Source organism: Bradyrhizobium sp. WYCCWR 13022, from assembly GCF_030435535.1.
Classification (GTDB): domain Bacteria; phylum Pseudomonadota; class Alphaproteobacteria; order Rhizobiales; family Xanthobacteraceae; genus Bradyrhizobium.
In genome coordinates this window covers 57,672-115,342 of the sequence record NZ_JAUIZJ010000005.1, presented here as the reverse complement: position 1 = coordinate 115,342, position 57,671 = coordinate 57,672, and the positions used below count along the sequence as shown (strand labels likewise).

Below are 57,671 nucleotides of genomic sequence, written 5' to 3'. Positions count from 1 at the left end.
GGCCGAACGGCAATCCTCTCTTATTTCCGCCTCAACTTTGCCGTTGAAGACGCGGGCCATGATCCCTGTTTCCCTTCGCCGATGTCTCGCGGGCGCCCTGCTGCTGGCAGGGCTCCTCGCCGTTTTGCCTCAGCCCGCAGCCGCGCAGGACAGCGGCGCCTTGCAGATCAATTGGGAGGTCCGCAATCGCTTCCGCCTGTTCCGCGAGGAGCGCGACTTCCTGCTGCATGTCGAGAATGCGCGAAACCGCAGCATCCTCGCCGCCGAGCAATCGATGGAGCTGCAAAGCGAAGGCCGCGGCTGGGCTCGCAACATGGTCAACCGGCTCTGTATCGACCTCCAGGGCCGGGTCAACCAGCCCTGCACGCGCGACAACGTCAAAGAGAACTACCTGACCCCGATCGATCATCCCGTCACCGTGCGGCTGACCGGCGCGGTGCCAGTCGGTGCGACCTGCGCCTGGTCGTTCGACGACGGCGACGGACCGCAAACCTCGACCTTCGACTGCGCCGAGCCGATCAATCTGCGGGTGCGCTACGGCAAGCAGACGGTGGCGACCGTCGACGTGTCCTCCGGCTCCGATCCGAGCCAGCGCATCCAGACCGAGATCCAGGTGCGCGACATCTTCATCGCCGGTCTCGGCGACAGCATCGCCTCCGGCGAAGGCAATCCGGACCGGCCGCTGGCGCTGTCCGACGAGGGCTTTTGCTTCCGCTCCTATCTCGGCACCGCCGGCGGACAGTACTACCGGCCGAGCCGCGCCGGCTTCAAGGGGGGCCGCGCCTGCGAGGCACCGGATACGCTCGCCAACTGGCAACGCTACAGCGCGCTCTGGTTCAACTCGCCCTGCCACCGTTCGCTCTACAGCTATCAGGCCCGCACCGCGCTCGCGCTCGCGGTGCGCTACACCCATATCGCGGTCACCTATCTGCCGCTCGCCTGCACCGGCGCCAGCATCAGTGACGGGCTGCTCGGTTCGCAACGCGCCCGCGAATGCCCGCCCGGCAAGAGCGGCGTCTGCAACACCAGCGTGAACGCCCAGATCGCCGAACTGCGCGAGGCGCTCGCCGCGGCGAAGAAGCGCCAGCCGGACCGCAACCTCGATCTCGTGCTGCTCTCGATCGGCGCCAACGACGTCTACTTTTCCGGCCTCGTCGCCGACGTCATCGTCGACACCGCGACCGAGCGCGCGCTGTTCCGCCGCTCCGGCGTGATGGCAAGCGTCGATGAGTCCCGCGACGCGTTGCAGCGCGAGCTGCCGCAGAACTTCGTCAAGCTGCGCGAGGCGCTGAAGCCGCTCGTCGGCGGCGATCTCTCGCACGTGGTCTACGTCTCCTACGCCAACCCGGCGCTGGCCGACGGCGGGGTGCCCTGCCGCGGCGGCCGCGCCGGCTTCGACATCCATCCCGCCTTCAACGCCGATCCGCAACGCCTCGCCCGCGTGTCGACCTTCGTCGATACCGAGTTCCTGCCGCAGTTGAAGGGGCTCGCCACCTGCACACACGGCGCGCTGTGCCGCGATCCCGAGGCTGACCGCATGACCTTCGTCGACACGCATCAGGCCGCCTTCGCCGACCACGGTTTTTGCGCGCATTCCGGCAACGATCCCGAATTCGATCGCACCTGTTTTGCCGAGAACGGCCAGAGCTTCAATCCGGACATCGTCAGCGCAGCGAGCCAGCCGATGCTCTGCGGCCGCGGCGCCTCGGAATATCGCGCCTATCTGCCGCGCGCGCGCTGGATCCGCGACGCCAATGACAGCTATTTCGCCGCGATGACCTATCCGCAAGGCTTGCCGGCAGCGAGCCAGCCGAACGACATTCACGACGCGACATGGGGCGTGCTTTCCGCGGTCTATGGCGGCGCCGTGCATCCTAGCGCCGAAGGTCACGCTGCGATGGCTGATGCGACATTGCCTGCCGCAAGCGCCGTGCTCGGGCTGGACGCCGTACCACCAAGCGTCACGCCCGGGCTGTTGGCTCCGCTGCTGCCGGGCGCCCAGCAGTAGCAAAGACGCGGCTTACCCAAACGCGACGTCACCGCCCGCACGGCAGTCGGGCAATCCAGTACGCCGCGACGGCAGTGATTGCGTCGAGGCGGCCGCGTTCCCGCACTCTGCCGTTCCATCAATTCAAAAACGGCATCAATCAATACTCCCTTGAACTTGGACACTTTCCCGCGCGCACCTCTAGGAGTCGCCTCGAGGAAACATTTCGAGTTCAAGGAGGCGCCTGATGAGCGCAGTGATGTCCGCAGCGGACGTGAAACGGTCTCGCGTCAGGTTGTTCATCGTGACCATGCTGTTCCTGGTCACCACCGTCAATTACGCCGACCGTGCCACGCTCTCGATCGCAGGCCCTGCGCTCTCCAAGGAGCTGAATCTCGACCCCGTCGCCATGGGCTGGATCTTCTCGGCCTTCGGCTGGTCCTACGTGGTCGCACAGGTGCCGGGCGGATGGCTGCTCGACCGTTACGGGTCGCGCCTCGTCTATGCGTTCTGCATCCTCGTCTGGTCGCTGTTCACGATGATGCAGGGCTGGGTCGGCTTTCTCAGTTCCGGCGCTGCCGTCGTCGCGCTGTTCGCGCTTCGTCTTCTGGTCGGCGTCGCGGAAGCACCGTCCTTCCCCGCCAACGCCCGCATCGTGGCGGCCTGGTTTCCCGGCAATGAGCGCGGCACCGCCTCGGCCTTCTTCAATTCGGGACAATATTTCGCCACCGTGATTTTCGCGCCGTTGATGGCCTGGATCGCCCACGACTATGGCTGGCGCTACGTGTTCTTCGTGATGGGCGGGCTCGGCGTGATCATGGGCCTCGCCTGGATCAAGACCGTCTACGGACCGAAAGAACATCCTTCGATCAACGAGGCCGAGTTCGACTACATCAAGGACGGCGGCGCGCTGGTCGATCTCGACGCGCCCAAGAACGATCTGAAGGACGAACGCGCAGCGGATTCCGGTCCGAAGTGGGATCATATCCGCCAGCTGCTCTCCAACCGCATGATGCTCGGCGTCTATCTCGGCCAGTACTGCATCAACACGCTGACCTATTTCTTCCTGACCTGGTTCCCGGTGTACCTGGTCAAGGAGCGCGGCCTGTCGATCCTGCAAGCCGGCTTCGTCGCGACGCTGCCCGCGCTGTGCGGCTTCATCGGCGGCGTGCTCGGCGGCATCATTTCCGACGTCATCCTGCGCAAGACCGGCTCGCTGACCATGGCGCGCAAGATACCGATCGTGGGCGGAATGCTGCTGTCGATGTCGATCATCGCCTGCAACTATGTCGACGGCCAGGCGCTGGTGGTCGGCTTCATGGCGCTCGCCTTCTTCGGCAAGGGCATCGGCGCGCTCGGCTGGGCTGTCGTCTCCGACACTTCGCCCAAGGAGGCCGGCGGCGTCTCCGGCGGCCTGTTCAATGCCTTCGGCAACCTTTCCTCGATCACCACGCCGATCGTGATCGGCTACATCGTGGCCGCGACCAAATCCTTCAACGGCGCCCTGGTGTTCGTCGGCATCAACGCGCTGGTCGCGGCGATCGCATACCTCGTGGTGGTCGGCAGGATCGAGCGGGTGGTGCTCAAGCGTTCCTCCTGAGCGCTCCGAGTGATCGGAGTGGGACAAGCAACTCAACGGCGGTCTCAAAGGCCGCCGTCTTTGTTTTGGGGGTAATCGATGCTAGAAGTGCCGGGGAAGCGCCTTATCCATCTAAGGCATGTATCGATGTTCGACCTCAACCAGCTCCGCTGTTTCGTCACGGTGGCGGAAGAACTGCATTTCGGCCGCGCCGCCGCGCGGCTGAACATGACCCAGCCGCCGCTGTCCCGGCAGATCCAGGTGCTGGAGCACATCATCGACGCGCCGCTGCTGGAGCGCACCAGCCGCTCGGTGCGCCTGACGCCGGCCGGACGCAGCTTTCTTCCCGAGGCCCGGCGCATCCTCAAGCTCGCGGAAAGCGCCTCCCAGGTCGCCCGCCGCATTGCGCTCGGCAAGACCGGCTCGCTGAAGATCGGCTTCACGGCGGCGGCCGCGTACGGCTTCCTGCCCGAACTGGTCGCGGCCTGCCGCGCCAAGCTGCCGGAGGTCGACTTCTCGCTGAAAGAAATGGTCTCGGGCGACCAGTTCGAGGCGCTGACCTCGGGCCAGATCGATGCCGGCCTGCTGCGGCCGCCGATTGCGCGGCCCGAACTCACCAGCCGCCGCGTCGTCGCCGAGCCGCTGCTCGCCGCCATCCCGAAGAAGCATCCGCTGGCGAATGCCGAGAACATCACCGTCAAGGATTTCGACGACCAGCCGTTCGTGATGTATTCGCCCTATGAGAGCCGCTATTTCCACGATCTGCTGGTGGCGCTGTTCACCCGCGCCGACATCCTGCCGCGCTACGTCCAGCATCTCAGCCAGATCCACTCGATCCTGGCGATGGTGCGCGCAGGCCTTGGTCTCGCTATCGTGCCGGCCGCAGCCGCCGGATTGAAGATCTCCGACGTTCGGCTGCGCCCCCTCAAGCTGCGCAACCGCGTTCCGGTCGAGCTGTTCATGGTCTGGCGTCGCGACGACGAGAATCCGCTGCTCTCGGCGCTCGTCAAAATCGCCAGCGAATTGTCCTCAGCCGAGGTGGTGGAAGATTGATGCTCAATCCGCATCGGTCGATATAGGCTTTGGCTTGGACGCGCATCGAACGGTTGCTTAAACAGCGGCCCATGGACGCGCAGCCTTCTTGCGTCCTCCACAACATGAGAAACAGGGAGCAGCGCCCATGAGCAAGATGACCCCGCAGGAAATGGCCCACAAGATCGGATCGGGCCTCCTGTCCTTCCCCGTTACGCCGTTCAAGGCGGATTATTCCTTCGACGAAGCGACCTACCGCGCCAACATGGACTGGCTGTGCGGCTATGATGTCGCAGGCCTGTTCGCCGCCGGCGGCACCGGCGAGTTCTTCTCTCTGACCCCGACCGAAGTCCCGCAGGTGGTCAAGGTTGCCGTCGACGAGACCAAAGGCCGCGTGCCCGTGCTCGCCGGCACAGGCTACGGCACCGCGATCGCTCGCGAGATTGCCATTGGCGCGGAAAAGGCCGGCGCTGACGGCCTGTTGCTGCTGCCGCCATACCTCACCCATTCCGAGCAGGTAGGCCTTGCCGCCCACGTCGAGGCCGTCTGCGCCTCCGTGAAAATCGGCGTCATCGTCTATAACCGCGACAACGCCATCCTCCAGCCCGACACGCTCGCCCGCCTCGCCGAGCGCTGCCCGAACCTCGTCGGCTACAAGGACGGCATCGGCGACATCGAGCTGATGACCCGCGTCTACACCAAGCTCGGCGACCGCCTGACCTATGTCGGCGGCCTGCCGACCGCGGAAACCTTCGCTCTGCCCTATCTCGACATGGGCGTGACGACTTACTCTTCCGCCGTGTTCAACTTCGTGCCTGAATTCGCCACCAACTTCTATGCTGCCGTGCGCAAGCGCGACCACGCCACCATCCACGCCGGCCTGAAGGATTTCATCCTGCCGCTGATCGCGATCCGCAACCGCAAGAAGGGCTACGCGGTCTCGATCATCAAGGCCGGCATGAAGGTGATCGGTCGCGATTCCGGCCCGGTTCGCCCGCCGCTGACCGATCTCGCCGAGCAGGAGATTGCGGAACTGACCGCGCTGGTGAAGAATCTGCCTGCCATCCGATCGTCGCAACAGGCAGCAGAATAGAGAACGCAAGACAACAGGGAGGAGAGAGCGATGGCCCGGACTGATATCTCTGGCGCACCCGTCGTTACAGCGATGCAGGTGATCCCGGTCGCGGGCCGCGACAGCATGCTCCTCAATCTGAGCGGCGCGCATGCGCCGTTCTTCACCCGCAACATCGTCATCCTCACCGACAATGCCGGCCACACCGGCGTCGGCGAGGTGCCGGGCGGGCAAAAGATCTGGCAGACGCTTCAGGATGCCCGCGACCTCGTGATCGGCAAGACCGTCGGCGCGATGAACAACATCCTCGCCGATATCAGAACGACCTTCGCAGACCGCGACGCCGGCGGCCGCGGCAAGCAGACGTTCGACCTGCGCGTGATGATCCACGCCGTCACCGCGATCGAATCCGCCCTGCTCGACCTGCTCGGCCAGCATCTCAATCTGCCGGTCGCAGCCCTGCTCGGTGAAGGCCAGCAGCGCAGAAGCGTCGAGACGCTCGGCTATCTCTTCTTCGTCGGCGATATCAGCAAGAGCAAGCTCGATTACATCAAGGGCGAAACCGGCAAGCCCGACTGGTTCAACCTCCGCCACCAGGAGGCGATGACGCCGGACACGGTGGTGCGGCTGGCGGAAGCCACGCACGACCATTACGGCTTCGCCGATTTCAAGCTCAAGGGCGGCGTGCTGCGCGGAGAGCAGGAGATCGAGGCCGTCACAGCCATCGCCAAGCGTTTCCCCGACGCGCGCGTGACGCTTGACCCGAACGGCGCCTGGTCGCTCGACGAGGCGATCGGCCTCTGCAAGAACATGCACGGGATCCTCGCCTATGCCGAGGATCCCTGCGGCGCCGAGGCCGGCTTCTCCGGCCGCGAGATCATGGCCGAGTTCCGCCGCGCCACGGGCTTGCCGACCGCGACCAACATGATCGCGACCGACTGGCGCCAGCTCAGCCACGCGCTGCGCCTGGGCGCGGTAGACATTCCGCTGGCCGATCCCCATTTCTGGACCATGCAGGGCTCGGTGCGCGTCGCGCAGACTTGCCGTGACAATGGCCTGACCTGGGGCTCGCACTCCAACAACCACTTTGACATTTCGCTCGCGATGTTCACCCATGTCGGCGCCGCCGCTCCCGGCAAGGTCACCGCGATCGACACCCACTGGATCTGGCAGGATGGCCAGGCGCTAACCAGGGAGCCGCTGCTGATCCGCGGCGGCAAGATCGCGGTCCCGGATCGCCCGGGCCTCGGCATCGAGATCGACCGTGCGGCCATCGAGGCCGCGCATGAGCTCTACAAGAAGCATGGTCTCGGCGCCCGCGACGACGCCACGGCCATGCAGGATTTGATCCCCGGCTGGACGTTTGACGACAAGCGCCCTTGCCTCGTTCGGTAAGAGAAACCCTGGAGGAAACGATGACTGCGATCCTGAAAAACTTCATCGGCGGCGAATGGGTCGACGGCTCCGGCGTCACCAGGAACATCAACCCCTCCAACACCAACGATCTCGTCGGCGAATACGCCAAGGCCGACAAGGCGCAGACCGAGAAGGCGATTGCGGCCGCGAAGGCCGCCTTCCCCGCCTGGGCGCAGTCGACACCCCAGGTGCGTTTTGACGCGCTCAACAAGATCTCGCTCGAAATCCTCGCCCGCAAGGAAGAGCTCGGTCGCCTGCTCGCCCGCGAGGAAGGCAAGACGCTGCCCGAGGGCATCGGCGAGGTCGCCCGCGCCGGCCAGATCTTCGCGTTCTTCGCCGGCGAGGCGCTGCGCCTGATCGGCGAGAAGGGCGCTTCCGTCCGTCCCGGCCTCGACGTCGAGCTGACCCGCGAGCCGGTCGGCGTCGTCGGCATGATCACGCCCTGGAATTTCCCGATTGCAATCCCGGCCTGGAAGATCGCACCCGCGCTCTGCTACGGCAACACGGTGGTGTTCAAGCCGGCCGAGCTGGTGCCCGGTTCGGCCCACGCGCTGTCCGAGATCATCACCCGCTCCGGCATTCCAGCCGGCGTGTTCAACCTCGTCGTCGGCTCCGGCTCCGTCGTCGGCCAGACGCTGCTCGACCATCCGGATGTCGCCGCAATCTCCTTCACCGGCTCGGTGCAAACCGGCCGCAAGATCGCGCAGGCCTGCGTGCTTTCGAACCCGATGAAGAAGTTCCAGCTCGAGATGGGCGGCAAGAACCCGCTGGTCGTGCTCGATGACGCCGACCTCAAGACCGCGGTCGAAGTTGCCGTCAACGGCGCCTATTTCTCGACCGGCCAGCGCTGCACCGCCTCGTCCCGCCTGATCGTCACCGAAGGCATCCACGACCGCTTCGTTGCCGCGGTGGCCGAACGCCTGAACAGCCTGTCGGTGGACGATGCGCTCAAGGCCGGCGTGCATATCGGCCCGGTGGTCGACCAGAGCCAGCTCGACCAGGACCTGCGTTACATCAAGATCGGCCAGGACGAAGGCGCCAAGCTCGCCTTTGGCGGCGAACTGCTCAAGCGCGAGACGCCCGGTCACTATCTCCAGCCGGCGCTGTTCACCGAGGCCAGCAACAACATGCGCATCGCGCGCGAAGAGATCTTCGGGCCCGTCGCCGCCGTGATCCGCGCCAAGAACTACGAGGAAGCGCTGGCGATCTCCAACGACACCGAGTTCGGCCTCGCCTCCGGCATCTGCACATCAAGCCTGAAATACGCCTCGCACTACAAGCGCAATAGCGAGTCCGGCATGGTGATGGTCAATCTGCCGACCGCCGGCGTCGACTACCACGTGCCGTTCGGCGGCCGGAAGGGCTCGAGCTACGGCGCCCGCGAGCAGGGCTCCTATGCGCGCGAGTTCTACACAACGGTGAAGACGGCTTATACTTATCCGGGTTGATAGGCTGATATCGTAGGGTGGGTTAGCGCAGCGTAACCCACCTCTTCTGCATCCGCGGACAGAGACATTGGTGGGTTACGCTGCGCTAACCCACCCTACAAATCCCGGAGTCCTCCATGGACCAGGACGTTGCAGCGAAAGAACAGCCCCGCTACATCAAGCTCAACGCGCGCGACAATGTCGCGATCGTGGTCAATGATTTCGGGCTTCCCGCCGGCTCCCGCTTTGCCTGCGGCCTGACGCTGCGCGCCTTCGTGCCGCAAGGGCACAAGACGGCCCTGGTCGACATCGCACAAGATGAGCCGATCATCCGCTACGGCGAGGTGATCGGTTACGCGCTCTCGCCGATCCTGGCCGGGGAGTGGGTGGACGAAGCGCGCATCCGCATGCCGGAGGCCCCTGCCCTCGACAAGCTCGAAATCTCGACCGCCGTCCCCGCGCCGCTGCCGCCGCTCGAGGGCTTCACCTTCGAAGGCTATCGCAATGCTGACGGATCGGTCGGCACCAAGAACATTCTCGGCATCTCCTCCTCCGTGCAATGCGTCAAGGGCACGATGGAATATGCCGTGAAGCGCATCCGCGCCGAGCTCTTGCCGAAGTACCCGAACGTTGATGATGTCGTGCCGCTCACGCATGCCTATGGCTGCGGCGTCGCCATCACCGCGCCCGACGCGGTCGTGCCGATCCGCACGCTGCAAAACATCGCGCTCAACCCGAACTTCGGCGGCGAGATCCTGGTCGTCGGCTTGGGCTGCGAAAAGCTCGCCCCCGAGCGGCTGGTGCCGGAAGGCGTCAGCGATGCCATCGTCCGCATGCAGGACGAAGCCTTTGACGGCTTCGGCGCGATCGTCGATGCGATCATGACCCAGGCCGAGGCCCGCCTGAAAATCCTGAACAAGCGCTCCCGCGAGACCTGCCCCGCCTCCGATCTCGTCATCGGCCTGCAATGCGGCGGCAGCGACGCCTTCTCCGGCGTCACTGCAAATCCCGCCGTCGGCTTCGCCGCCGACCTCCTGGTGCGCGCCGGCGCGACCGTGATGTTCTCGGAGGTCACCGAGGTACGTGACGCCATCCAGCTGCTCACGCGCCGCGCCATCAACGAGGATGTCGGCCGCGCGCTGGTGCGCGAGATGGCCTGGTACGATTCTTATCTGGCCCGCGGCGGCGCCGATCGCAGCGCCAACACCACGCCCGGAAACAAGAAGGGCGGCCTCGCCAATATCGTCGAGAAGTCGCTCGGCTCCATCGTCAAGTCCGGCTCGTCAGCGATCACCGGCGTGCTCGCGCCCGGCCAGAAGGCGACGCAGAAGGGCATGCTGTTCGCGGCGACGCCGGCTTCCGACTTCATCTGCGGCACGCTCCAGCTCGCCTCCGGCATGACCTTGCAGGTGTTCACCACCGGCCGCGGCACGCCCTATGGCCTTGCAGCAGCGCCCGTGATCAAGGTCGCGACCCGCACCGAGCTCGCGCGCCGATGGAAGGACCTGATCGATTTCGACGCTGGCGGCATCGCTACCGGCGCAAAGACCGTCGAGGAAACCGGCTGGGAGCTGTTCCGCCTGATCCTCGACGTCGCCTCCGGCCGCACCAAGCCGTGGTCGGATCGCTGGGGCATCCACAACGACCTCACGCTGTTCAACCCGGCGCCGGTGACCTGAGCGCCGACCTAAGACCAAGAGGACCTCGATGTCCCGCATCACGACCCTGCGCACGATCCGCATCGACGAGCGGCCGAACCTGATCTGGGTCGAGATCGAGACCGACGAGGGACTGACCGGCCTCGGTGAGAGCTTTCGTGGCGCGCAAGCCGTGGAGGCAGCAGTCCACGAACTCGCCGCACCGCTGGTGCTCGGCCAGGACTCCCGCCGCATCGAGGCGATCTCGCGCCAACTGCTGACGCCCTATCTCGGCTTTCGCAGCGTCAGCGCCGAGGTGCGCGCGGCCAGTGCCATCGACATCGCATTGTGGGACCTCAAGGGTCAGCGCCACGGCATCCCCGTGCACGAAGCGCTCGGCGGTGCCAGCCGGCTCGAGATCCGCGCCTACAACACCTGCGCCGGCTATGCCTACAACACCAAGAGCGCCAGGCGCCGCGAGATCGGCGCCGACGATACCGCGCTCGGCCCCTATGACGACCAGATCGCCTTCATGCGCGACGCGGGCGCGCTCGCCGAAAGCCTGTTGAGCGAAGGCTACGGCGCCATGAAGATCTGGCCGTTCGATCCCTTCGCCGCCAATGGCGGCCATGCGATCTCTCTCACCGACCTCAGGACCGGCCTCGAGCCGTTCCGCAAGATCCGCGACGCCGTCGGCGATCGCATTGAGATCATGTGCGAGTTGCACAGCCTGTGGGGCATGCACGCTGCCGAGCGAATCTGCCGCGCGCTGGAAGATCACGGCGTGTTCTGGGTCGAGGACCCCCTCAACAAGATGGACGATGTGCAGGGCCTTGCCGATCTCCGTCGGCGCGTGAAGACGCCGATCTGCGGCAGCGAGACGCTGGCGGGCGCGGCGAGTTTTCGCAACCTGCTCGCGGCCGATGCCGTCGACATCGTCATGCTCGACGTCGCCTGGTGCGGCGGGCTCAGCGAAGCCCGCAAGATCGCGGCGCTCAGCGAGGCCTACAACAAGCCACTCGCACCGCACGACTGCACCGGCCCCGTCGCGCTGATGGCGGGACTGCATCTGGCCCTGCATGCCCCGACCGCAATCTTCCAGGAAGTGGTGCGTGCGACGCTGTCGACATGGTACCGCGATCTCGTCACGGCGCTGCCGATCGTGAACGATGGCGTCGTGTCGGCGCCGACTGCGGCCGGCCTCGGGCTTGCGCTCAATCCCGATCTGCGCCGCCGCGCGGATGCCGTGGTGCGGGAGTCCAGGCTCGGCGCGTAAGGCGTGATCAGTGCCGCATCGCGCCCCCGAGATGAAACCGGCCTGAAACAAAGACGCGAAAAGCTTCCTCTTCGCTTCATCGCGGTCACGCAACGCAACCAAATATCTGCGCCGTCGAGGAACGAATGTTCGTACACGAGCGAACCTGTCGCGGCATTGCCGCGACCAAACTTCCGATTGATGTCTTCAACGGAGATTTTGAAATGCGTATCCTCTCAATGATTGCCGTTGCCGGCGCGACGATTGCAAGCACAGTCAGCGCATTTGCCGGCGAGCTTCCCTCTTACGAAGTGAAGTCCTTTCCGATCTCTGCGATGCAGGTGCAGGTTCTCGGGGGCGCCGGCGTCGAGGAGCGATCGACGGCACCAGCGATGATCGTCGCCGGCATGCCGGCATCGCCTGCGCAGATGTCGGTGCTGTCACCGCGCGTGAGACGGCTTGCCAGCGCGACCTCCGACAGCGAAGCGCGCTAAGTCCTGGCATCACTTCCGGCGCTCGCATCGCATGCGGGCGCCGTCAGCATTTTCAGGTCATGCTGCCAGGCATGAAGCACCGAACACGCGGGTGGCCGTCGATATAGTGCTTCCACACCATGGTGCGGCCGATCTTGTTCGGCTCGGTGATGACGGCGCCGTCGGGTACGACGACCCACTCCTCGTCGAGATGCACGCGGTAGTGTCCCTTGTCTGACTCCCAGTCGACATCGGCGACGACGTAGCCGTCGGCATCCGAGCAGCACTGTCCGTACTCGCTGCGCAGGCTCTCGAACCAGGGTTTGAGCGGCGAATTGACATAGCGCCCGTCATCGCGCGCGAGCGCCGATGTCGCCAGCGGCAGCATCAGCCCCAGCAACGCCGCTCCACTCAGTTTTGCAGATCTCATAGCGTCGTCTCTCGGATCGAAGTCGGCGCCGCGCGGAACAGGCGACGCCGCTCACGCCTTGAACAGGCACGGCACGGCGACTCGTTCCTCCGGCGGATTTGCCCACAGCTATGCAAATCCGGCGCCAGCGCGCATTCCGGGGAACTGGCGCGACGGGCTCACTGGACCTGCCAGGAGATCGCGCATGTGTGACTCGGACCGCTTGGCTGGCCTTGTTCGCAGGCTTTCCTTGTCGCGCCGGGACGTGTACGAAGCTGGCGTGATCGCAATCGCTTAACCAACTGTTTCGAATGGAAGAATTGGGTATCGGCGTGACAGGCATTGGACCGTCGGCGCGATGAGCGACTCCAGAGACCTGCTTCCCGGTCAACAGGACCCGACCGATCTGCCTGCAAACCAGGTGCAGTTTGCGCTGGTGATTTCGCGCATGCTCGATACGGTTAAGGACGACGCCGAAGCCAGGCGGCAGATGGTCTACGATCTTGCCCGCTACAAGCTCCAGGAGCAGTTCACCTACGCCGACACCAAGAACATCGACCAGATGAAGCTGGCCCTCGAGGTCGCGATCGAGGGGGTCGAGAAGTTCTCGCGCGACCAGGCCCCGCTGGAGCGCTTGCCGCAACAACAGCTCACGTCGGCCAAGGTGACCGAAACTGGCAGTGTTCTCGTGTCCGGCGATGCGACCGTCCTGGCGTCTGCGATCGGCAAGTCCCGCAGCAAACTGCCAGCGGCCTCGGGCCCGCTTCTGCCGGTGATCAAGCGTACGGCTGCCATCCTGGTCGTCGTTGGCGCAATCATCGTGATCGTCTCGCAGCGAGACAGGATCGCGGCGCTGCGCCGGCTGATCTCGTCACAGACGCCCGAAATCGCTCTGGTCGCGCCCGGGCCGGAGTCCACGATCACGGTCGCCAAGCCGGAAATGGTGCCGCCTGGCCCGCCTCAGCCGGCGCGCGTGCTTCCGACCGACTACGGCATCTATGCCTTGATCGACGACAAATCGTTGGTCGAGTTGAGCGCGATCGCCGTGATGGCGCCGGACATGCGCATCGCGATTTCACCGGAGTTCAAGAAGCCCGATCGACCGCATCTGTCGAGCGGCCGCGTCAAGTTCATCATATTTCGTCGGGATATTTCAGATGTGATTCCGGAGCGCGTCGAGGTCCGGGTGGTTGCGAAGGTCAGAGAGTTTTCAACCAACGCCGCCACGAAAACGTCGGGTGGCGGAGAGGACGCTGGCGTCATCCGCAACTTCTCCTATCCGTTTCGGATCGCGCCGATTCCGGGAAAAGCCGAGATGTACGAGCTCCACGCCAGCGACACAGACCTCGAACTTCCGCCGGGACATTACGTCCTGAGCCTGGGATCTCAGGCTTATTATTTTCAGGTCGACGGCGAGATTACCGATGCCCGGCAGTGCCTCGAACGGGTCTCTGCCGGCAACGGCACCTTCTATGCGCCTTGCCAGAAGGCAGCGACATATTGATGCCCGCAGCCTTCTTCGCGGTGTGAAAGCAAGCCTACTTCTTCGCTGCCGGCGCCATCATCATCCCTCCGCCCTTCTTGGCCGCAGGCGCAGCCTTCGGGGAAGTCGCGGCAGCCTGCGCGGGAAGATATTTGGCGATGATCGCGGGGTCGACCTCGGCCATGCTGGAATCCGGCAGGCGCTGCCAGGTCTCGTCCTTGCCGAACAGCGAAATACCGAGATAGCCGCGCATGGTCAGCACCTGACCGTCCGGGCTCACCGTCATCTTGGCCTTCCAGATGTTGCCATCGCGCGGATTGACCACGTTGCCACCCTCATACTTCAGCCCGTCGCGCTTCATGTCGCGGATGAAGGAGAGCCCGAGCACCGGCTGGTTCTTGCGATCATCCGTGCATTTCGTGCAGGCCTCGTTCGGGTCGTCGCCCGGACGCGGAAAGGTCTTGGCAATGACGCCTTCGAAGATGCCGTTGTGATCGACGAAGAGGAACCAGCCCACCGGCTTGCCGTCCTCGACCTTCTGCCAGAGGCCCGCGGCGGTTGGCTGCTGCGCTTGCGCCGGAGCCGGGCCTGCCGCGCCGAGCGTCAGCACGAGCGCGAGCAACGGGAGCAGCCGAAAGCTGGAAAAGAGATTCCGCATCATCATCACCTTGCTGAGCCGCCACTGCAATGGCCGCAGACTACGGCGATTTCGCGAACGGTTCCAGCACCAGGAACATGGGGCGCCGCGGCACCGTTCGCACCGTCGTCAGTTGACACCGAGTTTCTTTTGCAGACTGGAGGACGAGGTCGTGTACTGGAACACGAGCCGCTTCTCCGGGTAGACGTAGCGGTGGGCTTTTTGCGACATCAGTGCGCCCTCGTGGAAGCCGCACAGGATCAGCTTGATCTTGCCGGGATAGGTGTTGATGTCGCCGATGGCGAAGATGCCCGATACGTTGGTCTCGAACGCCGATGTCTCGACCGGCACCAGATTGTTCTCCAGCGCGATGCCCCAGTTCGCGACCGGACCGAGCTTCATGGTCAACCCGAAGAACGGCAGCATGGTATCGCAGGCAATCTCGCTGACATTGTTGTCGTTGCCCTTGACGGTGGCGCCGGTCAGCCGGCCATCGGCACCCGAGAGCGCGGTGACCTGGCCGAGCCGCAGATCCATCTTGCCGTCGGCCACCAGCGCGCGCATCTGCTCGACGCTGTGAGGCGCGGCACGAAAATCATCGCGCCGATGCAGGAGCGTGATGCGCTTGGCGAGCGGATGCAGGTTGAGCGTCCAGTCCAGCGCGGAGTCGCCGCCGCCGACGATCAACACGTTCTTGTCGCGAAAATTTTCCATCTTGCGCACGGCGTAATGCACCGAGGTGCCTTCGTAGGCTTCGATGCCCGGCACCGGCGGACGCTTGGGCTGGAACGAGCCGCCGCCGGCTGCGATCACCACCACCTTGCATTCGAACACCTTGCCGGTGTCGGTGGTGCAGCGGAACGCGGGATCGCCGATCTTCTCCACGGTCTCGACCATCTCGCCGAGATGGAAGGTCGGATGGAACGGCTTGATCTGCTCCATCAGCGCTTCGGTGAGGCCCTGCCCCGACACCTGCGGAATACCGGGAATGTCGTAGATCGGCTTTTCCGGATAGAGCTCGGCGCACTGGCCGCCGACCTTGTCGAGGATGTCGACGAAATGCGCCTTCATGTCGAGAAGGCCAAGCTCGAAGGCGGCGAACAGACCGCAGGGGCCGGCGCCAATAATCAGCACATCGGTTTTGATCACGTCGCTCATGTCGTCTCTTTATCGGTCGTTGTCGGTTGGACGGCGCCCTGTGGGCAGAGGAACCCTTCCTGTCTAGCCAACGGGGATGGATCAGGGAAGGCATAAAAACAGGAGCGCCCCGCAAGCGCACCCACTTGCCGGGTCAAAATAACTGAGCTGTAACGGGGCTGGATTTGACGGAGATCAATCGGTGAACGCACCAAGCCGCCTCGACACGACGCCGCACCTGGAGGACTTCCCTTTTCGCCTCAGCGACAACGTCCGCTTCGGCGATCTCGATCCGAACCAGCACGTCAACAACGCGGTCTATGCCACCTATTTCGAGACGGGCCGTGTCACGCTGATGAAGCTTCCCCAATACGGGCTGACCCCGCCGGGCTTCGCCTGGATCATGGTGCGGCTCGACATGCATTTCCGCGCCGAGCTGCACTGGCCGAACACGATCGAGCTCGGCCTTGGCGTCGTGAAGCTCGGGCGTACGTCGGTAACGTTCGAGCAGGTCGTGTTTTCGAACGGGACGTGCATCGCGTCAGCCATTTCAGTCGGCGTCCTGCTCGACGAGACGGCGCGCCGTCCTGCACCGCTGACCCCTGAAGTGATCGCGAAGTTCAAACCCTGGCACAAGCGCGGCATCGAGGTCGCGCCGCCGAGTTCCTGATGCATGATCCGGACCTGCAGGGCCGGGTTGGCGCAAACTGCGTAGCGGTCTCCCGGAAAGATCATGCACTCTTGAAGAGAAGGATCAGGCCTGACGCTCGGGCGTCGACACGACGAGACCGTCGAGCTCGTCGGAGACCTTGATCTGGCAGGACAGGCGCGAGTTCGGGCGCACGTCGAAGCCGAAGTCGAGCATGTCTTCTTCCATCGGCGTCGGGCTGCCGACCTTCTCGCGCCAGGCTTCGTCGACATAGACATGGCAGGTCGCGCAGGCGCAGGCGCCGCCGCACTCGGCTTCGATACCGGGGATGCTGTTGCGGATGGCGCCTTCCATCACGGTCGCGCCGTTCTCAATTTCCACCGTGCGGGTTTCGCCCTTGTGGTCGACAAAGTGAATTTTGGCCATGTGTTCTCGTGCTGCCGCGATCTGGGGAAAATGGAGGGTCCGGGTGTCCTATAACGGGTCGCTCCGGGCCGCGCCATAGCGTTTTCAAGCGAAGTGGGGAGCGGTTCGCGGGAAGAAATTGCGTCAAAATAGAAGACCATGCACAGGCCCCCCTGCTGAAGCAGGACCGGCCTAGTGCTTGAGAATTGCCGCAATGGCCGCGCGAACCTCGGCGACCGCCTCTTTCAGCGCAGCAAGGGCATGGGGCTGGTTGTGGCCGATCCGGACCGCGATCTCGAGGCTCGCGGCGGCATCCGCGACCGCAAAGGCGCCGATCCCGCGTGCCGAGCCTTTGAGCTTGTGCGCAAGCGCGCCGGTCTCGGCGGGCAGCGCCGCCATTGCTGCGATCAGGCGGACGGCCTGCTCGGCGAACATCGCCAGCACTTCCTGCTCCAGCTCGGCGTCGCCGAGCGTCATGCGCGAGAGGTGGTCGAGGTCGAGCGGGCTGTCGATGGGCGCAAGCGGGGGCGAGGGCATCCAGTCCATCCGTTGCAGTTCAGGCGTCATGGCGCAGGCCCCGGCATCGCGCGATGGTCCGCCGGTCCGGCGGTTCCGCCCACCGAAGCACGAAAATGGTTAACGAAGTGTTCGGGCCGTTTTACGCAAATCCGCCCGTTTATTGACGAAAAGTTGCCGCAATTAGCCTAGTCCGGTGGAGAATTTCATTTAGGCCTAAGGTGTTACGGCACATTCCTGTTAACGATGATTAAGAATGTCTTAATCGCGGGCATTTCATTCGCGACGCTCTGCCAATAGGATGTTGCGGAAATTGGCGGACAAGCCGTCCGGGTGGGAACGGCTCGGAGATCCGCGCAAGCGGCATAATCCGGTCTGTGGGCTTGCGTAGCGCGCAGGGCTCGCGGGGGGACGCGTAAAAGTAACGAGGGCTCGGACTGAACATGGCCAACACTCCCAAAAAGGTCAAAGACCCCACAGAAGTTGCGCTTTCTGCGATCCAGGAAGCCCTCAACATCAGCGACACGGCGGCCGATACCAGCCGCAACGCGTCGATGCGCAACGAAGCGGCGCCGTCGGTCGCGCCGCCCGCACCTCCGGCGTTCGACGAGCCGACCTTCGAGCCGCGGCCTGCCGCCAACGAGCGCGCCGTGTTCGATTCCATCGAGGAACCGCGCACCTCGCGCCGTGCGGCCAATGACGACCGCGAGACCATCGGCCAGTTGCTTCAGTCGCTGCAAACGGGCCGCCCCGCCCGCAACATCTACACCGGCGCGACCATCTTCACCGTGATCTGGCTCGCCGCCTGCGCCGCGCTGACGGTCGGCTTCCTGCCCTCGATCCGTGCCGCCATGGGCGAGAGCGGCGGCGTGCTGGCGATCGCCGGCCTCGTCACCATGTTCTTCGCGCCGATCATGCTGTTCTATTTCCTCGCCAGTCTCGTCTGGCGCGGCCAGCAGATGAGCCAGGTCGCTCAGGCGATGGCACAGGTCGCGATCCGCTTCTCCGAGCCCGAAGGCTCGGCGTCCGATTCCATGGTCACCGTCGGCCAGGCCATCCGCCGCGAAGTCGCGGCGATGGGCGACGGCATCGAGCGCGCCATCGCGCGTGCCGGCGAGCTCGAGACACTGGTCGCCAACGAGGTTGCCGCGCTCGAGCGCGCCTATTCCGACAACGAAGTGCGCATCCGCGCCCTGCTCCAGGACATCGCGCATCAGCGCGACAACCTGGTCGGCCAGGCCGAGCAGGTCCGCAGCGCCATTTCCGGCGTGCAGATCGACCTGCGCCACGACATCGCACTGATCTCGGACGCGATCGCCTCGCGCGTCGACGAGGTCGCGAAATCCATCACCGGCGCGCTGGAAGAGCGCGGCGCCCACATCACCGGCGCGCTGAGCCATGCCGGCGACAACATGATCCTGGCGCTCGGCGAGCGCGGCGGCGACCTGCTCGACCGCCTCGAGGAGGCCAGCGCCGAGACCACGCGCGCGGTGCTCGACGCCAGCGAGCGGCTGACCACCAGCCTCAACTTCAAGACCGGCCACGTCCACGACGAGTTCGTCGACCTCGCCGACCGCGTCCACGAGATGCTGAACGAGCGTATCGACCGCATCACCGGCGAGTTCGAGCAGCGTTCCGCCGCGATCGTGGACGGCATCTCCGAGCGCACCGAGCAGGTGCACGACAGCTTGAAGAACTCGTCGGACTCGCTGCTGCTCGAGCTCGAGCTGCGCTCCAACGACATCTCCGCCAAGATCGACGACGCCGGCAACCGCCTCGCAGGCCAGATCATGACCTCGGGCGACAAGGCGAGCGAGGCGCTCGACGCCACCGTCAACACGCTCGTCGCCAAGGTCGTCAGCCAGACCGAGACCGCGCACGACTCGCTCTCGCTCCAGATGAGCGCGTTCGACGAACTGGTGAAGAACCAGGGTTCCGAGCTGGTCGAGAAGTTCGCCCGCGATTCCGGCACGCTGGGCGCCCTGATCACGCGCCACATCTCCGAGTTCGACCGCACCGTGAAGACCTTCGGCGGCGAGATCGTCGAGCGCATGGGCCAGCGCACGCATGACATCCATGAATCGCTGAAGACCTATGTGGACAATTTCGACACCCGCTTCACCTCCAACGGCGGCGAGATCACGGCCATTCTCGACCAGCGCCTGGTGCAGTTCGAGACCACGATCGGCGAACGCGTCAACCATCTCGACGCCTCGCTGAACGGCAAGATCGCCAACCTCGACGGCACCATCGAGGGTCACATCAAGACCTTCGACCAGCAGCTCGGCGGCCGCGTCGGCGCGCTCGAGCAGTCGTTCGATGCCCGTGCGAAGTCCGTCACCGAGACCATCGACAGCCGTCTCAACACGCTGTCCACGACGCTGACCGACGGTGCGACGCAGGCGATCCACTCGATCGACTCCCGCCTCACCCACCTCACCGCCACCCTCACCGGCGGTGCGGCGCAGGCGCTCGAATCCATCGACGGCCGCCTGACCCACCTCACGACGTCGCTGACCGACGGCGCCTCGCAGACGATCCAGTCGATCGATACCCGCCTGACCCATCTCACCACCACCCTCACGGGCGGTGCGACGCAGGCGCTCGAATCCATCGACTCCCGCCTGACCTACCTGACCTCGGCGCTGACCAACGGCGCCTCGCAGGCCGTGCAGTCGATCGACACCCGCCTCACTTTGCTGACCTCGACGCTCACGGACGGCACCGCGCAGGCGATCGAGGCGGTCGACCGCCGCATCACCGGAGTCGCCGACCTCATCGACGGACGCAGCATGCACCTGACCGACACGGTCACGGCGCGCTTCCAGGATATCCACCAGGCGATCGAGACCAAGGTCGGTTCGGTTGCCAACGACATCGACGTCCGCGTGGCGCAGTTCGAGGACCTGCTCGGCTCGCGCGTCGAGGCCGTCGCCGGCCGCATCGAAAACAGCGGCCGCCAGGCCAGCGAGGACATGATGTCCCGCGCCGAGATGATCTCGACCGCGATCCGCTCGCATGTCGAGGACGCCGAGCGCTCGCTCACCAACCTCGTGGTCAACACCAGCGAGACGATCCAGACCGGAGCGCGCACTGCGCAGCAGTCGCTGATGACGGTCTCCTCGGACGTCAACGCCCAGCTCAGGATGACCTCCGCCGAGGTCGAGCATGCGCTGACCGCGGTCGGCACCGGTGCTGCGAACTCGATCCTGACCAGCGCCCGCGAGGCACAGTCGAGCCTGGTCGCGGCCTCGGGCGATGCCGCCAACCAGATCAAGGGCCTCGCCACCGACGTCGAACGCACGCTGTCCGCAGCCGGCTCGGCCACCGCGGCCTCGATCCTGGCCGGCGCCCGCGAGGTGCAGACCACGCTCGTCACCGCCTCCTCGGACGCGGCCAACCTCGTCAAGACGCTCACCGCCGACGTGCAGCGCTCGCTGTCGCTAGCCGGCACCTCGACGGCGGAATCGATCACCGCCGGTGCCCGCGATGCGCAGGGCACGCTGATCGCGGCCTCGACCGAGACCGCCAACCAGATCAAGGCGCTGTCCTCGGACGTGCAGCGTTCGCTCTCGATGGCTGGCACATCGACCGCCGAGACCATCATGACCGGCGCGCGTGAAGCCCAGAGCACGCTGGTCAATGCGTCCTCGGATGCGGCGAGCCAGGTGAAGTCGCTCGCGGCCGAAGTGCACCGCTCGCTCTCGCAGGTCGGCCAGACCACCGCCGAGACGATCACGGCGAGCGCCCGCGACGCCCAGAGCACCCTTCTTGCTGTCTCCGCAGAGCAAACCGGCCAGGTCCGCTCGCTCGCGGCCGAGATGCAGCGCGCGCTGGCGACCGCCGGCGGCGCCACCATCGAGGCCCTCACCAGCGGCGTGCGTGAGGCCCAGGGCACGCTGATCTCCGCCTCGACCGACGCGGCGAGCCAGATCAAGTCGCTCGCGACGGACATCGAGCGCACGCTGACCTCGGTCGGCGCCGACACCGCCTCGACCATCCTCAACAGCGCCCGCGAGGCCCAGACCTCGCTGACCTCGAGCTCGGCGGATGCCGCCAGCCAGATCCGCACGATCTCGACCGAGATCGAGCGCGCGCTGAGCACGGCGACGTCGAACGCGACCAACGACATCCAGACCAGCGCGCTCAACGCCCAGAACGCGCTGATCTCCGCCTCCAACGAGGCGAGCTCGCGGGTCAAGTCGAGCTCGGCCGACATCGAGCGCTCGGTGCTCGCCGCCAGCTCCAGCTTCGGCCAGGCCATGACCGGCAAGACCGACGAGATCGTCACCTACGTGCAGCAGCAGGCCGACCGCCTCTCGAACATGATCGACGCCAAGCGGGGCTCGCTCGTGGACGCGATCGGCTCGAAGACCAGCCAGCTCACGCTCGACATCGACCGCGTCACCTCCGACGCGCTGAAGTCGATCGAGACGCGCGGCCATGCCTTCTCGCAGACCATGATGGGCAACGGCAACGAGGTCGCCCGCACCATCAACGCGGCGAGCGAGATCGCGACCAGCGCGGTCGGCAAGTCTCTGAAGGACCTCGAGTCGGCCTCGCGCGCGGCGATCGACCAGTCGCGCCAGGTCTCGATCGCGGCCGTCACCGAAATGCAGGAGACCAGCAAGATCCTGCGCACCGACACCGTGGCCCTGTTCGAGCGCCTGCGCGAAGGCAACATCCTCCTCCAGGAGGTGCTGACCGGTGCGCACGACAACCTCAACTCGCTTGAGCGGGCGCTGGTGACGCGCGTCGCCGACTTCGTCTCGGCGATGAACGACGTCACCTCGCGCAACGGCGCTGCGACGCAGAACCTGGAAGACCAGCTCAACGTCTTCAACACGAAGACCACGCGGGCGCTCCAGGACCTCGGCGAGCTGTCGACCCAGTTCGACGCGCACGGCAAGGCCCTGGTCGATGCCGCGCAGGTCGTCGAGCAGAGCAACAAGAACACCACCGCCTCGCTTGCCGAACGCAAGGCGGCGCTGGAATCGCTCGTCAGCACCATCGACCTGCGCACCGCCGATCTCGACCAGCGCCTGTCGCGCTTCACCGGACTGCTCGATGAGTCGCTCGCTGCGGCCGAAGAGCGTGCCCGCGACATCGCCCGCGTGGTCGCCGAGACCGCCGGCGCAGGCTCGGCCGCGATCACCCGCCAGTTCGAGGCGGTGCGGTCGGCGTCCGAAGAGGAGCACCGCCAGACCATCGAGGCCATGCACGACATCTACCGCCAGACCACCGACGAGGCGGATGCGATGTTCAAGCAGTCGACCGAGAAGTTCGGCAACCTCGTCTCCAGCATGAAGCAGATGGCGTTCGAGATGCACAACGAGCTCGAAGCCACCCGCAACGAGCTGCGCCGCGGCGTGCTCGAGATGCCGCAGGAGGCCGCCGAGAGCACCGCGCAGATGCGCAAGGTGATCGTCGACCAGATCGAGGCGCTCGCCGAGCTCAACCGCATCGTGGCCCAGCACGGCCGCGGCCTCGACGTCACCACGACGGGCCGCGCGTCCGTCGCCGTCCAGCGCCAGGAAGAGCCGATGATGGCGACCGCGGGCAGCCGCACCGCCGAGACCCGCAGCCGCGACACCGGCAGCGCCTCGACGCTGCCGCCGCCGGACCTCGGCATGCCCGCCGCCTCGCGTCGCACCGAGGCCCCGCCGGTCGCCCCTGGCGGCAACGACCAGGGACGCGACGGCTGGCTGTCGGATCTCCTGAACCGCACGGACGCCGCCCCGGCTGCTCCGGCCGGTCGCGAGGCCCCGCGTGGCCGCCAGCAGGCTGCACCCGCGCCGCAGCCGCAGGCCCCGCAGGCCAGCAGCAATCCGCTGGAATCGCTGTCGCTCGACATCAGCCGGCTGATGGACCGCAACCTCGCCGCCGAGATGTGGGACCGCTACCAGCGCGGCGAGAACAAGGCCTTCACCAAGCGCCTGTACACGCCCGCCGGCCAGAAGGCCTTCGACGAGGTCGCCCGCAAGTATCGCGCCGACCGCAACTTCAAGAGCACGGTCGACCGCTACATCGGCGAGTTCGAACGCCTGCTCGACGAAGTCGCCCGCGACGGTCGCGGCCCGCAGGAGCTGCGCAGCCACCTGACCTCGGAAACGGGTCTAGTCTACACGCTGCTGGCACATGCGGCGGGCCGGCTGGGATAAGCGGCAAGGCCAGCGATGACGAATAAGAACGGAGGCCTCACGGCCTCCGTTTTGTTTTTGACCTTGCGTGCTCAACTCCCGCCAGGCTGCCCGAACGGCAGCCGCTCGGCGAGAACCGCGGCCTGGGTTCGCGAGCCGACGCCGAGCTTGCGCAGGATCGTTGAGACGTGTCCCTTCACGGTCTGCTCGGCGATATCGAGCTCGCCCGCGATCTGCTTGTTGAGCTTGCCCTCGACGATCATCGCCAGAATGCGCAGCTGTTGCGCCGACAGCGAGGCCATGCGGGCGGCAAGCTCGACATCGGTGCTCTGTATCGAACCGCGGCCGCCGACATTGGGCGGCATCCAGATTTCGCCGGCCAGGATCTTCGTGATCGCGTCCGCCATCTCGGGCAGACCAAGCGATTTCGGGATGTAACCGGACGCGCCATAGGCGATGGCGCGACGGATCGTGGCCGCGTCCTGCCGCGCCGAGATGATCGCAACCGGCACCGTCGGGAATTGTGCCGACAGGATGAACAGCGCGGCAAATCCTTGGATCCCCGGCATCGCCAGGTCCCATAGGACGAGGTCGATCTCGTCCGACTGCGCCGAGAGCACGCTGATCGCCTCGTCGAGGGCCTGGCAGGCGATGATGTCGAGGTCGGGCAGCACGGTCGACAGCGCGCTGCGGAGTGCAGCCTGCACCAGCGGATGATCATCGCCGATAAGGATGCGCATGGTCACGCTGATGGGGCTCCCTGTTCGGTCCCGAACTGCCGGCTCAAGGCTTCGCCGCCGAGGAAGCGACGCAGCGCCGCCGGCTTGACCGGCTTGGAAAGCACCTCGCAGCCGCGTGCCTTTGCCGCCGTGCGGACGGCCTCGCTGCGATCTGCTGTGACGACCAGCGCGCAGGTGCCGCGGCCCGATCTCTGCCTGAGATCATCGAGAAAGTCCAAGCCGGTGCGTTCCCCATCGACATGATAATCGACCAGCACGACGTCGGGCGGGCTCGCCGCGGCCGCCGCCATTGCGTCGGCGGCATCGGTTGCAACCAGCACGCGATGACCCCAGCCGCTGAGCAGCGCCGTCAGGCCGTCGAGGATTGTCGCATCGTTGTCCAGGCACAGGATCGTCAGCGGCCGCTCCGTCACAACCGGCGCAGCGTCCGCCGATTTGCGCTGGAGCGACGTTCCCGGGCCGCGCGCAAGCGGCGCCGTGACGGCAAAACATGAACCGTGACCGAGGCGCGAATAGAGATCAACGGGATGCCCCAGCAGCCGGGAGACACGATCGACGATCGCCAGGCCCAGGCCCAGCCCCTTCTCCGATCCCGGCGCCAGGCGCTTGAACTCCTCGAAGATCCGTTTATGGTCCGCGTCGGCGATGCCGACACCGGTGTCCCAGACCTCGATGCGCAGATCGCCGCCGCGTCGCCGGCAGCCGAGCAGGATGCGTCCTCTGGGCGTGTAGCGCAACGCATTCGACAGCAGGTTCTGCAAGATCCGCCGCAACAAGTGCGGATCGCTGCGCACAGCGAGCTGGCAATCGACGACGCGGAGGACGATTCCGCGCTCACGCGCCATGGCCGAGAATTCCACGTTCAACTGCACGAACAGATCGGCGATCGGAAAGTCTGATGGCTCGGCACTGACAGCGCCGGCATCATAGGAGGAGATGTCGAGCAGCCTGTCGAGGACATGCTCGGTCGAACGAAGCGCCGTGATGGCACTACCGGCGAGAGTTCGTTCCTTCTCTGCGACACCGGCTTGCGAAAAAGCGTGCAGGCTTTCGTCGAGCGCCGACAGGAACAGACGTGCCGCGTTCAGCGGTTGCAGCAGATCATGGCTCGCCGCCGCCAGGAAGCGGGTCTTGCCGAGATTAGCCTGCTCGGCCTCCGCCTTGGCCTGCTCGAGCGCCTCGGTCCGCTCGCGGACACGCAACTCGAGATCCTCGTTGGCACGCCGCAACGCCTCGGCAGCACGGTGACGCTCGGTCACGTCGGTGTAGGTCGAGACATAACCGCTCTCGGCGGCGCGATCGTAGACGATCTCGAGCACCGTGCCGTCTGGCCGCTTGCGCTCGTAGAGATAGGGCCAGCTTTGGCTCGCGACGTCGCGATTGACCAGGAGCGCCGCGAATTCGGACGCGGCGTATTCGCCGCGCTCAACATTGAAGGCGATGAGCTCGGAGAGCGGAAGGCCGACGCGGACGAAATCCCGCGGCAGGTCGAGCAGCTCGATGAACCGCCCGTTCCAGGCCGTGATGCTAAAATCGGCATCGAACGCGCAGATGCCCTGCGGCACGCTCTCCAGCGTGCTTTGCAGCAGAGTGCGATTGAAGTGCAGGGCTTCCGAAGCCTCGTCCAGCATCGCCATCGCCGCCCGCCGCGACAGTGAATGCCCTTCCAGCGAGGCCGCAATCACCACGCGTGCCGACGCAGCACCTATCGCGCCGGCGAGAAGGTTTTCGGTGAAGCGGATCGAGTCGAGATCGACCAGGCCGGACGGATCGAGGCGCGGCCCGGTGCCCGACATGCGCGCGCCGAGATAGCTGTCAAAAGCCGCCTCGCCGCGCTCCGCACCGACAAAGCGCCGGGCGAGCGCACGGAGATCGTCAAGTCGGACCACCACGCGCGAGGACAGTTTTGGCACGGTGTCGCGGACGACACCGTCGGCAAATGCCGCGGCCTGGTTGCGCTCGACGGTGGTCTGCCGCCCCAGCAGCGAAAGCGCGACGAAACAGATGAGGTTGGCGGCAAGGCTCCACAGCGTCGCATGCGAGATCGGGTCGAGCCCCCCGATGCCGAACAGCGCGTTCGGCTTGAGGAAGCCGAACTGCCAAGGGCCGTGGCGAACGATCTCCGCGAAGGCGGGCCACAGCGGCGCGGCCGAGGGAAGCAGCAGCGTATAAGCCCAGATCAGGAATCCGACGGCGATTCCGATCGAGGCACCGATCTTGTTGGCGCGCTGCCAGAACAGGCCACCAACGAACGCTGGAGCGAATTGCGCGACCGCAACGAACGACAACAGGCCGATCACGGTGAGCGGATAGGTCTGGTTAACCAGGCGGTGCACGAGATAGGCCAGCAGCAGGATGCCGAGGATCGAGAGCCTGCGCACTGTCATCAGCACCGAGGCGACCTGCCGGCTTTGCGCGCGCAGGCCGAAGAAGCGCGAGCGCAGCAACAGCGGCATGACGACGTCGTTGCAGAGCATGGTGCTCAGCGCGACGGAGGTCATGATCACCATACCGGTGGCGGCCGATAGCCCACCCAGGAAGGCGATCAGGCTGATGGTGCCCGCATGCGCCGCGATCGGCAGCGAGATAACGTAGGTGTCGGGGTCCATCATCGCACCGAACCTCGCAAGGCCGGCGGCGGCGATCGGCAGGATCAGCAGGCTGAACAGCACAAGATAGGCAGGATAAAGCCACGCTGCGGTGCGCGTATGCCCAGGACTCTCGTTCTCGACGACGGCGACGTGGAACGCCTGCGGCAGGCACAGGAAGGCAATCGCCGACATGACGATCGTCGAGGGCCAGACCGGCTGGGCGGGATCGAAGGCGAGGATCCCAGCCAGTTGCGGATCCGAAGCGAACTGCGACAGCAGCGCGGCCGGTCCGCCCGAGAGCCCAAACAGCACGAACAGCGCGACCACAAGGAATGCGACCAGCTTGACCACGCTCTCGAAGGCGATCGCGAGCATCAAGCCGCGATGATGCTCGCTGGCATGGACATGGCGGACGCCGAACACGATCGCGAACAGCGCCATCGACGCGGCGACGCCGAAGGCCGAGTCCTGCCAGAATCGCAGCGCTTCGCCTCCGGCCCGCTCGGGCTGGAGGATCAGATAATCAAAGCTCTTGCCAACGGCCTTGAGCTGAAGCGCGATATAGGGAAGCACACCAACCAGCGAGGCCAGCGTCACAAAGGCGGCAAGCGCCTGGCTCTTGCCGTAGCGCGCGGCGATGAAGTCAGCGATCGAGGTGACATTCTGGGCTTTCGCGATCGCGATCACCTTGGCAAGCAGCTTCTGGCCGAACAGCAGCACGAGCGTCGGACCGATATAGATCGTGGCGAAGTCCAGTCCGCTGGTGGCGGCGCGGCCGACCGATCCGTAGAAGCTCCAGGAGGTGTTGTAGACCGCAAGTGTCAGGCAATAGCTGACCGCGGCCGCCCAGGATTTTGGCGGGACCAGCGGTCCGTCCACGCTCCGCCGATCGCCCCACCAGGCAATCAGGAACAGCGTGGTCACATAACCGGCTGCGACCGCGAGAACGAACCACGCCTGCAAAATATCCTCACTCGAGACCCATCCGCCCGCTCATCGAGAGGTCGGAACGCGGGCGGATATTAGAGCGTATTCCAGAAGTGGACACCGGTTCGCGTAAAGAAAAACGCGTCAACACGAGAATCCAGAGCTTTCAATTGCGTGAAAGGTGCTTTTGGGATCGGCGGCCGGATAGCCGGCCGCCGATCAAGGCGCGACGTCAGGCCGCCTCGCGTGACAGGCGGGCTTGCGGCAGGCCCTTGAGCACGACGTTGACCACGACCGCGGCGACGATGTTGAGCGCAAGCGCCAGCACGCCGGTGTAGATCGCGACCTTGCCGGCGCCGAAGTCGATGCCGTGCAGCGGCTTCAAGCCGTCAGACCAGGCCAGCCACGATCCGCCCGCAAGGCCAACGGCCCAGCCGGCCAGCAACGCCGTGCTCGAGAACCAGTTCAGGTAGAGTCCGAACACCAGCGCCGGCAGCGTCTGTAGGATCCAGAGGCCGCCAAGCAGTTGCAGGTCGAGCGCAAACTGCGTCGGCATCAGGAGGATGGCGAGAAGTGCGCCGACCTTCACCAGCATGGAAGTGATCTTGGCGACCTTGGCCTCACCGGCCGGCGTCACCTTCGGATCGACCCACACCTTCCAGAAGTTGCGGGTGAACAGGTTGGCAGCGCCGATGCTCATGACGGCTGCCGGCACCAAGGCACCGATCGCGATCGCGGCGAAAGCAAAGCCTGCGAACCAGCTCGGGAACAGCGTCTTGAACAGCTCCGGCACGACGTCGTTGTTGCTCGCGAGCTTCAGCCCGGCCGCGTGGCCCATGTAGCCGAGCAGCGCCAGCAGGCCGAGCAGCAGCGTGTAGGCCGGCAGCAGCATCGCATTCTTGCGAATGGTGTCGCCGCCTGACGACGCGAAGATGCCGGTCAGCGTGTGCGGATACATGAAGGCGGCGAGCGCCGAGCCCAGTGCCAGCGAGGCGTAAGACACGATCTGCGCCGGCGAAAGCAGGATGCCGCCCGAGCCCTTCGCCGCAAACGCTGCATCCGCCGCGTTGAAGATCGCGCCATAACCGCCGAGCTTGGACGGCACGATCGCGATCGCGGCGATCACCACGATGTAGATCATGATGTCCTTGACGAAGGCGATCAGCGCAGGCGCGCGCAGGCCCGACGAATAAGTGTAGAGCGCCAGCACAAGGAAGGCCAGAACGAGGGGCACCTCGCCGCTCAGCCCAAGCGCCTTGATCGCGACTTCCATGCCGATCAGCTGGAGCGCGATGTAGGGCATCGTCGCCAGCACGCCGGTTGCGGCGACAGCAAGTTCGAGCCCGCGCGAGCCGTAGGCACCGCGCACCACGTCGCCGGCGGTGACATAGCCGCGCTCCTTGGCCACCTTCCACAACACCGGCATCACCGCGAATACGAAGGGATAGACGATGATGGTGTAGGGCAGCGCGAAGAATCCGTAGGCGCCGACCGCGTAGACCAGGGCGGGCACCGCGATCACGGTATAGGCGGTGTAGAAATCGCCGCCGACCAGGAACCAGGTGATCCAGGTCCCGAACTTGCGGCCACCGAGGCCCCACTCGTCGAGATGAGCGAGCGTCTCCGGCTTGCGCCAGCGCGCGGCGACGAAGCCCATGCCGGTGACGAGGATGAACAGAGCGAGGAATACGGCGAAGGCCGCGCTATCGACATTAGCCAGCACGACGCACGCTCCTGTACACGATGTAGGTGAGCAGCGAGGTCAGCGGCACCCAAGCGAGCTGATACCAATAGAAAAACGGGAAGCCGAACAGAAGCGGCTCCCGGACGTTGTAGAACGGCACGATCATCAGGCCGATGAACGGCAACAAAAGCAAAAGACGTATCACGCTCTCTCCTCCCCTGTGAGTGAAGTCGGCACGCTTTTCGTGAAGCGCGCCTTGAGCGCGATATAGCTGAGATCATCCGCCAGTCCCTCCCCCTACCTTGGCGCGGCCAGCCCCCATACTTTCGTACGGGCGCTAACGCTGTATCAGTTTGCATTCCGATCTATTTCAGGATATATTTCCAGAAATGGAGGACGGCCCTTGGCCGACACAGCCCAAAAAAGAGCACTTCGAAACTACCGGGCCCGTCTGACCAAGCGTGGCATGGCGCGGTTCGAGGTGCTCGGCCTCGATACCGACCGTGAATTGATCCGGTCCCTTGCCAAGCAGCTCGCCGAAGATGGTACCGACGCCGAGCGACTGCGCTCTACACTGCATCGATCAATAGCAGCGGAACCTCCCAAGAAGGGCGGCATCCTTGCCGCGCTGCGACGCTCGCCGCTTGTCGGAACCGATCTCGAGGTCAAGCGCACGCGCGTAACGGGTCGCAAGGTTGACCTGTGATACGCTACGTCCTCGACACCAACATCACCAGCAACATCACGAAACCGAGCCCGTCGCCAACGCTCCTGGCGTGGCTGGCCGCACAGAACGATGATGATCTGTTCATCTCCGCTCTAACGATTGGAGAAATCCGGCGAGGTATCCTGGAAAAACCAGCGGGAAAAAAACGGAGCGCGTTAGAGGGCTGGTTCGCAGGTCCTGAAGGGCCACCATCGCTTTTCGCGGGGCGCGTGCTGGCTTTCGACGAGCAAGCAAGCCTAGTCTGGGCGCGCCTCATGGCGCGTGGCACCACCACCGGCAGGCCCCGCAGCGCTCTCGATATGATCATCGCCGCCGTGGCCGAGGCCAATGACTGCATGGTTGCGACCGACAACGAGAAAGATTTCGCGGGACTGAAATTCGTGAACCCGCTGCGAGAGCGCAAGGCCGACTAGGGCATTTGACCTACGGTGTCTGATTTATCTTAGACGGATCTGACAGGAACCGGTCAAAGGAGTTCATTCTCTCGGACGACGGGCGCGACGATAAATATCCTGAAGCAGAACATGCATTCGTGCGGTACGTACCAAACCTATCTCGCCGAAAACCAGGCAGTGTTCCCGCCTCGCGCCTATGAGCCCGTAGACTGGTTCTACCATACGAGGGATCGCCGCTGTCCGGATGATGCCTGGCTGGAGTCGCTGCAAGTATTGGCGAGGCCGGGCTCCCAGCCTCGTCAACGATCCCGTTCGATCGCGCTTCGCTTGCTCGGCGCTTACAAGGATGGACATATCGAGATTAGGTATCCGACCGGGTATCCTTACTCACTCCAGGAGCTTTCGCCAGATGCGCCGTCGCCCGGCGATTGGCGCTACGACGAGTTTCGCATCTCGGATCGCGGTCACTTGATCCACGAGATTGAGTGGGCCTATCGCGCCCAATGCAAAGCATTCGTATGGGTGATCGAAGCCGATGATATCGACTTCCGACAGATACCGATGCAGGGAACTGACGGAAGCTAGACTAGAACGGTCGACGCCTACTGCCGCTTGCGCTCGTTCGCTGCCGGCTTCGGCGGCTCGGGCGGGGGGGCGGCTGGCGCGCTGTTGCTCGCGCCGAACAGCACGCGGGTCGGATTGCGATCAAAGTTGTTCACGGCGCGGCTGATGTCGCCGAGCGTGCGGCGGCCGTCGGTCATCAGCGCACCGGAGCGCTTGTCGAAATCCTCGGCTAGTTCGCGGATCGACTTCACCGTCTGGAACAGTTCGCCACCGTCCTTGCCGCCGGCGAGCGTGTTGAGGCCGAGCATGAGGTTGTCGGCCTTGAGCATGACGCCGTCGACCTTGGCCATCACGACGTCGATCTTCTCGGAGTTGCGGGCGAGCGAGTTGGTGAAGGTCTCGAGGTTCTTCAGCGAGTTCTTCACCGACTCCTGATTGTCGGCGACGATCTTGTTGATGTTCTGCAGCGTGCCGCGGATCGCCTCGGTGACGTCCTGGAGCTTGTTCGGATCGGCGGTCAGCGTGGGAATGCCATCCTCGTCGAGCGGCGGCGGCGGCGCGGCCTCCTCGCCGCCCTTGAGCGAGATCGCGGCGACGCCGGTCAGGCCCTGGAATTCGAGGCCGACCAGGGTGTCCTTGCGGAGCGGCGTGTTGTTCTCGATCATGGCGAGTGCGACAACCCGCCGCGGGTTGTCGAGCTTCACCGAGACCACCTCACCGACCCGGATACCGTTGAAGTTGACGCTGCCGCCGTTGCGCAGGCCCGCCGCCGGGCCCTCGAAGACGACGCGGAACGGGCTGCGCTGCTTGGTCGTGTGCAGCGACTGGAACCACAGCACGAAGCCGATCGCGGCCGCGAACACCGCCAGCGTGAAAGATCCGATCAATACGTAGTTCGCCCGCGTTTCCATCAGCTACTCCGGCACATCAAGTCACGACCGCGCGGGCGCGCTTGCCGTGGAAATACTGCCTCAGCCAGGGATGCTGCGAGGCCTGCATGTCGGCGATCGACCCTGCCGCAATGATCTTGCCGTTCCCTAAGACGGCGATGCGGTCGCAAGCGGTGTAAAGGCTGTCGAGGTCGTGGGTTACCATGAAAACGGTCAGCCCCAAAGTCCGCTGCAGCGTCCTGACCAGGTCGTCGAAATCGCCGGCGCCGATCGGATCGAGGCCGGAGGTCGGCTCGTCCAGGAAGACGAGGTCGGGATCGAGTGACAGCGCGCGGGCCAGCGCAACGCGCTTGATCATGCCGCCGGACAGTTCCGACGGAAAGCGCTCGGCCACCTCGGGCTTGAGGCCGACCATGGCAAGCTTGGCCATGGTGATTTCGTCCATCAGCCGCTGCGAGACGCGAAGATATTCGCGCATCGGAAACTGGATGTTCTGCCGCACGGTGAGCGAGGAGAACAGCGCGCCCTGCTGGAACAGCACGCCCCAGCGCCGCTCGACGTTGCGGCGCTGCGACGTGCTGGAGGAATCCAGGTCGACGCCGAACACTTCGATCGAGCCGGCGACCTTCGGCACGAGGCCGATGATGGTGCGGGTCAGCACCGACTTGCCCGCGCCAGAAGGACCGACAAAGCCCAGAATCTCGCCGCGCTTGACGTCGAGGTTGAGCCCGTCGAGCACGCGCGTCGTGCCGAACTGCACGGTGATGTCGCGGACGCGGATGATGGGATTTTGGATCGCGTTTTGAGTTTCTTGCGCCATCGTCACATTCCGATCGAGGCGAAGAAGATGGCGAACACGCCGTCCATGACGATGACGAAGAAGATGCCCTTCACCACCGACGCGGTGGTGTGCTGTCCGAGGGATTCCGCACTGCCCTGCACGGCGAGCCCCTCGACGCAGGCGACGATGCCGATCACCGCGGCCATCACCGGCGCCTTGACGATGCCGACGATGAAATGGTCGATCGAGATGGCATCGCGCAGGCGGAGCAGGAACGCTTCGGGATCGACGCCGCCATAGAGCCAGGCGACGAGGCCGCCGCCATAGAGCGCGGCCATGGCGCCGAGGAAGGCGAGGATCGGCAGCGCCAGCACCAGCGCCAGCATGCGCGGCAGCACCAGGACTTCGATCGGATCGAAACCCATGGTGCGCAGCGCGTCGATTTCTTCCCGCATCTTCATCGAGCCGAGCTCGGCGGTGTAGGCGCTGCCCGAGCGGCCTGCGACCATGATCGCGACAAGGAGCACGCCGATCTCGCGCAACACCAGCACGCCGAGCATGTCGACGACGAAGATGTCGGCGCCGAACCTGCGGAAATGGAAGATGCCCTGCTGGGCGATGATGCAGCCGATCAGGAAGGTGATCAGTACGATGATCGGCACCGCGCGCCAGCAGACCTGCTCCATGTGGTGCACGGTCGAGGTCAGGCGGAACGAACGCGGATGGATCAGCACCCGACCGCCCGCGGCAAGCACCGCGCCGAGCATGTCGACGAGGCCGGCCACCGTGCCGGCGAGGCCCGCGACGGTCCGGCCGATCTGCTCCAGCATGCCGGTGATGGTGATCGTCGAGGTCTCGACCACCGGGGTCGCGCGGACCCGGCGTACCTCGTCGACGAGGCTCGAATAGTTCGCAGACAGCCCGGCGATCTGCGCCTCGACCGAGCCTTTGGTCAGGCTGCGGCGCAGCCGCTCGATCAGCCAGGCCCCGAACGTGTCGAGCTTGGCGACCTCGGAGACGTCGATGAAGATGCTCTGGGGGCCGCCGGCGAGCTTCTCGGCGTCGGCCACCATCCGCTCCAGCACCGGCGCGAAGCTCGCGGTCCAGGTTCCGGTGGCACAGAGGGCCAGCGCATTGCCTTTGGCAATCCGTTCCAGCTTCGGATCGCCGCTCAAGGTGTCCGCTCCCATACGACCAGGGCGGAGGAAATCAGAGTGTTGCGCACGCGCCCGTACCCAGAAAAGGTATCCCCAACTGGTTAATGTTAGTTGCTAGAGGTAACCAGCAGGTTCAGATTTCGCCAGAGTTCAAAATGACTTCCAGCAAAGTTCCTGGTCTTTCCGCGCGAATCGAGCGGTTTCCCATCGCCGGCAGTTTCACCATCAGCCGGGGCGCCAAGACCGAAGCCGTGACCGTGGTGGCCGAACTGACCCAAACCGGCCTGACCGGCCGCGGCGAATGCGTGCCCTATCCCCGCTACGGCGAGACCCCAAAGGCGACGCTGGCGGCGATCGCGGCCATGCAGGACGCCATCAGGGGCGGTCTCGACCGGCAGGCGCTCCAGGCTGCCATGAAGCCCGGCGCCGCCCGCAACGCCCTGGACTGCGCCTTCATCGACCTGGAGGCCAAAGCGGCCGGCTTGCGGGCCTGGAACCTGCTGGACCGCCCCACCCCGGGTGAGCGCACCACGGCCTATACGATCTCGCTGGGCACCCCCGAGGCCATGGCGGCGGCGGCCGCCAAGGCCGCTCGCCGGCCGCTGCTCAAGATCAAGCTCGGCGGCGACGGGGATGACGCCCGCATCTCTGCGGTCCGCAAGGCTGCCCCCGAATCCGAGTTGATCGTCGATGCCAACGAATCCTGGACCGAGGCCAACCTCGAGCACAACCTCGCCGCCTGCGACGCCGTCGGCGTGACCTTGGTGGAACAGCCGTTGCCGGCAGGGAAGGACGATGCGCTGGCGCGGATCAAGCGACCACTGGCCGTCTGCGCCGACGAGAGCGTGCATGACCGCAAAACCCTCGCGGCGCTCCGCGACCGCTACGACGCCGTCAACATCAAGCTCGACAAGACCGGCGGCCTCACCGAGGCGCTCGCGATGGCCGACGCCGCGCAGGCGCTCGGCTTCGAGATCATGATCGGCTGCATGGTCGCGACCTCGCTGTCGATGGCGCCCGCGATGCTGGTGACGCCGCAGGCACGCTTCGTCGATCTCGACGGTCCCTTGCTGCTCGCGCGCGATCGCGATCACGGCCTGCGTTACGACGAGAGCCTGGTCTATCCGCCCGAGTCTTCGCTCTGGGGCTGAGCCGTCAGCCGGTGCCGCGCCGACCAGATCACGAGCGCGCCGACCGCGGCCATCGCCGCCATTACGTAATACAGGCTGTCACCGATGCGGGCGTAGATCGCACCCGACGCGATCGAGGTCGTTGCGCCCAATAGTCCGCTGCATGCGGCGAGGTAGCCCTGCCCGCGCGCGATCTGGTGCGATGGCACGCGCTGCACCATCAGCGTCATGGTGCCGACGATGGTCATGCCGAACGTCAGGCCGTGACCGAGCTGTGCGACCGCGAGCAGCGCCAGCGGCGGCTCGTTCGCCGTGACGATCCAGCGCAGCACCGCGCTTACGCCGCCGATCGCCATCAGCGATGACGGATGCAGCGAGAAGCGCGGCGACAGCGCGAACACGACGATCTCCGCGATCACGCCCAGCGTCCACAGCCCCGCGATCGTCAGCCCACTGATCCCATGGAGCTGCCAGTTGATCGCCGAGAAGGTGTAATAGGCGACGTGGCTGCCCTGGATCAGCGCAGCAGAGGCGATCACCGCCCAGAAGCCGGCATCGCGCAGCAGCGGCTTGCCGACATGCGTCTCCGCCGTCCTGCGCCTGACATCGTCGAGCGGCCGCAGCAGCAGGCTGGCGAGCACGGCAACGACCGCCCATGCGACGATGATCCAGATCAGGTCGCGCGCGGCGATGATGTCGACGAGATAGCCGCAGGCGAGCGAGCCGGCGGCGAAGGCTGCCGAGCCCCACAGCCTCACCGGTCCGTAGTCGAGCCCGTAGCGCGCGACGCCGCGCAGCGCGTAGGCATCGGTGAGCGGCGTCGTCGGCGTCCACATCATGCAGGTGAGCGCGTAGATCAGGAACAGCGCCAGTGGCTGCTGCTGCAAGCCGACCGCCGCAAAGCCGATCGCGGTCGCCAGCACCGAGATCATCATCGCGGCGCGAATCGCCCGTTTCCTTTCGGCAAAGGCGGTGATCTGCGGCAGCGTGGTGAAGCGCGTCAGCGCCGGCAGCGCGTTGATGACGCCGATCCACGACGCGTCGATGCCGATCGCCTTGAGCCACACCGGAAAGAACGGCAGATGCGTGCCCGATACCGCGAACACGGCCGAATAGAACAGCGCGAGACTCACGGCGAATCGCCGCTTGACCGATGCTGGTGTGGGGATTTGTGATACGGGTGGCATCAAACCAATTGCGATTCGGTCGATATCGTGGTGATCGTTACAGTAACGCGCAGTGATTTGCGCGACGAGATTGTCATGGCCAACGAAGCATTCGCCCTTTCGCCCATGTCTGCCCGCGCGGCCGAGCCGAACGAGCAGGACTACGACGCGATCCGCGAAGCCTTCATGGAGACCGCGCGCGGCCGCTGGTTCCTCGGCGAATACGCCAAGCGCAACCGCAACGCCGACACGCGCATGGTGCTCGACGCCGTTGCGAAAATCGAAGAAACCCTTGCGGCACAGCGACAACCCGTCGTCGAGGATCGCCTGCCCGAAGCCCTCGTCGCGATCCGCCGCGCGGTCGAGGACGCAGAAAGCGCCGCAGCCAAGGCGTTCGATCCCGCCGCGATCGAAGCGAACCTCGCGCCCATCCCGCGCGGCGTGCGCATCATCAAGGAGATTTCCTGGCGCTGGCGCGAGATCGGCGCCGACGGGCGAATCTGCGACCTGATTGATTCGCAGCTCGCCTCGATCGAAGCGGCCTGCGCCCAGGTGGTGACCATCGACCCGCGCGGCGACCTCAAGGCCGCCTTCGATCTGCTCAGGGACCGGGTCGAGCAGACCGATGCTGGCGGTGTCGCGGCGCCGCAAGCTGCCGTGCAACCTGCTCCGGCGCCTGCGCAGCCGGCTGCGACGGACGCGGAAGAGCCGGGTGACGAAACGCCCGCTGCGATGGTGAGCGAAGTACCCGCGGCTTTTACGGAGACGCCGCGGGAGATCGCGCCAGAGCCCGAGGCCATCGCTGAGGTGAGCGGCCTCGCCGAGGACGCGGTGCCGGACGTCGCGGTCGCGCCCGAGATCGCCGAGAGCCACGCCGCGGTCGAAGAGAGTTTTGCTGCCGTCGAGGACAGCCTCGCCGATCCCGTGGGCATCGCCGGGATCACCGACGAGTTCTCGCTCGATGCCGCCGCGGAAGCCGAGGACGAAGCCATACTCGACGCGATCGCGCTGGAGATGGCCGCGCCCGATCCGGAGTTCGACGAGATCGTCGCGCCGATGGAGATGGAAACAGCCATTCCGGAACCGATGCCGGAGCCGGTGGAAGCGGAGCCCGCCGCGATCGAGGCGCCGGCTGCGCCCCAATTCGAGGAGCCTGAGGTCGAGGAGCCGGTGACCGAGGCCCCGATCGCGATGGAATCGCTCGCGCGCCTCACCGATGCCATCGCGGAGGCTGCCGCCGAAGTGATGCTGCAGCCGGCCCCCGCGATGGCGGCCACGGCGTCATCGGACGCAGCCCCCGGCGCAACGCTGCCAATGCCCTCTCCCCTGCCCGAGCCCTCGCTCGGCGCAACCATCCTCGCCAGCGGCATCGTGCAAAAGCCCCGCGCGGCCGCCAACGACGCGCTTGCGCCGATCCGCCGCATGACCCAGGCCGAGAAGATCGCGTTCTTCTCGTAAGGGGCGGTATCTCTCGCTTGTCATTGCAAGCATCCGAAGCAATCCAGATTCCCCGGCGGAAAGGCGCTGGATTGCATCGCCACGCCCACCTCTAAGCGAATGGCTGCTCCTTACGTGATCCAGATCACGCCCAGTCGAGGGTGATCACGATCACGGACGGCAAGGCTCGAACGCGGTCAGGCTTGCTGGCAACCAATCTCGCATCGAGATGAGTGCCGAAAGGAGCACGCCATGTTCCACCTGAAATCCGCCCTGATGACTGCGGGCCTGCTGGGAAGCCTGTTCGGCTTCGCCTGCGGCCCGGTTTCCGCCCAAGTCGCCCCCGTCCAACCCGCCCCGACCGCGCTGCAAGGCCCGGAGCAGCGGGTGGCGCTGGTGATCGGCAATTCGAACTACCAGAACGCGCCGCAGCTCGCGAACCCCGACAATGACGCGCAGTCGATGGCACAGTTCCTGAACTCGGCCGGCTTCGAGGTGATCTCGGCGACCGACCTCGGCCAGAACGACATGCTGCGCGTGGTGCAGGATTTCTCGGCAAAGGTGTCCGCACGCGGCCCCAACACGGTGGCGATGGTCTATTACGCCGGCCATGGCGTGCAGCTCGCCGGCGAGAACTATCTCGTTCCCGTCGATGCGAAGGTCTCGAACCAGACCGAGCTCGTCAACGACTCGGTCCGCCTGGTCGACGTGATGTCGACGCTGGAGACGATTCCGAGCCGGATGCGCATCGTCATCCTCGATGCCTGCCGCAACAACCCGTTCCCCAAGGTCAACGACGCCGGCCGTGGCCTTGCCATCGTCGACGCACCGAACGGCTCGATCGTCGGCTATTCGACCGCACCGGGCGCCGAAGCGCTCGACGGCAATGGCGGCCACAGCCCTTACACACAGGCCTTCCTGAACGCCGCGCGCGAGCCCAACGTACCGATCGAGCAGCTCTTCAAGCGCGTGCGCCTTGCGGTGAACCAGACCACCAGCGGCGCGCAAGTTCCCTGGGAGAGCTCTTCGCTCACATCCGACTTCACCTTCTTCGGCGACACCGCCGTTGCCGCCAGCCGCGCCCCAGTGCATGCACCGGTGGTGCAGATGGCCTCGAACCTGCCGAGCCGCTCGGCCCGCCAGGCCTATGATTACGTGCTGTCCGAGGGCAGGCCCGAATACTATCAGGAGTTCGTCGCGATGTATCCGCACGACCCGCTGTGCGACCACATCCGCTGGCTGCTTGCGAACCTCCTGATCTCGCAGGCCTGGCACCAGGCGGTGCTGGCGAACTCGCCGCTCGGCTACAAAACCTTCTACGACAGCTACGGCAACAGTCCCTATGCGCAAGTCGCGTTGAAGCTGGAAGCGCAGCCGAAACTGATCCCCCTGATGCAGGCGACGAAGTTCCTGGCCCCGCAGAACATCGCCTCGACGTTGAAGATCGGCAATCTCGGCCAGCCCAAATACATGCCGCTGATGCAGCAGGGCAACGGCTCGCAGATGAACGCCAACCTGCCGGTCGTGCAGAAGCCGGTCGACGGCACAGTCATCGGCAAGCTCGGCAACGGCGGCGAGATCACCAACCTGCCCGCCGGCAATTCGCAGAACGGCACGCCCTCGCAGGCTCCGGGTAAGATCGTGACGCTGCCCGCGCCGACCAACACGACGACGAACACTGGCGGCATCGGCAAGATCACGACGCTGCCGGTGACCGTCACGCAGAACAACGGCAAAAACAATGCCGGCACGGCGGGTAAGGTCGTGAGCATGCCGGTGAACATCGGCAAGGGCAACGCGAGGGTCGACGTCAAGACCACCGACGTGAAGACGACGAACGTCCAGACCCAGAGCAACCCGATCCGCGTCAACCCCGGCGTCGTGAAGCTCAACAACAACCCGGTGAACAAGGTGCAGGTACAGAACAATCCGCAGAACACCCGGCCGCAGATCAATACGATCGGCAATGGCGGCGGCAACAACTTCCGTCAGTCGATGAACCAATCGAACATGAATGCGGGCAACAACCACCGCAGCTTCATGCACTGATCACGGCAAAGACAAAACGGCAAGGGGGCAGAGCGGCAACGCTCTGCCCCCTTCGTCATGTCAGAAAATCCGGGCAGTCCTCACCTCCCCAGCGGGGAGAGGTGAACCGAGCCTCCCCGCTCGCACCGTTCAATTGAACTCAGGCCACCAGCTCGGCGAACAGATCCGCATCGACATTGCCGCCGGAGAGGACGATGACGACGTTCTTGCCGGCAACGTCGAGACGGCCCGCGAGCAACGCGGCTAGGCCGACCGCACCGCCGGGCTCGACCACCAGCTTCAGCTCGCGATAGGCAAAGGCGACGGCCGCACCGACTTCCTTGTCGGACGCCGTGACGCCGCGCGCGAGCAGCTTGCTGTTGATCGCGAAGGTCATCTCGCCGGGGATCAGCGCCATCAGCGCATCGCAGATGGTGCGGCCCGCCGGCGGGTGCGGCTCGCGATGGCCCGCGGACAACGAAATGCCGTGATCGTCGAACGCTTCGGGCTCGGCCACCACGATCTGGGCCTGCGGATAGCGCGCCTTCACGGCCGTCGCGACGCCCGCGATCAGGCCGCCACCGGAGGCCGGCGCCACCACGATGTCGGGCGCAAGGCCGAGCGTTGCCATGTCTTCCGCGATCTCGCGGCCGGCGGTGCCCTGCCCCGCGATCACGAACGGATCGTCATAGGGCCTGACCAGCGTCGCGCCGCGCTTTTCGGCGATGCCGCGCGAGATCGCCTCGCGGTCGTCGCGATCGCGGTCGTAGAGCACGACCTCGGCGCCATACGATTTGGTGCGCTCGCGCTTGGACAGCGGCGCGTCCGCGGGCATCACGATGGTCGCCTGCATGTCGAGGATCTTTGCCGCCGCCGCCACGCCCTGGGCATGATTGCCGGAGGAGAACGCGACGACGCCGCCGGCGCGCTTGTCCTGCGGGATCGAGAACACCTTGTTGAAGGCGCCACGGAACTTGAAGGACCCGGTGCGCTGGAGCATCTCCGGCTTCAGGAACACCTTTGCACCGACGCGCTCGTTGAGCACCGGAAAGGACAACAGCGGGGTGCGGACGGCGAAGGGCGCGAGCACACGCGCTGCGGCGTCGATATCGGCGGGGCCGACCGGAAGGGGCTGTTCAGACATGGCGCGATGTTATCGCGGCCGGCGAGGCGCGGGCAAGACACCTCCGCGCGAGGATTTTCTTCTCTTCAGGCGACGAACCGCGGCTGTTCCGCCCTCTCCCGGCCGGGCAGCACCGCACCGACCGCGCGGATGTTGTCTATGAAGGCCCGCGCCGAGGCCTCCCAGGTGTAGTTGGCGGCGAATGCGACGCAGGCCTGCCTGGAAATGTCGAGCGCAGCGAAGCAGGCGCTGTGCAGATCCTCGTCCAGTGCGCCGACCGGCGCATCGCCGATGACGTCGCGCGGGCCCTTCACGGGGAAGGCCGCGACCGGCAGGCCGCTTGCGAGGGCCTCGAGCAGGACCAGGCCGAACGTGTCGGTCTTGCTCGGAAACACGAAGACGTCGGCCGCCGCATAGATGTCGGCCAGCTCCTCGCCGTGCTTTTCCCCAAGGAAGAGCGCGTCGGGATAGGCCTCCTCCAGTGCGTTGCGCGCCGGACCGTCGCCGACGATCACCTTGGTGCCGGGCAGATCGAGGTCGAGGAACGCTTCGAGATTCTTCTCAACCGCGACGCGGCCGACCGAGAGGAACACCGGGGCCGGCAGGCAGAGGTCGACGGCGCGAGGATGGAACAGGTGCGTATCGACGCCGCGCGGCCACAGCACGACATTGCCGAAACCGCGCTCGCCGAGTTCCTGGGTCAGCGCCGGCGTCGCCGCCATCACGGCCCGGCTCGGGCTGTGGAAGCGGCGCAGCGCCCGCCAGATCAGGGAGCCCGGAACCGGCACGCGCGCGCGGACATATTCGGGGAAGCGGGTGTGGAAGCTGGTCGTGAACGGCAGCTTGCGCTGACGGCAATAGCGGCGGACCATCAGGCCGATCGGCCCTTCCGTCGCGATGTGGATGCTGTCGGGCCGCGCTTCCGCGATCAGTTTTGCGATGCGCGCCGGGCGCGGCATGGCAAGCCGCACGTCGCGATAGCTCGGCATCGCGAAGGTGCGGAACGATTGCGGCGTGAGGAACGAGAACTCGACGTCGAGCGTCTTGGCGGCGTCGGCGAGCTTGGTCAGCGTCCGAACCACACCGTTGACTTGCGGGTGCCAGGCGTCGGTCGCGACCAGGATGCGCATCAAGCGGCTCTCGTCAGGCAGCTCTTGCCGCCACCTGCGGCACTTCAGCCGGCTTCCGCAGATGGTCGGCCCAGGTGATGATCTCGAAACGACCGTCATCATGCTCGACGAGCGCGGTGCAGCTCTCGACCCAGTCGCCGCAGTTCATGTAGCGGATGCCGTTCTCGTCGCGGATCACGGCGTAATGGATGTGGCCGCAGATCACGCCGTCGGCGTCGTGGCGCCGGGCTTCGGCGGAGAGTGCCTGCTCGAACGCGCCGATATAGTTCACCGCATTCTTGACCTTCTGCTTGGCCCATTGCGACAGCGACCAATAGGGCACGCCGAACAGGCGTCGGAAGAAGTTGACGAAGCGGTTCATCTGGATCGCGAAGTCGTAGGCCTTGTCGCCGAGATGGGCGAGCCAGCGCGCGTTCTGCACCACGAGGTCGAAGATGTCGCCGTGAATGACGAGGTAGCGCTTGCCGTCCGCGCCGGTGTGCACGGTGTTCTCGACGACGTCGATGCCGCCGAAATGCGTGCCGTAATAGTTGCGCAGGAACTCGTCGTGATTGCCGGGCACGTAGATGACCTTGGCGCCCTTGCGCGCCTTGCGCAGCAGCTTCTGCACCAGGTCGTTGTGCGATTGCGGCCAGTGCCAGCTCGATTTCAGCGCCCAGCCATCGACGATGTCGCCGACGAGGTAGATCGTGTCGGCATCGTGGTAGCGCAGGAAGTCCAGCAAAAGGTCGGCTTGCGAGCCGCGGGCTCCGAGATGGACGTCGGAGATGAACAACGTGCGAAAGCGCCGCTCCGGGCTCTCGTCACTCACATCGTAACTTCCCATGCGACAGCCTGTAACAATGTCCCGTGACAGGGGGATGACGATTGAACCGATGAGGCACCCTCGGATACGAATCGGACCTTGCCTCGCCCTCCCCGCGAATATCAGCCGCATGCGACAATCAGGCGACATGGCGCCCCAATGGTTCTCCGCAAAATGCCGGGCCCCAAGGAGATGCTGGTTAACTGTGGATCGGGAAGCCGGCGTCAGTAGAACTTGTGGAAATGATGGATCGGCCCGTGGCCGTGACCGACGCTGAAGCGGTCGGCGGCCGCGATGGCCGCGCTGATCCAGCTCTTGGCATGGCGCACGGCCGTCTCGAGATCCTCGCCCTTGGCAAGCCCCGCCGCAACGGCTGACGACAGCGAGCAGCCGGTGCCGTGGGTGTTGCGCGTGGCAACACGCGGCGCGGGGAGCGCGATCGTTTCGCCAGCGCTGACGAGATAGTCGATACTCTGCGCACCCTCGCCGTGGCCACCCTTGATCAGGACCGCGCGGCAGCCGAGCCCGAGCAGGCGGCGCCCCTGGCTTTCGATCTCGGCCTCGCTTCGTGCGACCTGCTCGTCGAGCAGTGCGGCCGCCTCCGGCAGATTGGGCGTGATCACCGATGCAAGCCGCATCAGCTTCGTGCGCAAGGCTTCGACGGCCTCCGCGGCCAGCAGCCGGTCGCCGGAGGTTGCGACCATCACCGGATCGAGCACGATATGGCCCGGCTTCCAGCGTGACAGCGCGGCAGCAATCGCATCGATGCTGCCGGCCTGCGCCACCATGCCGATCTTCACCGCACCGACATCGAGATCCGAAAACACCGCATCGATCTGCGCGGTGACGAAATCGGCGGGCACCGCGTGAATGCCGGTGACGCCTTTGGTGTTCTGCGCCGTCAGCGCCGTGATCGCGGACGCGCCGTAGACCCCGAGCGCGGCAAAGGTCTTCAGGTCGGCCTGAATGCCGGCGCCGCCGCTCGAATCGGAACCGGCGACGGTGAGCGCCACGGGCGTGGTCATCGCAGGAAACGCTTGCTCGAAAAGGACATGGCCATGGCCCGTCCTAGCGCGTCGGCGGAGCCCCAGCAAGCCGCCGAATCAGGCCAAGCGCGAGCTGCACGGCATTGTCGTCCCGCAAGCGGGCATATCCTGCGAAAATAAGAGCACGGCATCACCCGGCCTTGGCGACCAAGCGTGCGAATGACACGGTAGTCAGTGGATTCGTCCAGCGACGCAAATTGCCGGCCCTCGGCCTGCAACCCTCCGGGGAAGAGATCATGTGGGCTTATTTCGAACGTATCCTCGACTCCTCGATGTTCTCACCGCACGGCATCTGCCTGCTGTGGGAACCCGAGCTGATCTGGCTCCACGTCGTCTCCGACGCTTGCATCGCCGCGGCGTATTTCTCGATCCCGTTTGCTCTCGCGATCCTCGTCACCAAGCGGCGTGACCTCAAGTTCGGCTGGGTGTTCTGGGCGTTCGCGGTCTTCATCACAGCCTGCGGCCTCACCCATGTCCTGTCGATCTATACGCTCTGGGTACCGGTCTACGGCATCGAGGGCCTGGTCAAGGCGGCGACCGCGATCGCCTCGATCTTCACCGCGGTCGCGCTCTGGCCGCTGCTGCCCAAGATCCTGGCGATCCCCTCTCCCTTCGAGCTGCAAAAGGTGCAGGCCGCGCTCGAGGAGGAGGAGACCAAGCGCCGCGATGCGACGCAGCTGCTGAAACAAGTGGGAGAGGCGCAGCGCGCGATGCGCGAGAGCGTGGCGCGCCTCACCGCCGTCGTCGAGACTGCGGTCGACGGCGTCATTCTGTTCGATGCGCAGGCCCGCATTCTCCTGTTCAATCCAGCCTGCGAACGGCTGTTCGGCTATCGCGCCGAGGAGGTCATGAATCTCGACATCGGCATGCTGATGTCCGACGGAGGGAAGCGTTCATCCACCGCTTATGCTCAGCGTTTCGCGACGGGGGAAACCGTCGGCCTGCGCAAGGACGGGTCACACTTTCCGATGGATCTGTCGGTGGGCCAGGCGTGGCAGGACGGCGAGCTGATCTATGTCGGCATCATCCATGATCTGACCGCGCGCAAGCTGACCGAGCAGCAGCTCCAGCAGGCGCAGAAGATGGAGACGGTCGGCCAGCTCTCCGGCGGCATCGCGCACGACTTCAACAACCTGCTGACCGTCATCATCGGCAACGCCGAGCATCTCAGCGAGCAGCTCAAGGCCCGGCCGGATTTGCGCCAGTTCGCCGACGACATCTGCCAGTCCGGCGAACGCGGCGCGGAGCTGACGCAGCGGCTGCTCGCCTTCAGCCGCCGCCAGCTGCTGCGGCCGCAGACGATCGATTGCACCGAGCTGATCTTGTCCATGCTCAAGCTGTTCAAGCGCACCCTGCGCGAGAACATCGAGATCGGCACCGCTTTCGGGCCCGGCACGATCCAGGCCTTTGCCGACCGCTCCCAGCTCGAATCCGCCGTGCTGAACCTGGCGCTGAATGCGCAGGATGCCATGCCGTCAGGCGGGCATCTGACGCTGAGCACCGAGCTCGCCGCGATCGACGAGGACTACCGCGCCCTGCACCCGGAGGTGGCCTCCGGCGCCTATGTGCTGATTTCCATCACCGATGACGGCGAAGGCATGTCGCCGGAGGTGATCGAGCGCGCCTTCGAGCCGTTCTTCACCACCAAGGAGGTCGGCAAAGGGTCCGGCCTCGGGCTGAGCATGGTCTATGGTTTCGCCAAGCAGTCCGACGGCCACGTCTCCATCTACAGCGAGCAGGGCCTGGGGACGACGGTCCGGATCTACCTGCCGCGCGCCGGCGGCGGTCAGTCGCTGACCGACGCGCCGGACAAGGAAGACGCCGCGCCGCGCGGCCACGAGACCATCCTGATCGCCGAGGACGATCCGTTCGTCCGCTCCTCGGTCATCCTCCGGGTGGAGGCGCTCGGCTACCGCGTCGTCGCCGCCGTCAACGGCAAGGAGGCCTTGCAGCGGCTGCGTGCCGACCCCGGCATCGACATGCTGTTCACCGACATCGTCATGCCCGGCGGCATGAGCGGCTGGGAGCTCGCCGACCAGGCCCGGCGTATCAGGCCCGGCCTGCCGGTACTGTTCACCTCGGGCTACGCGCTGGAGACCCTGGTCGAGCAGGGCCGCGCGCAGGCACAGGCCGTGGTCCTGACCAAGCCCTATCGCAAGGCCGAACTCGCCCAGCGGCTCAGGGACGCATTTGCGGCAGCGACGGTGGCCTCGTAGGACGTCGGACCGCCCTCGGCCGGCCGGCCGGCCCGCTTGCTAAATCGGGCTGGTTTTGGCCTATTAGCCTTTAGAATTCGCCTTCGGAGTGACTGCAATGGTTCCCTTCTTCGTCCAGATCAAATGCAAGCTCGGCCAGTCCTATACGGTCGCCAATGCGCTTGCCGAAGCCGAGATCGCCTCCGAGATCTACTCCACCGCCGGCCAATACGACCTGCTGGTCAAGTTCTACGTCGACAACGACACCGACATCGGCCACTTCGTGAACGAGAAGGTGCAGGTGCTGCCGGGCATCCAGGACACCCTCACCATCATCACCTTCAAGGCGTTCGGCACCGGCTAGCCGGACGCGTTCAATCGCCTCCCGCCTTGCGCTTGGGCGGCGTCGGCCCATCGACCGGCGGCAGCGACTTCAGATAGGCGGCCATCGCGGCGCGGTCCTCGGGCTTCAACTGCGCGAGGTTCTTGATCACCGGCCGCATCGAGCCTGACGCGCTGTCGCCCTCGGGCATGTCGCCGGTCTCGAGGAAATCGGCGATATCCTTCTCGCTCCAACTCCCCAGACCCTTCTGGGTGATGTTCGGCACCCAGCCCTCGCCTTCGGGATTGGGGCCGCCGGCGAAGCGCTGCGCGGTGACGACGCCGCCGAGGAAATTGCGCGGGCTGTGGCATTCGGCGCAATGGCCGAAACCGTTGACGAGATACGCGCCCCGATTCCACCCGGCCGAATGCATCGCCGCCGGCACGAACGGCCTGACATCCATGAACAGCAATTTCCAGATGCCGACATTGCGGCGGATGTTCAGGGGAAACGGCAGGTCGTGATCGCGCACCCGCCCCGAGACCGGCGGCAGCGTCTTCAGATACGCGAAGAGATCGCGGACGTCGTCGACCTTGGCGAGGTGATAGGACGTGTAGGGAAACGCCGGATAATAATGCGTGCCCTCGGGCGAGATGCCGCGCATCACCGCGTTGACGAAATCGGCCTCGCTCCATCGGCCGATGCCGTCAGCGGGATCAGGTGAAATGTTCGGCGCATAGAACGTGCCGAATGGCGAGCCGAGCGCGAGGCCGCCGCCGAGTTTCAAGCGATCGGGCTGGTTGGGCACCGCATGGCAGGACGAGCATCCGCCTGCGTTGAACAGCTCCTGCCCATTGGCAAGATCAGGCGCGCGTGTCGGCGCCGGCAGGGCCAAAGCGGTCGGCGCTGTCAGCCACCAGTAGGCGGCCAAGGCTGCGACGACGGCGATCAGAATGACATGGATTGTTCGTCGCAGCATCGAGGATCCCATTGAGCTCGAGCGAATTTACGGATCACCCGGCGGCCGCTCCAGCCACGAATAATTTAGATGGTTTGATCGGAATCCGGGAATAAAGTCGGAACCGCACTGTTTGCAAGTTGATCGCAATCAGGCGTCAACAGGGAGAGACCCATGAACAAAGCGCTTTTTGCCACGCTGGCGCTCGGAGCCGCCGTCGCATTCGCAGGCTCGGCCAGCGCGGAGAAGCTGAAGGCGACGCTGGACGGCAAGTCCGAAGTCCCTGCCACCACCAGCAGCGGCACCGGCAAGGCGGATATCGACTATGACGCCGCCACCAAGAAGCTCTCCTGGAAGGTGACCTATTCCGGCCTCACCGGCCCCGCCACCGCCGCCCATTTCCACGGTCCCGCCGAGGCCGGCAAGAATGCCGGCGTGATGGTCCCGATCCCGGGCATCGCCAACAGCCCGGTCGAAGGCAGTGCGACGCTCACCGATGCGCAGGCCTCGGACCTCCTCTCCGGCAAGCTCTACGTCAACATTCACACTGCGGCCAACCCGGGCGGCGAAATCCGCGGCCAGGTGACCAAGTAGATTTCATCGCGAGGTCATCGTCGAAGGCCGGGCGCGCGCGTCCGGCCTTTTCGATCCGAAACGGCACGTGATGCCCGCGGGCTCAAGCCGCACTCAACGCCTGCTCCAGATCCGCGATCAGATCCGACGGATTTTCGATCCCGATCGACAGCCGGATCGTGGAGTCGAGAACGCCGATCTTGCGGCGGATCTCGGCGGGAACGCCGGAATGGGTCATCGTCGCCGGCAGGCTCGCCAGCGATTCCGTTCCGCCGAGGCTCACGGCGAGCTTGAAGATCTGCAACGAATTGAGGAATTTCTCCGCCGCCGCCTGGCCGCCGACGATGTCGAACGAGAACGTCGATCCCGCGCCCAGGCACTGCCTTGCGAACACGCGTCCGGCCAGCGAGGCCTCCGCGTGATGGCCGAGATAATGGACCTTCGCCACCTTGGCGTGGTCGCGCAGGAAATCCGCCACGAGCTGCGCGTTGCTGTTGGCCTTCTCCATGCGCAGGCTCAGCGTTTCCAGCGAGCGGTTGATCATCCAGCAGGAATGCGGGTCGAGCTGGGTGCCGATGGCGCCGCGCAGCGCCTTGACGCCCTTCATCATCGCCTTGGTGCCGAGCGCGGCGCCCGCGATCAGATCGGAATGGCCGCCGACATATTTGGTCAGCGAGTACAGCGAGATGTCGGCGCCGTGCTCGATCGGCCGCTGAAACACCGGGCCGAGCAGCGTGTTGTCGCAGGCGATGATCGGCGTGTGGCCCTGTGCCTTGCCGATGGCATCGGCGACGCGGCGCATCAGCGCGATGTCGACCAGGCCGTTGGTCGGGTTGGCCGGCGTCTCGATCAGGATCATCGAAACCCGGCCCTTGCGCATCGCCTCCTCCGCGGCCTGATTGACCACCGCCTCGTCGATGCCGTCGGCAAAACCGACCGCGCCGATCGAGAAGCGCGACAGCGTGTTCGTCAGCAGCGTCTCCGTGCCGCCGTACAGCGGCTGAGAGTGCAGGATGACGTCGCCGGGACGGACGAACGCCAAAATCGTCGTCGAGATCGCCGCCATGCCTGAAGAGAACAGTGCGCAGCTCTCGGTGCGCTCATAGATGGCGAGCCTGTCCTCGACGATCTCGCTGTTGGGGTGGTTGAAGCGCGAATAGACCAGGCCCGCGCCCATGCCCTCCGGCGGCTCGCGCCGGCCCGCGACGACATCGAAGAAGTCCTGCCCGTCCTCGGCCGTCTTGAACACGAAGGTCGAGGTCAGGAACACCGGCGGCTTGATGGCGCCTTCCGACAGTTGCGGATCGTAGCCATAGGTCAGCATCAGCGTTTCCGGATGCAGCATATGGTTGCCGATATGGGTTTTCGACGGGAACGGTTTTGCCATGGCCTGTCTCGCTGTTGACTGAGATCGCCACCGCGCGTCGGAACTCGGTACGGCGTGAGGCATCAACGCCGCGGCGGCGCCAGCAAACATAGTCGTTCTGACGGCGATCCGTCAGGGCGTGCAAACGGAATTTGGCAGTGAAGCCGTAGCCCGGATGGAGCGCAGCGCAATCCGGGCTACGAGTGAACGAGCTACGCCGTCTACTTCAGCTTCAACCGGTACGTCTCGTGGCAATCGTTGCAGCGGTCGTTGATCACCGTGTAGGCGGCCTTCAGGCTGGCGACATCGTGGATCTTGCCCTTGGCCTCGGCGATCGCCTTCTGCACCGGCGAGATCTTGGAATCGAAATCCGCCTTCTGCTGCCACACCTTTGGCGACGAACCGTAGGTGGCATTCACCACGTCCTGCTTGGGATTGGTCTCGAACGTCTTTGCGATCTTCCCGACGTCGGCTTCGAGGGTCGTCAGCGCCTCGTCGACGCTCTTCTGGTTGTAGTGAATGTCGCCCTTCGCCATCTTCAGCATGATGTTGTAGAGGCTTTTGGCCTGCGATCGCATCAGATTGTCCTGCTGGACGGCAATCTCCTGCTGCGCCATCACGGCGCCCGCACCCAGAAGCAGGGTGCCCGCGACAATCAACGTACGTTTCATAGGCTTGTTACTCCGGCTCGCAAGTCGATTCGGGGGAGGACCATTGAGGATAGAACCCGGCCGCGGGCAATTAATTCCCGCGGACCGAGCGGCCGATTTACAGGCTGTGGCGGCGATGGTGCTCGTTGATCGCAATCCACACCCGCTCCGGCGTTGCCGGCATGTCGATGTGGTCGATCCTGTACTCGCGCCAGAGCCCGTCAACGATGGCGTTGACGACGGCCGGGCAGGAGCCGATCGCACCGGCCTCGCCCGCACCCTTCACGCCCATCGGATTGGTCGTGCAGGGAATATTGTGGGTCTCGAACACGAACGACGGACCGTCGGCCGCGCGCGGCAGCGCGTAGTCCATGAAGGTTGCGGTGATGAGCTGGCCGTCGCCCGCGCCATAAACCACCTGCTCCATCAGCGCCTGGCCGATGCCCTGCATGGCGCCGCCATGCACCTGGCCTGCCAGGAGCAGCGGATTGAGCGTCTTGCCGAAATCGTCGACGATCACGTAGTTGACGATTTTGATGATGCCGGTGGCCGGATCGATCTCGACCTCCGCGACATGCGTGCCGTTCGGATAGGTGCCGTCGGCACTGGCAAAGGTCGCGCTCGCGTTCAGCTTCGAGGGATCCGCGCCCGGCCGCTTGGCCAGATCGGCGAACGAGATCGAACGGTCGGTGCCGGCGATGCGCACGACGCCCTCCGAGATCTCGAGGTCGCCGGCGCTCGCTTCCAACGCCTGCGCCGCGATCGCCTTCAGCTTCTCGCCGAGCTCACGCGTGGCGCGCTCGACGCTGACGCCGCCCGACGGAATCGAGGCGGAGCCGCCGGTGCCGAGGCCTGTGGCGATCTCCGCGGTGTCGCCCTGGTGGACGTGCACGCGCTCGGGCGCGACACCGAACTGCTCGGCGACGATCTGCGCATAGGCGGTCTGGTGGCCCTGCCCGCTCGATTGCGTGCCGATCAGGATCGTGATGTCGCCATTGGGGTCCATCCGCACGTTGGCGGTCTCCTCGCCCATGGTGCCGCAGACCTCGACATAGCTGGCGAGCCCGATGCCGCGGATCAGGCCGTTCTTCCTGGCCGCCTTGGCGCGCTTTGAAAACTCCTTCCACTCGGCGATTTCCATCGCGCGCTTGAGATGCGCGGCGAAGTCGCCGGAATCGTAGACCTTGCCGGTCGCGGTCTTGTACGGCAGCGCCTTCGGCTGAATGAAGTTCTTGCGGCGGATCGCATCCGGCGTCATGTCGAGTTTTCGCGCGCACGCGTCCACAAGGCGCTCGATGACATAGGCGGCCTCGGGCCGGCCCGCGCCGCGATAGGCATCGACGGGCACGCTGTTGGTGAAGATCGTGCGCACCCGGCAGTGGAACGCCTGGATGTCGTAGAGCCCCGGCAGCATGCCCGCGCCGCCATGCGGGATGTAGGGCCCGAAGGTCGACAGATACGCGCCCATGTCGCCCATCAGGTCGCAATCCATCGCAAGGAACTTGCCGTCCTCGGCCAGCGCCATCCTCGCGGTGGTGACGTTGTCGCGGCCCTGCGCATCGCCCATGAAATGCTCGGAGCGATCGGCCGACCACTTCACCGCCTTCTTCAGCTTGCGCGCCGCGACCGCCATCAGGGCGTATTCGCGATACGGAAAAAGCTTCGTGCCGAAGCCGCCGCCGACGTCGGGGCAGATCACCCGCATCTTGTCGGTGGGGATGTTGAGCACGTTCTGGCAGAGGATGTCGCGCAGACGGTGGCTGCCCTGGCTGCCGACCGTCAGCGTCAGGTGATCGTTCTTGGCGTCGTATTCGCAGACCGCCGCGCGCGTCTCCATGAAGCTCGCGACCACGCGCGGATTGACGATGGAGATTTCGGCGACCGCATGCGCCTTGGCAAAGGCAGCTTCGGTCGCTTTCTTGTCGCCGATCGAGACGTCGAACAGCACGTTGCCGGATTTGTCCGGCCAGACCTGCGGAGCGCCCTTCTTGACGGCGTTGACGACGCCGGTCACCGAAGGCAGCGGGCTCCACTTGACGTCGATGGCTTCGATCGCATCGCGCGCCTGGTCGATGGTCTCGGCCACCACGAAGGCGACGGAATCGCCGACATGACGCACCTCGTCCTTGGCGAGAATCGGGTAAGGCGGGCCGGTGAACGGATCGGTCTCGAGATTGAACAGGCAGGGCAGATTGCCGAGATCCCCGACCTCGGCCGCGGTCAGAATCAGCGCAACACCAGGCAGGGTACGGGCGCGGCCAGCATCGATGGTGAATTTGGCATGCGCGTGCGGCGAGCGCAGCATCAGGCAGCGCAGCGCGGCCTGCGGCGCATAATCGTCGGTATAGCGGCCCTTGCCGCGGATCAGCGCGTCGTCCTCCTTGCGCAGCACGCTTTGGCCGACGCCGAACTTGATGGGGGCTGCCATTTTTCTTGTCCCGTCCTATGGTTGTTTTGCGGGCATATTGCCGTGGAAAAAGAGGCAAGGCAAACGGCTTTAGGCAGGCCCGGGCCGCGAAAAATTGCCTCGAGCCTCAGAGCGGGATCGGACGGAAGGGCCGCAGCTTGGTCATTTCTCCGTGCAGATCGAAGACTCGGCGAGGCGCCTTCGACTGCAGAACTTTTGCCAAATTCGCACCGCAGCGCATGCCTGACAACGAGCGGCGGTACCAACCACCGCTTGCTGTCAGAACGCATGTCAAATTCCCGCGGTTGGTCATCTACATCCCGCCGCGACTCAAGAGATACCGCGTGTTGTCTCTCAGCGTATCGATCGCGCGCTGAGGCGTGAGGTAGTCGATCTCGCCGCGCGTGAGGCCGATATCCATCAGCTCCCTGTCGCTCAGGTCCTGCAAGGTGACCCGTGGGTGCTGGCGCCGCTCCAGAAGCGCAAGCCAGGCACGCTTGAGCAGACCGAGGACGTCCGGCGGCCTTGGTCCGGCAGCATCCTGGCGCGGCAAAGCGCCGTCCAGTGCCGTGGCCGACGCCTTGAGGCGCGCGGCCAAAGCCCGGTCGATCGCATCCTTCGCCGACACGATGGTGAGGTTGAGGCCAGGCCTTGCGGCATCGGCCTCAATTCCGGATGAGAGGTTCGTCAGTTGTGGTGGCATCGCACGCTCCTGCTGTTGTGCCGGCAGGGAGCGTGGCCAAACAAAAGGCCCCGTCCGATGCCGGCGGGGCCTGGTGGAAGAGATGTCGTCGTCGAAATGCTAGCGCACGACTCCTTCCACGGCCCAGCCGAAGCGGGTCATGTGCGAGAAGTTGACGTTGCGCGACCATTTGATCATGCGCCGCCGATAGCACGGCAATCGCGCAAAATCAAGAGATGTGTAGAGGTTTCATACATCCCTTAGGCGAGCGCCTCATGTCGGCGGATGCGTCGTCCAAAGCCTTCGGATCACCTTCCGTCGGTAGGCGCCCTGTCGGTTGCTACTTCTGCTGAATACGACCGAGATAATCGATGACGGCAAGGATGCGTTTTCGCACGACGACTTCCGGGCTTTGCTCCGGCCCGGCCTTCTGCCAATAGGACGGATCAACATAGTGAGGCAAGTTGACGACGGGGTTGAATCGCTCGCCCCAAATCGGCATGTCACGCGTGCCGTGAGCCGGAACTGCCTTCGATCCATCGATGGTTTCATAAACAGCGTTCGTGGGAAACACGCCGTTGTTGTTCTTCGCCAACACCGTCAAATCGGGAGGCGGTACCTTGAGCAGGTCGCCAACCGGTCCTTTGCCCCTCGCATCCGCGCCGTGACAACTCGCGCACGAGGACTGAAATTCCGACTTGCCGACGTCGGGGTCTTCAGCCTGAGCCGCGGCGGCGAAACCGGCGGTCAGCCCGGCAATTATCAAACATTTCACAGCAGATTTTACCATGTCGCGCTCCGACGCCGGCCAGCATGCCGTCAACTACTAGCGGCTTCGCGCGCCGAAGGTTTGACGCATGTCAAGACTTCCGGCAGGCGCAGTTTCGCTATGAAAACGACGAAACTCGCTTGAACCCGCCTAGCCGCGCACCAGCGAGACCAGCCAGCTCCGACCGAACAGAACGAGGATCGCGAGCCCATAAACGATCGTGCCCCCGACGGCCAGGAGCACCAGCGTCACCTCGTCCCGGAAGTGCATTGCGCCCAGCGCCGAACGGCTGAAATGCGCAATCAGCCAGAAGGTCGCGGCAAGGATGATGCCGGTCAGAAGGAATTTGACGAGCGACAGCAGCCAGGCGCGATCCAGCACGAGAAAGCCGCGCCGCACGGCGAAGAACAGAACCAGCAGGAGATTGGTCCAGACACCGACGGCGGTTGCCAGCGCGAGGCCGATCTGGGCGAGCGATCCCATCAAGGCGACCTTCAGTGCGACGTTGACGGCAATGCCCGACAGCGATGCGCGGACCGGCGTCGCGGTATCCTTGCGGGCGTAGAAGGTCGCGACCGCGCTGCGGATCAGGACGAAAGGGATCAGGCCGATGGCATAGGCCGCAAGCGTGCCGCCGGCGGCGACGGCATCGGCCTTGGAGAACGCGCCGCGAGCGAACAGCGCGCGCATGATCTCGTCGGGCACGGTCAGGAAGGCCGCCACGAAGGGTATCGAGAACAGCAGCGTGAAATCGAAGGCCCGGCGCTGCGCCTTCATCGCGCCGTCGTGATCGTCGGCCGTGATCCGCCGCGACATCTCCGGCAGCAGCACCGTGCCGATGGCGATGCCGATGACGCCGATCGGCAATTGATTGAGGCGGTCGGCGTAATACAGCGCCGACAGCGCGCCGGCGGGCAGGAAGGTCGCGATGATGGTGTCGGCGAACAGCGCGACCTGCGTGCCCATCGATCCCAGTGTCGCCGGCCCAAGCGCCTTGAAGAAGCTGCGGACGTCTTCGTCGAGCCTGAGCGGCGCGAAGCGCGGCAGGCCACCGTGGCGGGCGAGATCGCCGGCGAGCAGGAAATACTGCATGAAGCCCGAGATCAGGACGCCCCAGGCCGCGGCGTGGCCGGCGGTCGGAAACCAGGCGGCGAGCGCCAGCGTCATCATCATCGCGACATTGAGGAAGATTGACGCAGCCGCAGCGCTGGCAAAGCGCTGCATCACGTTGAGCATGCCGCCATAGAGCGTCACCAGCGTGATCAGCAGCAGATAGGGAAAGGTGATCCGGGTCAGTTCGATCGCGAGCTTGCGCTGCTCGGCATCCTCACTGAAGCCAGGCGCCAGGATGCTCATGGCCTGCGGCATGAACAGCCAGGCCACGATCAGCAGCACCACCTGGGAGGCCAGCAGCAGCGTGAAGATGCGGTCGGCGAACAGGTGTGCCGCCCCCTCCCCCTTCTCGCCATGGACGTGCGCATAGGCCGGCACCCAGGCAGCGTTGAAGGCGCCCTCGGCAAAGATCGCGCGGAAGTGATTGGGTAGCCGCAGCGCCACGAAAAAGGCGTCGGCCACCGGGCCGGCGCCGAGGATCGCCGCAAGCATGATGTCGCGGGCAAACCCCGTCAGCCGCGAGAGCAGCGTGTAACCACCAACCGTGAAGATGCGTCCGAGCATGCGTTTCTTCTAGAGACTTATCGATCAATCGATAAGGCTTTGAACGACGATCGGATCAAAAAAGAGGCTTGCTCGGTGTTCACCTCTCCCCGACGGGAGAGATGAAGAGGTGGCAGGCGAAACGGCCCATCAGCCCGCAAGCGCGCCGCGCACGGCCGCGATTACCCGCTCCTGATCGGCTTCGGTCAAATAGGCATGCATCGGCAGGCTGATGACGTCCTGCGACAGGCTCTCGCAAGCAGGCAAGCCGCCCTCGGCGACGGGAAACTGCTTATAGGCGGACTGCTGATGCATCGACTTGCCGTAGTAGACCGCGGTCGGTACGCCCTGGGCTTTCAGCGCGGCGGCAAAACCGTCGCGGTCGGTCCCCTCAGGCAGGCGGATCGTGTATTGCGCCCAGACCGAGGTATTGCCGGGCGCGAGACGCGGCACGGTGACCACGTTGGACAGGCCGCGCGCGTAGCGCTCGGCGACCCTGTTGCGAGCGGCGATCTCGTCGTCGAAAATCTTCAGCTTCTCTATCAGGATCGCGGCCTGCATGGTGTCGAGCCGGCCGGTGAGGCCGAGGCGGACGTTGTCGTATTTGTCGACGCCCTGCCCGTGCACGCGGATGCTGCGCAGGGTCGCTGCAAGCTCGTCGTCATCGGTCAGAATCGCGCCGCCGTCGCCGAAGCAGCCGAGTGGCTTCGCCGGGAAGAAGCTGGTCGTGGTGGCGAGCCCGAAGGTGCCGAGCTTGCGACCCTTGTAGCTTGCGCCGAAACCTTGCGCGGCGTCATCGATGATGAACAGGCCTTCGGCCCTCGCGATCTCGGCGATGGCGTCGTGGTCGGCCGGCTGGCCGAACAGATCGACCGGAATGATCGCAACCGGCCTCAAGCCGGCCTTTCGTGCGGTTGCGATGCCGCGCTTGAGCGACTCCGGGCTCATGTTGAAGGTCGTCTCGTCAACATCGACGTAAACAGGCGTCGCGCCCATTCGCGCCGCGGGCGAGGCGGTTGCGATGAAGGTGAAGGACGGACAGAGCACGGCATCGCCCGGCCCGATATTCTTCGCCATCAACACCATGAGAAGCGCATCGGTGCCGCTGGCGCAGGCGATGACGTGCCTGGCGCCGCAATAGGTCGTGAGCTGCCTTTCGAGCTCGGTGACCTCCGGACCATTGACGAACTGGCAATGGTCCATCACGCGCTTGACCGCCGCATCGAGCGAGGCGCCGAGCCGGACGCGCTGCGAGGCGACGTCGATGAAGGGGATGGGTTCGGAACGCAGATGTTGGTTCATGACGCCTTCTTGCGTGGTCGACATGGAAAGGGTTTTAGCCGGCGACGCGGCGCGGGCCCTTGCGGGCGGGCGAGGTGGCTGCGGGCCGCGACGGCGTTTCGAGGCACTGCGTCGCGATCTCGAGGCTGGCGACGCCCTCGTCACCGGTCACCGCCGGCGTCTCGCCGTTGCGCACGGCCTTGAGGAACGCCAGCAGCTCGGCGCGGAGCGGCTCGTCATGGCCGACGGGCAGATGCCGCATCGAATAGCTGCCGTCGGGCTTGAAGCCGAAGCATTCGGTGACCTGGCGCGTGAGCAGATCGCCCATCACGTATTTGTCGCGGGTCGCGACCGTGACGCTGCGCGCCTTGAACGGCGTCAGCCAATTCGTGTTGATGTGCGCGAGCACGCCATTGGCGGTGCGGAACTGCAGCAGCGCGATGTCCTCGCGCTCGGCGACCGCGCTCGACAGCTGAGGCTGCACCTCGACGATGTCGGATTCGGTGAACCAGCGGATCAGGTCGATGTCGTGCACGGCAAGGTCGATGACCACGCCGACATTGGACATGCGCGGCGGGAACGGGCCGACGCGCGTAATCGCGATGGAGAGAATGTCCTCGCCCGCGATCGCCTGCTTGACCGCAGCGACCGCCGGATTGAAGCGCTCGACATGGCCGATCATCAGCGTCACGCCGGCCTTGTGCGCGGCGGCGACGATCTCGCGGCCCTCTTCGACCGTCGATGCGATCGGCTTCTCGACCAGCACGTGGATGTTCCTGGCGATGCAGGCGAGCGCAACCTCGTGGTGCAGATGGGTCGGCGCCGCGATGGTGACGGCATCGACCCCCTCGGCGACGAGCTGGTCGAGCGTCTCGAAGCTGTTGCAATTGGCAAGCTCGGTCGCGCGGGCGCGATGCGCCGGCGAAGGATCGACCGCGCCGACCAGGCTGACGCCGGGCAAACCGGCGAGCACGCGCGCGTGGTTGCTGCCCATCACGCCGGCGCCGATGACGCCGACGCGCAAGCCGGCCTTTGCCGCTTGTGACCCCTTGGAACTCATCTGATCGAACCCCGATTCAACGCAAATCCCCGGGCCGCTTCTAGCACGGGTGCCACAGATGTGGCGAATGCCGGCCTGACTGCCCGGACACGATTTGATTCAAAAAGTTACACGTTCTCCGGGCCTTAAGCCGCAAAAGCTGGGCTTTACGGACCCGGATCGCGTGATTCGGAGCCT

46 protein-coding genes are annotated in these 57,671 nt (G+C 65.3%); 20 read left to right on the top strand and 26 right to left on the bottom strand.

Annotation, left to right across the window (positions count from 1 at the left end):
- Positions 1-58: 58 nt before the first annotated feature.
- The 9 genes from QY049_RS11230 (at position 59) to QY049_RS11190 (ending at position 11,899) form a co-directional block, all read left to right on the top strand.
- Positions 59-2,008 carry a hypothetical protein gene (locus tag QY049_RS11230; RefSeq protein ID WP_194481767.1) on the top strand — a complete coding sequence of 650 codons (1,950 nt, stop codon included), beginning with the start codon at positions 59-61 and terminating at the stop codon, positions 2,006-2,008.
- 226 nt (positions 2,009-2,234) lie between these two features.
- A complete protein-coding gene (locus QY049_RS11225; protein WP_194481766.1) occupies positions 2,235-3,587 on the top strand; it encodes an MFS transporter in 1,353 nt (450 codons plus the stop codon).
- 126 nt (positions 3,588-3,713) lie between these two features.
- A complete protein-coding gene (locus tag QY049_RS11220; protein WP_194481765.1) occupies positions 3,714-4,619 on the top strand; it encodes a LysR substrate-binding domain-containing protein in 906 nt (301 codons plus the stop codon).
- A gap of 127 nt (positions 4,620-4,746) precedes the next feature.
- On the top strand, positions 4,747-5,691 hold the full coding sequence (kdgD, locus tag QY049_RS11215) for a 5-dehydro-4-deoxyglucarate dehydratase (protein WP_194481764.1): 945 nt from the start codon (positions 4,747-4,749) through the stop codon (positions 5,689-5,691).
- Between the two features lie 30 nt (positions 5,692-5,721).
- Positions 5,722-7,065 (top strand): glucarate dehydratase, encoded by a 1,344-nt coding sequence (gene gudD / locus QY049_RS11210; RefSeq protein ID WP_194481763.1) that lies wholly within the window; start codon positions 5,722-5,724, stop codon positions 7,063-7,065.
- Between the two features lie 20 nt (positions 7,066-7,085).
- Entirely contained in the window at positions 7,086-8,534 is a 1,449-nt protein-coding gene (locus tag QY049_RS11205) for an aldehyde dehydrogenase family protein (protein WP_194481762.1), read from the top strand.
- Positions 8,535-8,650: 116 nt separating this feature from the next.
- On the top strand, positions 8,651-10,192 hold the full coding sequence (gene garD, locus QY049_RS11200) for a galactarate dehydratase (protein ID WP_194481761.1): 1,542 nt from the start codon (positions 8,651-8,653) through the stop codon (positions 10,190-10,192).
- 28 nt (positions 10,193-10,220) lie between these two features.
- Complete coding sequence (locus QY049_RS11195) at positions 10,221-11,426, top strand: mandelate racemase/muconate lactonizing enzyme family protein (protein ID WP_194481760.1); 1,206 nt, start codon at positions 10,221-10,223, stop codon at positions 11,424-11,426.
- 203 nt (positions 11,427-11,629) lie between these two features.
- Entirely contained in the window at positions 11,630-11,899 is a 270-nt protein-coding gene (locus QY049_RS11190; RefSeq protein WP_301269335.1) for a hypothetical protein, read from the top strand.
- 52 nt (positions 11,900-11,951) lie between these two features.
- Here QY049_RS11190 and QY049_RS11185 read toward each other — a convergent pair whose 3' ends face one another.
- Positions 11,952-12,308, bottom strand: coding sequence for a hypothetical protein (locus QY049_RS11185; RefSeq protein WP_301269334.1), 357 nt, complete (start codon positions 12,306-12,308; stop codon positions 11,952-11,954).
- A gap of 337 nt (positions 12,309-12,645) precedes the next feature.
- On the opposite strand from QY049_RS11185, the gene QY049_RS11180 reads away from it, so the two are divergent.
- The gene (locus tag QY049_RS11180) at positions 12,646-13,791 is read left to right on the top strand and encodes a hypothetical protein (protein WP_301269333.1); all 1,146 of its coding nucleotides are present in this window, start codon (positions 12,646-12,648) and stop codon (positions 13,789-13,791) included.
- 34 nt (positions 13,792-13,825) lie between these two features.
- On the opposite strand, the gene QY049_RS11175 is transcribed toward QY049_RS11180, so the two are convergent.
- Together QY049_RS11175 and QY049_RS11170 are read right to left on the bottom strand one after the other, a co-directional pair.
- Positions 13,826-14,428 carry a DUF2147 domain-containing protein gene (locus tag QY049_RS11175; RefSeq protein WP_194481756.1) on the bottom strand — a complete coding sequence of 201 codons (603 nt, stop codon included), beginning with the start codon at positions 14,426-14,428 and terminating at the stop codon, positions 13,826-13,828.
- Between the two features lie 108 nt (positions 14,429-14,536).
- Positions 14,537-15,565: an NAD(P)/FAD-dependent oxidoreductase gene (locus tag QY049_RS11170; RefSeq protein WP_194481755.1), complete on the bottom strand. Its 1,029-nt coding sequence runs from the start codon at positions 15,563-15,565 to the stop codon at positions 14,537-14,539.
- A 181-nt stretch (positions 15,566-15,746) separates the two neighbouring features.
- On the opposite strand from QY049_RS11170, the gene QY049_RS11165 reads away from it, so the two are divergent.
- Positions 15,747-16,214 (top strand): thioesterase family protein, encoded by a 468-nt coding sequence (locus tag QY049_RS11165; protein WP_301269332.1) that lies wholly within the window; start codon positions 15,747-15,749, stop codon positions 16,212-16,214.
- Positions 16,215-16,298: 84 nt separating this feature from the next.
- On the opposite strand, the gene QY049_RS11160 is transcribed toward QY049_RS11165, so the two are convergent.
- On the bottom strand, positions 16,299-16,619 hold the full coding sequence (locus tag QY049_RS11160; RefSeq protein ID WP_194481753.1) for a 2Fe-2S iron-sulfur cluster-binding protein: 321 nt from the start codon (positions 16,617-16,619) through the stop codon (positions 16,299-16,301).
- A gap of 171 nt (positions 16,620-16,790) precedes the next feature.
- The gene (locus QY049_RS11155) at positions 16,791-17,165 is read right to left on the bottom strand and encodes an Hpt domain-containing protein (protein ID WP_301269331.1); all 375 of its coding nucleotides are present in this window, start codon (positions 17,163-17,165) and stop codon (positions 16,791-16,793) included.
- A 392-nt stretch (positions 17,166-17,557) separates the two neighbouring features.
- Between QY049_RS11155 and QY049_RS11150 the strand changes: the two genes are divergently transcribed.
- The gene (locus QY049_RS11150) at positions 17,558-23,275 is read left to right on the top strand and encodes a negative regulator of septation ring formation (RefSeq protein ID WP_301269330.1); all 5,718 of its coding nucleotides are present in this window, start codon (positions 17,558-17,560) and stop codon (positions 23,273-23,275) included.
- Between the two features lie 71 nt (positions 23,276-23,346).
- Here the strand turns inward: QY049_RS11150 and QY049_RS11145 are convergent, their stop codons facing one another.
- The 4 genes from QY049_RS11145 to QY049_RS11130 form a co-directional block, all read right to left on the bottom strand.
- Entirely contained in the window at positions 23,347-24,000 is a 654-nt protein-coding gene (locus QY049_RS11145; protein WP_301269329.1) for a response regulator transcription factor, read from the bottom strand.
- Complete coding sequence (locus QY049_RS11140; protein ID WP_258766201.1) at positions 23,997-27,548, bottom strand: PAS domain-containing hybrid sensor histidine kinase/response regulator; 3,552 nt, start codon at positions 27,546-27,548, stop codon at positions 23,997-23,999. The genes QY049_RS11145 and QY049_RS11140 overlap by 4 nt, the downstream gene beginning before the upstream one ends.
- Positions 27,549-27,744: 196 nt before the next feature.
- Complete coding sequence (mctP, locus tag QY049_RS11135) at positions 27,745-29,235, bottom strand: monocarboxylate uptake permease MctP (protein WP_194481748.1); 1,491 nt, start codon at positions 29,233-29,235, stop codon at positions 27,745-27,747.
- The gene (locus QY049_RS11130) at positions 29,225-29,401 is read right to left on the bottom strand and encodes a DUF3311 domain-containing protein (protein WP_194481747.1); all 177 of its coding nucleotides are present in this window, start codon (positions 29,399-29,401) and stop codon (positions 29,225-29,227) included. The genes mctP and QY049_RS11130 overlap by 11 nt, the downstream gene beginning before the upstream one ends.
- 198 nt (positions 29,402-29,599) lie before the next feature.
- Here QY049_RS11130 and QY049_RS11125 point away from each other — a divergent pair, with 198 nt between their 5' ends.
- Both QY049_RS11125 and QY049_RS11120 read left to right on the top strand, forming a co-directional pair.
- The gene (locus QY049_RS11125) at positions 29,600-29,902 is read left to right on the top strand and encodes a hypothetical protein (RefSeq protein ID WP_246755782.1); all 303 of its coding nucleotides are present in this window, start codon (positions 29,600-29,602) and stop codon (positions 29,900-29,902) included.
- On the top strand, positions 29,899-30,336 hold the full coding sequence (locus QY049_RS11120; RefSeq protein WP_258766200.1) for a PIN domain-containing protein: 438 nt from the start codon (positions 29,899-29,901) through the stop codon (positions 30,334-30,336). Before QY049_RS11125 ends, QY049_RS11120 begins: the two co-directional genes overlap by 4 nt.
- 584 nt (positions 30,337-30,920) lie before the next feature.
- Here QY049_RS11120 and QY049_RS11115 read toward each other — a convergent pair.
- The 3 genes from QY049_RS11115 to QY049_RS11105 are packed head-to-tail and all read right to left on the bottom strand — an operon-like array spanning position 30,921 to position 33,728.
- Positions 30,921-31,793, bottom strand: coding sequence for an MlaD family protein (locus QY049_RS11115; RefSeq protein WP_194481744.1), 873 nt, complete (start codon positions 31,791-31,793; stop codon positions 30,921-30,923).
- Positions 31,794-31,809: 16 nt separating this feature from the next.
- On the bottom strand, positions 31,810-32,592 hold the full coding sequence (locus QY049_RS11110; RefSeq protein WP_194481743.1) for an ABC transporter ATP-binding protein: 783 nt from the start codon (positions 32,590-32,592) through the stop codon (positions 31,810-31,812).
- Positions 32,593-32,594: 2 nt separating this feature from the next.
- A complete protein-coding gene (locus QY049_RS11105; protein ID WP_194481742.1) occupies positions 32,595-33,728 on the bottom strand; it encodes an ABC transporter permease in 1,134 nt (377 codons plus the stop codon).
- Positions 33,729-33,865: 137 nt separating this feature from the next.
- Between QY049_RS11105 and dgcA the strand changes: the two genes are divergently transcribed.
- Entirely contained in the window at positions 33,866-34,861 is a 996-nt protein-coding gene (gene dgcA / locus QY049_RS11100) for an N-acetyl-D-Glu racemase DgcA (protein WP_258766199.1), read from the top strand.
- Here the strand turns inward: dgcA and QY049_RS11095 are convergent.
- Positions 34,831-36,027 (bottom strand): major facilitator superfamily domain-containing protein 6, encoded by a 1,197-nt coding sequence (locus QY049_RS11095; RefSeq protein ID WP_258766198.1) that lies wholly within the window; start codon positions 36,025-36,027, stop codon positions 34,831-34,833. The two genes, dgcA and QY049_RS11095, sit on opposite strands and share 31 nt — an antisense overlap.
- Positions 36,028-36,102: 75 nt before the next feature.
- Here QY049_RS11095 and QY049_RS11090 point away from each other — a divergent pair, with 75 nt between their 5' ends.
- Entirely contained in the window at positions 36,103-37,464 is a 1,362-nt protein-coding gene (locus tag QY049_RS11090; RefSeq protein ID WP_258766196.1) for a hypothetical protein, read from the top strand.
- 231 nt (positions 37,465-37,695) lie between these two features.
- Positions 37,696-39,492, top strand: a complete 1,797-nt coding sequence (locus QY049_RS11085) for a caspase family protein (protein WP_258766195.1) — start codon at positions 37,696-37,698, stop codon at positions 39,490-39,492.
- Positions 39,493-39,631: 139 nt separating this feature from the next.
- Here the strand turns inward: QY049_RS11085 and QY049_RS11080 are convergent, their stop codons facing one another.
- From QY049_RS11080 to thiD, 4 genes are all read right to left on the bottom strand, one after another.
- Positions 39,632-40,615, bottom strand: a complete 984-nt coding sequence (locus QY049_RS11080) for a threonine/serine dehydratase (protein ID WP_258766194.1) — start codon at positions 40,613-40,615, stop codon at positions 39,632-39,634.
- A gap of 65 nt (positions 40,616-40,680) precedes the next feature.
- On the bottom strand, positions 40,681-41,724 hold the full coding sequence (locus tag QY049_RS11075) for a glycosyltransferase family 1 protein (protein ID WP_301269328.1): 1,044 nt from the start codon (positions 41,722-41,724) through the stop codon (positions 40,681-40,683).
- A 13-nt stretch (positions 41,725-41,737) separates the two neighbouring features.
- Complete coding sequence (locus QY049_RS11070; protein WP_258766192.1) at positions 41,738-42,550, bottom strand: UDP-2,3-diacylglucosamine diphosphatase; 813 nt, start codon at positions 42,548-42,550, stop codon at positions 41,738-41,740.
- 203 nt (positions 42,551-42,753) lie between these two features.
- The gene (gene thiD / locus QY049_RS11065; protein ID WP_258766191.1) at positions 42,754-43,554 is read right to left on the bottom strand and encodes a bifunctional hydroxymethylpyrimidine kinase/phosphomethylpyrimidine kinase; all 801 of its coding nucleotides are present in this window, start codon (positions 43,552-43,554) and stop codon (positions 42,754-42,756) included.
- A gap of 257 nt (positions 43,555-43,811) precedes the next feature.
- Between thiD and QY049_RS11060 the strand changes: the two genes are divergently transcribed.
- Together QY049_RS11060 and QY049_RS11055 are read left to right on the top strand one after the other, a co-directional pair.
- Positions 43,812-45,791 carry a PAS domain S-box protein gene (locus QY049_RS11060; RefSeq protein ID WP_258766190.1) on the top strand — a complete coding sequence of 660 codons (1,980 nt, stop codon included), beginning with the start codon at positions 43,812-43,814 and terminating at the stop codon, positions 45,789-45,791.
- A 97-nt stretch (positions 45,792-45,888) separates the two neighbouring features.
- Complete coding sequence (locus tag QY049_RS11055) at positions 45,889-46,134, top strand: Lrp/AsnC ligand binding domain-containing protein (RefSeq protein ID WP_194481732.1); 246 nt, start codon at positions 45,889-45,891, stop codon at positions 46,132-46,134.
- 10 nt (positions 46,135-46,144) lie between these two features.
- On the opposite strand, the gene QY049_RS11050 is transcribed toward QY049_RS11055, so the two are convergent.
- Positions 46,145-47,071 carry a cytochrome c gene (locus tag QY049_RS11050; protein WP_258766189.1) on the bottom strand — a complete coding sequence of 309 codons (927 nt, stop codon included), beginning with the start codon at positions 47,069-47,071 and terminating at the stop codon, positions 46,145-46,147.
- A gap of 153 nt (positions 47,072-47,224) precedes the next feature.
- Here QY049_RS11050 and QY049_RS11045 point away from each other — a divergent pair, with 153 nt between their 5' ends.
- Positions 47,225-47,644, top strand: coding sequence for a CHRD domain-containing protein (locus tag QY049_RS11045; RefSeq protein WP_194481730.1), 420 nt, complete (start codon positions 47,225-47,227; stop codon positions 47,642-47,644).
- An 82-nt stretch (positions 47,645-47,726) separates the two neighbouring features.
- On the opposite strand, the gene QY049_RS11040 is transcribed toward QY049_RS11045, so the two are convergent.
- The 8 genes from QY049_RS11040 to QY049_RS11005 form a co-directional block, all read right to left on the bottom strand.
- Positions 47,727-49,010: a cystathionine gamma-synthase family protein gene (locus tag QY049_RS11040; protein ID WP_301269327.1), complete on the bottom strand. Its 1,284-nt coding sequence runs from the start codon at positions 49,008-49,010 to the stop codon at positions 47,727-47,729.
- Between the two features lie 200 nt (positions 49,011-49,210).
- Positions 49,211-49,660, bottom strand: a complete 450-nt coding sequence (locus QY049_RS11035) for a cytochrome c (RefSeq protein ID WP_258766187.1) — start codon at positions 49,658-49,660, stop codon at positions 49,211-49,213.
- A gap of 97 nt (positions 49,661-49,757) precedes the next feature.
- On the bottom strand, positions 49,758-52,067 hold the full coding sequence (locus tag QY049_RS11030; RefSeq protein ID WP_194481727.1) for a xanthine dehydrogenase family protein molybdopterin-binding subunit: 2,310 nt from the start codon (positions 52,065-52,067) through the stop codon (positions 49,758-49,760).
- Between the two features lie 292 nt (positions 52,068-52,359).
- Positions 52,360-52,749: a DUF1127 domain-containing protein gene (locus QY049_RS11025; RefSeq protein WP_258766186.1), complete on the bottom strand. Its 390-nt coding sequence runs from the start codon at positions 52,747-52,749 to the stop codon at positions 52,360-52,362.
- Between the two features lie 319 nt (positions 52,750-53,068).
- Positions 53,069-53,518 (bottom strand): cytochrome c, encoded by a 450-nt coding sequence (locus QY049_RS11020; protein WP_258766185.1) that lies wholly within the window; start codon positions 53,516-53,518, stop codon positions 53,069-53,071.
- Between the two features lie 129 nt (positions 53,519-53,647).
- Positions 53,648-55,174, bottom strand: a complete 1,527-nt coding sequence (murJ, locus tag QY049_RS11015; protein WP_258766184.1) for a murein biosynthesis integral membrane protein MurJ — start codon at positions 55,172-55,174, stop codon at positions 53,648-53,650.
- A 129-nt stretch (positions 55,175-55,303) separates the two neighbouring features.
- Complete coding sequence (locus tag QY049_RS11010; protein WP_258766183.1) at positions 55,304-56,455, bottom strand: DegT/DnrJ/EryC1/StrS aminotransferase family protein; 1,152 nt, start codon at positions 56,453-56,455, stop codon at positions 55,304-55,306.
- 34 nt (positions 56,456-56,489) lie between these two features.
- The gene (locus QY049_RS11005; protein WP_258766182.1) at positions 56,490-57,494 is read right to left on the bottom strand and encodes a Gfo/Idh/MocA family protein; all 1,005 of its coding nucleotides are present in this window, start codon (positions 57,492-57,494) and stop codon (positions 56,490-56,492) included.
- Positions 57,495-57,671: the final 177 nt, after the last annotated feature.

Bases quoted from the DNA above. Each gene is read 5' to 3' on its own strand.
- QY049_RS11020 (WP_258766185.1), bottom strand. From the start codon at position 53,518: ATGGTAAAATCTGCTGTGAAATGTTTGATAATTGCCGGGCTGACCGCC.
- QY049_RS11050 (WP_258766189.1), bottom strand. From the start codon at position 47,071: ATGCTGCGACGAACAATCCATGTCATTCTGATCGCCGTCGTCGCAGCC.
- QY049_RS11040 (WP_301269327.1), bottom strand. From the start codon at position 49,010: ATGGCAAAACCGTTCCCGTCGAAAACCCATATCGGCAACCATATGCTG.
- QY049_RS11080 (WP_258766194.1), bottom strand. From the start codon at position 40,615: ATGTCTGAACAGCCCCTTCCGGTCGGCCCCGCCGATATCGACGCCGCA.
- thiD (WP_258766191.1), bottom strand. From the start codon at position 43,554: ATGACCACGCCCGTGGCGCTCACCGTCGCCGGTTCCGATTCGAGCGGC.
- QY049_RS11190 (WP_301269335.1), top strand. From the start codon at position 11,630: ATGCGTATCCTCTCAATGATTGCCGTTGCCGGCGCGACGATTGCAAGC.
- QY049_RS11170 (WP_194481755.1), bottom strand. From the start codon at position 15,565: ATGAGCGACGTGATCAAAACCGATGTGCTGATTATTGGCGCCGGCCCC.
- QY049_RS11225 (WP_194481766.1), top strand. From the start codon at position 2,235: ATGAGCGCAGTGATGTCCGCAGCGGACGTGAAACGGTCTCGCGTCAGG.
- QY049_RS11095 (WP_258766198.1), bottom strand. From the start codon at position 36,027: ATGCCACCCGTATCACAAATCCCCACACCAGCATCGGTCAAGCGGCGA.
- QY049_RS11205 (WP_194481762.1), top strand. From the start codon at position 7,086: ATGACTGCGATCCTGAAAAACTTCATCGGCGGCGAATGGGTCGACGGC.
- QY049_RS11035 (WP_258766187.1), bottom strand. From the start codon at position 49,660: ATGAAACGTACGTTGATTGTCGCGGGCACCCTGCTTCTGGGTGCGGGC.
- QY049_RS11150 (WP_301269330.1), top strand. From the start codon at position 17,558: ATGGCCAACACTCCCAAAAAGGTCAAAGACCCCACAGAAGTTGCGCTT.
- QY049_RS11110 (WP_194481743.1), bottom strand. From the start codon at position 32,592: ATGGCGCAAGAAACTCAAAACGCGATCCAAAATCCCATCATCCGCGTC.
- QY049_RS11060 (WP_258766190.1), top strand. From the start codon at position 43,812: ATGTGGGCTTATTTCGAACGTATCCTCGACTCCTCGATGTTCTCACCG.
- QY049_RS11045 (WP_194481730.1), top strand. From the start codon at position 47,225: ATGAACAAAGCGCTTTTTGCCACGCTGGCGCTCGGAGCCGCCGTCGCA.
- QY049_RS11025 (WP_258766186.1), bottom strand. From the start codon at position 52,749: ATGCCACCACAACTGACGAACCTCTCATCCGGAATTGAGGCCGATGCC.
- QY049_RS11230 (WP_194481767.1), top strand. From the start codon at position 59: ATGATCCCTGTTTCCCTTCGCCGATGTCTCGCGGGCGCCCTGCTGCTG.
- QY049_RS11220 (WP_194481765.1), top strand. From the start codon at position 3,714: ATGTTCGACCTCAACCAGCTCCGCTGTTTCGTCACGGTGGCGGAAGAA.
- QY049_RS11005 (WP_258766182.1), bottom strand. From the start codon at position 57,494: ATGAGTTCCAAGGGGTCACAAGCGGCAAAGGCCGGCTTGCGCGTCGGC.
- QY049_RS11175 (WP_194481756.1), bottom strand. From the start codon at position 14,428: ATGCGGAATCTCTTTTCCAGCTTTCGGCTGCTCCCGTTGCTCGCGCTC.
- QY049_RS11055 (WP_194481732.1), top strand. From the start codon at position 45,889: ATGGTTCCCTTCTTCGTCCAGATCAAATGCAAGCTCGGCCAGTCCTAT.
- gudD (WP_194481763.1), top strand. From the start codon at position 5,722: ATGGCCCGGACTGATATCTCTGGCGCACCCGTCGTTACAGCGATGCAG.
- QY049_RS11160 (WP_194481753.1), bottom strand. From the start codon at position 16,619: ATGGCCAAAATTCACTTTGTCGACCACAAGGGCGAAACCCGCACGGTG.
- QY049_RS11185 (WP_301269334.1), bottom strand. From the start codon at position 12,308: ATGAGATCTGCAAAACTGAGTGGAGCGGCGTTGCTGGGGCTGATGCTG.
- garD (WP_194481761.1), top strand. From the start codon at position 8,651: ATGGACCAGGACGTTGCAGCGAAAGAACAGCCCCGCTACATCAAGCTC.
- QY049_RS11070 (WP_258766192.1), bottom strand. From the start codon at position 42,550: ATGGGAAGTTACGATGTGAGTGACGAGAGCCCGGAGCGGCGCTTTCGC.
- QY049_RS11030 (WP_194481727.1), bottom strand. From the start codon at position 52,067: ATGGCAGCCCCCATCAAGTTCGGCGTCGGCCAAAGCGTGCTGCGCAAG.
- QY049_RS11115 (WP_194481744.1), bottom strand. From the start codon at position 31,793: ATGGAAACGCGGGCGAACTACGTATTGATCGGATCTTTCACGCTGGCG.
- QY049_RS11010 (WP_258766183.1), bottom strand. From the start codon at position 56,455: ATGAACCAACATCTGCGTTCCGAACCCATCCCCTTCATCGACGTCGCC.
- QY049_RS11180 (WP_301269333.1), top strand. From the start codon at position 12,646: ATGAGCGACTCCAGAGACCTGCTTCCCGGTCAACAGGACCCGACCGAT.
- kdgD (WP_194481764.1), top strand. From the start codon at position 4,747: ATGAGCAAGATGACCCCGCAGGAAATGGCCCACAAGATCGGATCGGGC.
- dgcA (WP_258766199.1), top strand. From the start codon at position 33,866: ATGACTTCCAGCAAAGTTCCTGGTCTTTCCGCGCGAATCGAGCGGTTT.
- murJ (WP_258766184.1), bottom strand. From the start codon at position 55,174: ATGCTCGGACGCATCTTCACGGTTGGTGGTTACACGCTGCTCTCGCGG.
- QY049_RS11155 (WP_301269331.1), bottom strand. From the start codon at position 17,165: ATGACGCCTGAACTGCAACGGATGGACTGGATGCCCTCGCCCCCGCTT.
- QY049_RS11195 (WP_194481760.1), top strand. From the start codon at position 10,221: ATGTCCCGCATCACGACCCTGCGCACGATCCGCATCGACGAGCGGCCG.
- QY049_RS11090 (WP_258766196.1), top strand. From the start codon at position 36,103: ATGGCCAACGAAGCATTCGCCCTTTCGCCCATGTCTGCCCGCGCGGCC.
- QY049_RS11085 (WP_258766195.1), top strand. From the start codon at position 37,696: ATGTTCCACCTGAAATCCGCCCTGATGACTGCGGGCCTGCTGGGAAGC.
- QY049_RS11075 (WP_301269328.1), bottom strand. From the start codon at position 41,724: ATGCGCATCCTGGTCGCGACCGACGCCTGGCACCCGCAAGTCAACGGT.